Annotated in this window: 53 protein-coding genes and 5 pseudogenes (1 of these 58 running past the window's edge); 24 read left to right on the plus strand and 34 right to left on the minus strand. The window is 62.0% G+C overall.

What is annotated here, in order from left to right; translation table 11 throughout:
- Nucleotides 1–195: 195 nt before the first annotated feature.
- A complete protein-coding gene (locus F6X40_RS29730) occupies nt 196–1,581 on the minus strand; it encodes a spinster family MFS transporter (RefSeq protein WP_187630272.1) in 1,386 nt (461 codons plus the stop codon).
- A gap of 413 nt (nt 1,582–1,994) precedes the next feature.
- On the opposite strand from F6X40_RS29730, the gene F6X40_RS29735 reads away from it, so the two are divergent.
- A complete protein-coding gene (locus F6X40_RS29735; protein ID WP_262421585.1) occupies nt 1,995–2,786 on the plus strand; it encodes a GntR family transcriptional regulator in 792 nt (263 codons plus the stop codon).
- Nucleotides 2,787–2,799: 13 nt separating this feature from the next.
- Here F6X40_RS29735 and F6X40_RS42690 read toward each other — a convergent pair.
- Nucleotides 2,800–3,284 (minus strand): annotated as a pseudogene (locus F6X40_RS42690) (DDE-type integrase/transposase/recombinase); the annotation flags it as partial.
- 547 nt (nt 3,285–3,831) lie between these two features.
- Here F6X40_RS42690 and F6X40_RS29745 point away from each other — a divergent pair.
- On the plus strand, nt 3,832–5,073 hold the full coding sequence (locus F6X40_RS29745; protein WP_262421586.1) for a porin: 1,242 nt from the start codon (nt 3,832–3,834) through the stop codon (nt 5,071–5,073).
- 337 nt (nt 5,074–5,410) lie between these two features.
- On the opposite strand, the gene F6X40_RS29750 is transcribed toward F6X40_RS29745, so the two are convergent.
- The 7 genes from F6X40_RS29750 to F6X40_RS29780 all read right to left on the minus strand — a co-directional run bounded on the left by F6X40_RS29750 (nt 5,411) and on the right by F6X40_RS29780 (nt 12,087).
- Nucleotides 5,411–6,736 (minus strand): 3-hydroxyacyl-CoA dehydrogenase, encoded by a 1,326-nt coding sequence (locus F6X40_RS29750; protein ID WP_187630274.1) that lies wholly within the window; start codon nt 6,734–6,736, stop codon nt 5,411–5,413.
- A gap of 7 nt (nt 6,737–6,743) precedes the next feature.
- A complete protein-coding gene (locus F6X40_RS29755) occupies nt 6,744–7,526 on the minus strand; it encodes a crotonase/enoyl-CoA hydratase family protein (RefSeq protein WP_187630275.1) in 783 nt (260 codons plus the stop codon).
- 55 nt (nt 7,527–7,581) lie between these two features.
- Nucleotides 7,582–8,562 (minus strand): PDR/VanB family oxidoreductase, encoded by a 981-nt coding sequence (locus tag F6X40_RS29760; protein WP_187630276.1) that lies wholly within the window; start codon nt 8,560–8,562, stop codon nt 7,582–7,584.
- 19 nt (nt 8,563–8,581) lie between these two features.
- Nucleotides 8,582–9,820 (minus strand): aromatic ring-hydroxylating dioxygenase subunit alpha, encoded by a 1,239-nt coding sequence (locus F6X40_RS29765; RefSeq protein WP_187630277.1) that lies wholly within the window; start codon nt 9,818–9,820, stop codon nt 8,582–8,584.
- Between the two features lie 33 nt (nt 9,821–9,853).
- Complete coding sequence (locus F6X40_RS29770; protein ID WP_187630278.1) at nt 9,854–10,855, minus strand: amidohydrolase family protein; 1,002 nt, start codon at nt 10,853–10,855, stop codon at nt 9,854–9,856.
- A gap of 74 nt (nt 10,856–10,929) precedes the next feature.
- Complete coding sequence (locus F6X40_RS29775) at nt 10,930–11,307, minus strand: RidA family protein (RefSeq protein WP_187630279.1); 378 nt, start codon at nt 11,305–11,307, stop codon at nt 10,930–10,932.
- 36 nt (nt 11,308–11,343) lie between these two features.
- Nucleotides 11,344–12,087, minus strand: a complete 744-nt coding sequence (locus F6X40_RS29780; protein ID WP_187630280.1) for a GntR family transcriptional regulator — start codon at nt 12,085–12,087, stop codon at nt 11,344–11,346.
- A 316-nt stretch (nt 12,088–12,403) separates the two neighbouring features.
- Between F6X40_RS29780 and F6X40_RS29785 the strand changes: the two genes are divergently transcribed.
- The 13 genes from F6X40_RS29785 to F6X40_RS29845 all read left to right on the plus strand — a co-directional run bounded on the left by F6X40_RS29785 (nt 12,404) and on the right by F6X40_RS29845 (nt 24,567).
- Nucleotides 12,404–14,554 (plus strand): acetate--CoA ligase family protein, encoded by a 2,151-nt coding sequence (locus tag F6X40_RS29785; protein WP_187630281.1) that lies wholly within the window; start codon nt 12,404–12,406, stop codon nt 14,552–14,554.
- 27 nt (nt 14,555–14,581) lie between these two features.
- Complete coding sequence (locus tag F6X40_RS29790; protein WP_187630282.1) at nt 14,582–15,763, plus strand: acyl-CoA dehydrogenase family protein; 1,182 nt, start codon at nt 14,582–14,584, stop codon at nt 15,761–15,763.
- Between the two features lie 14 nt (nt 15,764–15,777).
- A complete protein-coding gene (locus tag F6X40_RS29795; protein WP_187630283.1) occupies nt 15,778–16,923 on the plus strand; it encodes an acyl-CoA dehydrogenase family protein in 1,146 nt (381 codons plus the stop codon).
- Nucleotides 16,920–18,083 (plus strand): thiolase domain-containing protein, encoded by a 1,164-nt coding sequence (locus F6X40_RS29800; RefSeq protein ID WP_187630284.1) that lies wholly within the window; start codon nt 16,920–16,922, stop codon nt 18,081–18,083. Before F6X40_RS29795 ends, F6X40_RS29800 begins: the two co-directional genes overlap by 4 nt.
- A 2-nt stretch (nt 18,084–18,085) precedes the next feature.
- Nucleotides 18,086–18,547, plus strand: a complete 462-nt coding sequence (locus F6X40_RS29805) for a Zn-ribbon domain-containing OB-fold protein (RefSeq protein WP_187630285.1) — start codon at nt 18,086–18,088, stop codon at nt 18,545–18,547.
- 25 nt (nt 18,548–18,572) lie between these two features.
- On the plus strand, nt 18,573–19,802 hold the full coding sequence (locus tag F6X40_RS29810) for a CaiB/BaiF CoA transferase family protein (protein WP_187630286.1): 1,230 nt from the start codon (nt 18,573–18,575) through the stop codon (nt 19,800–19,802).
- Between the two features lie 36 nt (nt 19,803–19,838).
- Nucleotides 19,839–20,837: a protocatechuate 3,4-dioxygenase gene (locus F6X40_RS29815; RefSeq protein ID WP_187630287.1), complete on the plus strand. Its 999-nt coding sequence runs from the start codon at nt 19,839–19,841 to the stop codon at nt 20,835–20,837.
- Nucleotides 20,838–20,913: 76 nt separating this feature from the next.
- Entirely contained in the window at nt 20,914–21,567 is a 654-nt protein-coding gene (locus tag F6X40_RS29820; protein WP_187630288.1) for an RraA family protein, read from the plus strand.
- 34 nt (nt 21,568–21,601) lie between these two features.
- The gene (locus F6X40_RS29825) at nt 21,602–22,264 is read left to right on the plus strand and encodes an RraA family protein (RefSeq protein ID WP_187630289.1); all 663 of its coding nucleotides are present in this window, start codon (nt 21,602–21,604) and stop codon (nt 22,262–22,264) included.
- Nucleotides 22,265–22,266: 2 nt separating this feature from the next.
- Complete coding sequence (locus F6X40_RS29830; RefSeq protein ID WP_187630290.1) at nt 22,267–22,938, plus strand: 4-carboxy-4-hydroxy-2-oxoadipate aldolase/oxaloacetate decarboxylase; 672 nt, start codon at nt 22,267–22,269, stop codon at nt 22,936–22,938.
- A 7-nt stretch (nt 22,939–22,945) separates the two neighbouring features.
- Nucleotides 22,946–23,725 carry an enoyl-CoA hydratase/isomerase family protein gene (locus F6X40_RS29835; protein ID WP_187630291.1) on the plus strand — a complete coding sequence of 260 codons (780 nt, stop codon included), beginning with the start codon at nt 22,946–22,948 and terminating at the stop codon, nt 23,723–23,725.
- A 69-nt stretch (nt 23,726–23,794) separates the two neighbouring features.
- The gene (locus tag F6X40_RS29840) at nt 23,795–24,214 is read left to right on the plus strand and encodes a PaaI family thioesterase (RefSeq protein WP_187630292.1); all 420 of its coding nucleotides are present in this window, start codon (nt 23,795–23,797) and stop codon (nt 24,212–24,214) included.
- A 56-nt stretch (nt 24,215–24,270) separates the two neighbouring features.
- Nucleotides 24,271–24,567 carry a hypothetical protein gene (locus F6X40_RS29845; RefSeq protein ID WP_187630293.1) on the plus strand — a complete coding sequence of 99 codons (297 nt, stop codon included), beginning with the start codon at nt 24,271–24,273 and terminating at the stop codon, nt 24,565–24,567.
- Nucleotides 24,568–24,743: 176 nt separating this feature from the next.
- Here F6X40_RS29845 and F6X40_RS29850 read toward each other — a convergent pair whose 3' ends face one another.
- On the minus strand, nt 24,744–25,580 hold the full coding sequence (locus F6X40_RS29850; RefSeq protein WP_262421587.1) for a transposase: 837 nt from the start codon (nt 25,578–25,580) through the stop codon (nt 24,744–24,746).
- Between the two features lie 244 nt (nt 25,581–25,824).
- Here F6X40_RS29850 and F6X40_RS29855 point away from each other — a divergent pair, with 244 nt between their 5' ends.
- From F6X40_RS29855 to F6X40_RS29865, 3 genes and pseudogenes are all read left to right on the plus strand, one after another.
- A complete protein-coding gene (locus F6X40_RS29855; RefSeq protein ID WP_187630294.1) occupies nt 25,825–26,316 on the plus strand; it encodes a hypothetical protein in 492 nt (163 codons plus the stop codon).
- A 504-nt stretch (nt 26,317–26,820) separates the two neighbouring features.
- Nucleotides 26,821–26,955: pseudogene (locus tag F6X40_RS29860) on the plus strand (aldehyde dehydrogenase family protein); the annotation flags it as partial.
- A 90-nt stretch (nt 26,956–27,045) separates the two neighbouring features.
- Nucleotides 27,046–27,225, plus strand: a complete 180-nt coding sequence (locus tag F6X40_RS29865; RefSeq protein WP_187630336.1) for a hypothetical protein — start codon at nt 27,046–27,048, stop codon at nt 27,223–27,225.
- 58 nt (nt 27,226–27,283) lie between these two features.
- Here F6X40_RS29865 and F6X40_RS29870 read toward each other — a convergent pair whose 3' ends face one another.
- Complete coding sequence (locus tag F6X40_RS29870; protein WP_187630295.1) at nt 27,284–28,429, minus strand: branched-chain amino acid ABC transporter substrate-binding protein; 1,146 nt, start codon at nt 28,427–28,429, stop codon at nt 27,284–27,286.
- 201 nt (nt 28,430–28,630) lie between these two features.
- Here F6X40_RS29870 and F6X40_RS29875 point away from each other — a divergent pair, with 201 nt between their 5' ends.
- Both F6X40_RS29875 and F6X40_RS29880 read left to right on the plus strand, forming a co-directional pair.
- On the plus strand, nt 28,631–28,828 hold the full coding sequence (locus F6X40_RS29875; protein ID WP_222946196.1) for a hypothetical protein: 198 nt from the start codon (nt 28,631–28,633) through the stop codon (nt 28,826–28,828).
- Between the two features lie 138 nt (nt 28,829–28,966).
- A complete protein-coding gene (locus F6X40_RS29880) occupies nt 28,967–29,902 on the plus strand; it encodes a LysR substrate-binding domain-containing protein (protein WP_187630297.1) in 936 nt (311 codons plus the stop codon).
- 23 nt (nt 29,903–29,925) lie between these two features.
- On the opposite strand, the gene F6X40_RS29885 is transcribed toward F6X40_RS29880, so the two are convergent.
- The 3 genes from F6X40_RS29885 to F6X40_RS29895 form a co-directional block, all read right to left on the minus strand.
- Complete coding sequence (locus tag F6X40_RS29885) at nt 29,926–31,605, minus strand: hydantoinase B/oxoprolinase family protein (RefSeq protein WP_187630298.1); 1,680 nt, start codon at nt 31,603–31,605, stop codon at nt 29,926–29,928.
- Nucleotide 31,606: 1 nt separating this feature from the next.
- On the minus strand, nt 31,607–33,718 hold the full coding sequence (locus F6X40_RS29890) for a hydantoinase/oxoprolinase family protein (RefSeq protein WP_187630299.1): 2,112 nt from the start codon (nt 33,716–33,718) through the stop codon (nt 31,607–31,609).
- 369 nt (nt 33,719–34,087) lie between these two features.
- The gene (locus F6X40_RS29895; protein WP_187630300.1) at nt 34,088–34,807 is read right to left on the minus strand and encodes an IS6 family transposase; all 720 of its coding nucleotides are present in this window, start codon (nt 34,805–34,807) and stop codon (nt 34,088–34,090) included.
- 63 nt (nt 34,808–34,870) lie between these two features.
- Between F6X40_RS29895 and F6X40_RS29900 the strand changes: the two are divergent.
- Nucleotides 34,871–35,350 (plus strand): annotated as a pseudogene (locus F6X40_RS29900) (transposase); the annotation flags it as partial.
- A 423-nt stretch (nt 35,351–35,773) separates the two neighbouring features.
- On the opposite strand, the gene F6X40_RS29905 reads toward F6X40_RS29900, so the two are convergent.
- From F6X40_RS29905 to F6X40_RS29955, 11 genes are all read right to left on the minus strand, one after another.
- Entirely contained in the window at nt 35,774–37,273 is a 1,500-nt protein-coding gene (locus F6X40_RS29905) for an amidohydrolase family protein (protein WP_187630301.1), read from the minus strand.
- 37 nt (nt 37,274–37,310) lie between these two features.
- On the minus strand, nt 37,311–38,126 hold the full coding sequence (locus F6X40_RS29910) for an ABC transporter permease (RefSeq protein WP_187630302.1): 816 nt from the start codon (nt 38,124–38,126) through the stop codon (nt 37,311–37,313).
- Between the two features lie 25 nt (nt 38,127–38,151).
- Nucleotides 38,152–39,003: an ABC transporter permease gene (locus F6X40_RS29915; protein WP_262421588.1), complete on the minus strand. Its 852-nt coding sequence runs from the start codon at nt 39,001–39,003 to the stop codon at nt 38,152–38,154.
- 6 nt (nt 39,004–39,009) lie between these two features.
- Complete coding sequence (locus F6X40_RS29920; RefSeq protein ID WP_187630303.1) at nt 39,010–40,068, minus strand: ABC transporter substrate-binding protein; 1,059 nt, start codon at nt 40,066–40,068, stop codon at nt 39,010–39,012.
- A gap of 140 nt (nt 40,069–40,208) precedes the next feature.
- On the minus strand, nt 40,209–41,405 hold the full coding sequence (locus tag F6X40_RS29925) for an ABC transporter ATP-binding protein (RefSeq protein WP_262421589.1): 1,197 nt from the start codon (nt 41,403–41,405) through the stop codon (nt 40,209–40,211).
- Nucleotides 41,402–42,754, minus strand: coding sequence for an amidohydrolase family protein (locus F6X40_RS29930; RefSeq protein WP_262421590.1), 1,353 nt, complete (start codon nt 42,752–42,754; stop codon nt 41,402–41,404). Before F6X40_RS29930 ends, F6X40_RS29925 begins: the two co-directional genes overlap by 4 nt.
- Nucleotides 42,755–42,776: 22 nt before the next feature.
- On the minus strand, nt 42,777–43,619 hold the full coding sequence (locus F6X40_RS29935; RefSeq protein ID WP_410452550.1) for an amino acid ABC transporter ATP-binding protein: 843 nt from the start codon (nt 43,617–43,619) through the stop codon (nt 42,777–42,779).
- 4 nt (nt 43,620–43,623) lie between these two features.
- Nucleotides 43,624–44,250, minus strand: a complete 627-nt coding sequence (locus F6X40_RS29940; protein ID WP_262421591.1) for an amino acid ABC transporter permease — start codon at nt 44,248–44,250, stop codon at nt 43,624–43,626.
- A 34-nt stretch (nt 44,251–44,284) separates the two neighbouring features.
- Complete coding sequence (locus tag F6X40_RS29945; protein WP_187630305.1) at nt 44,285–45,142, minus strand: transporter substrate-binding domain-containing protein; 858 nt, start codon at nt 45,140–45,142, stop codon at nt 44,285–44,287.
- Nucleotides 45,143–45,236: 94 nt separating this feature from the next.
- Nucleotides 45,237–46,727, minus strand: coding sequence for a dihydropyrimidinase (gene hydA / locus F6X40_RS29950; RefSeq protein WP_187630306.1), 1,491 nt, complete (start codon nt 46,725–46,727; stop codon nt 45,237–45,239).
- The gene (locus tag F6X40_RS29955; protein ID WP_187630307.1) at nt 46,724–47,452 is read right to left on the minus strand and encodes an aspartate/glutamate racemase family protein; all 729 of its coding nucleotides are present in this window, start codon (nt 47,450–47,452) and stop codon (nt 46,724–46,726) included. Before F6X40_RS29955 ends, hydA begins: the two co-directional genes overlap by 4 nt.
- 526 nt (nt 47,453–47,978) lie before the next feature.
- On the opposite strand from F6X40_RS29955, the gene F6X40_RS29960 reads away from it, so the two are divergent.
- Entirely contained in the window at nt 47,979–48,755 is a 777-nt protein-coding gene (locus F6X40_RS29960; protein ID WP_262421592.1) for a GntR family transcriptional regulator, read from the plus strand.
- A gap of 564 nt (nt 48,756–49,319) precedes the next feature.
- On the opposite strand, the gene F6X40_RS29965 is transcribed toward F6X40_RS29960, so the two are convergent.
- From F6X40_RS29965 to F6X40_RS43625, 8 genes and pseudogenes are all read right to left on the minus strand, one after another.
- A complete protein-coding gene (locus F6X40_RS29965; protein ID WP_187630308.1) occupies nt 49,320–49,994 on the minus strand; it encodes a GNA1162 family protein in 675 nt (224 codons plus the stop codon).
- Entirely contained in the window at nt 49,991–50,350 is a 360-nt protein-coding gene (locus F6X40_RS29970) for a DUF4810 domain-containing protein (protein ID WP_187630309.1), read from the minus strand. Before F6X40_RS29970 ends, F6X40_RS29965 begins: the two co-directional genes overlap by 4 nt.
- Nucleotides 50,351–50,352: 2 nt before the next feature.
- The gene (locus F6X40_RS29975) at nt 50,353–50,667 is read right to left on the minus strand and encodes a hypothetical protein (protein ID WP_187630310.1); all 315 of its coding nucleotides are present in this window, start codon (nt 50,665–50,667) and stop codon (nt 50,353–50,355) included.
- Nucleotides 50,668–50,674: 7 nt separating this feature from the next.
- The gene (locus F6X40_RS29980; RefSeq protein WP_187630311.1) at nt 50,675–51,622 is read right to left on the minus strand and encodes a CsgG/HfaB family protein; all 948 of its coding nucleotides are present in this window, start codon (nt 51,620–51,622) and stop codon (nt 50,675–50,677) included.
- A gap of 533 nt (nt 51,623–52,155) precedes the next feature.
- A pseudogene (locus F6X40_RS43620) lies at nt 52,156–52,677 on the minus strand (RES family NAD+ phosphorylase).
- Nucleotides 52,674–53,081, minus strand: coding sequence for a DUF2384 domain-containing protein (locus tag F6X40_RS29990; RefSeq protein WP_187630312.1), 408 nt, complete (start codon nt 53,079–53,081; stop codon nt 52,674–52,676). Before F6X40_RS29990 ends, F6X40_RS43620 begins: the two are co-directional and overlap by 4 nt.
- Nucleotides 53,082–53,268: 187 nt before the next feature.
- Nucleotides 53,269–53,538, minus strand: a complete 270-nt coding sequence (locus tag F6X40_RS29995; protein WP_187630313.1) for a DUF1488 family protein — start codon at nt 53,536–53,538, stop codon at nt 53,269–53,271.
- A gap of 490 nt (nt 53,539–54,028) precedes the next feature.
- Nucleotides 54,029–54,508, minus strand: a complete 480-nt coding sequence (locus tag F6X40_RS43625; protein ID WP_187630314.1) for a gluconokinase, GntK/IdnK-type — start codon at nt 54,506–54,508, stop codon at nt 54,029–54,031.
- A 44-nt stretch (nt 54,509–54,552) separates the two neighbouring features.
- Between F6X40_RS43625 and F6X40_RS43630 the strand changes: the two are divergent.
- Nucleotides 54,553–54,735: pseudogene (locus F6X40_RS43630) on the plus strand (IS4 family transposase); the annotation flags it as partial.
- A gap of 539 nt (nt 54,736–55,274) precedes the next feature.
- Here the strand turns inward: F6X40_RS43630 and F6X40_RS30010 are convergent.
- Nucleotides 55,275–55,700: a hypothetical protein gene (locus F6X40_RS30010; RefSeq protein WP_187630316.1), complete on the minus strand. Its 426-nt coding sequence runs from the start codon at nt 55,698–55,700 to the stop codon at nt 55,275–55,277.
- 555 nt (nt 55,701–56,255) lie between these two features.
- Here F6X40_RS30010 and F6X40_RS30015 point away from each other — a divergent pair.
- Nucleotides 56,256–56,693 carry the beginning of a sigma-54-dependent transcriptional regulator gene (locus F6X40_RS30015; RefSeq protein ID WP_222946198.1) on the plus strand. Its footprint extends 834 nt past the window's final position, so only the first 438 of its 1,272 coding nucleotides appear in the window; the start codon lies at nt 56,256–56,258; its stop codon lies beyond the right edge, outside the window.

Below are 56,693 nucleotides of genomic sequence, written 5' to 3' on the forward strand. Positions count from 1 at the left end.
CTTCGTCTCGCATGGCTGGTTGCCGCATTCTGCCGCAACCAGCCATGCACCAGCTTGCCGGTTCAGGGCGCCTCAAGGGTTCGCTGCGCCGGGCTCACGCCCGCCCTTGACCCGCCAAATCACCCACTCGGGTTTCAAAAGAGGCCATTTTCCGTGATCCGCCCGACAACCTGACAGTACCCTCGCCCAACAGGCTTAGCGGTGCTTCAGATGGCGCGCCGCACGGAGGTAATGGACGGCCGACCAAATCAGGACCACGCTCACAGTCTGCATGGCGTAGCGCACACCATTGGCGGAGGCGTCATGACAAGCCGATGCGAACGGCCCCTGCAACCCGGTAGCGGCACCATGCGGTCCTTTCGGCGCGGTACACAGCGCGTGAAAATTACCCTGCGTGAACAGATGCGATGCGAAGCGATCGCTGAGGAAACCCACCACTGGCGTACCGAGGCCCTGACCGATCAGGTTCATCAGCAGGAACACAATGGCGGACGCGGTAGCTCGCATGCGCGGCTCGACGATGCCCTGCACGACCGCGAAAGTCGGGCCGTTCCATACGTTCAGCAAGACTGTGCCGATGAACAGTAGCGCCACACTTACCTGCCATTCATTCGTGATGAAGGCGAGCGCCAGTAGCGGAAAACCAAGCCCAGTGCCCAGCGCCGGAATCCGTGCATACCAGCGGCGATCCTTGACGCTGGCCCAGTCCGCGGACACCCCGCCGAGCGTATTGCCGATGATGCCACCCACGCCGAGCACCAGACCAAAAATCAGGCCGGCTTGAGCAAAGCTCATGTTGTAGACGCGGATGAAATACATCGGGATGAACAGGTTGATACCGTACTGGGCAAACGCACCGATCACCGTACCAAGCAGCATCTGCACGAAGGCGCGGCTCGAGGTCAGCAACTTGAACACTGCGCTCAAGGGCGGAGCATCGGCGCTGGTGTTCGCTGCGATACCATCCGCGTCGCCGCGCTTGGGCTCACGCAGCGTAAGCCACGCCAGCAGGCCAAACGCGAGACCCGGCAGGCCCACCACGAAGAACACCGGACGCCAGCCAAGGTGCTGCACGAGCCAGCCGCCGCCGAGCGCACCGGCCAGCACGCCGATCGGCGGCCCCAACGCATAGACTGCAAGCGCGCTGGCCCGGCGGCGCGGACCGAACTCGTCGGCGATCAGCGAATGCGAAGTCGGCGTGCTGCCGGCCTCGCCGACACCCACTCCGAGGCGATACAGCATCAGTTGCCAGAAACTGCCTGCCGTGCCACACAGCGCAGTCATCGCCGACCAAGCGATGATTGAGATCGAGATCAGCACAACGCGGTTAAATTTATCGGCCAGACGGGCAATCGGCAGGCCGAGCACCGAATAGAAAATCGAAAACGCCAGGCCGCCGAGCAGGCCGACCTGAAAGTCGCTGAGGCTCATATCGATCTTCACGGCCTGACCAACGACCGCAATGATGATGCGATCGACAAAGCTCGACGCATAGACCAGAACCAGCAGCAGCAAAAACCATCCGCGATACCAAGTACTGCTCGATCTCGTGCCCGCGTTCTGGGCGGTTAGTTCTTTCATATTGGATGTCTCCACGTATCCACGACTTCGGCTATCCGGATGGTCAAAACCGTCCTTCGGTTAAGCGCCCGGTGTGTATGCCACGATTGGTATCGTGGAATGTTTTTAGGGATTCTGATGCATAAACATCGGATGAGCAATAACTGCACGGCCGTGGCGGCGTTATCGTTTTCACCTAACCGCCTACGGGCATAACGGCGCGAACTGCTCGTCCTGCCGGCAGCGAGAGCTTGGCGGAAAGAAGCTATAAAGAGGACAAGATGACGTGCCCGGTAAGCGACCGCTGCCCGTCCGTGGATGGCCGCGATTCAACGCCTAACGGGAGATGGCAGCGAAAAGAGCCTCATGGCTGCTCCCTATGCCAATAAGGGCCAACCTTGGTGGAGTATCTGGTATACCTGTACGATAGTAATATGGATACGTCTAGGTATCCGATTACCCAACCTCTTTTTATCTGTCATTCTCGTTTGATGAGTCAACACCCGAAAATGAGCCGGTCTGCTGAAATCAAGGCGCTTCTTGAAGCGGAAATTGAGCGCGGTGAGCTGGGCCCAGGTGCACCGCTCGACGAGCGAACGCTGGCGGCGCGCTTCAACGTCTCACGCACGCCAATCCGCGAGGCGCTTCAGCAGCTTGCCGCTCAGCGGTATGTACAGATCGTGCCGCGGCAGGGCGTGTTCGTGAGCAAAATGTCAGTGCCTCAACTGCGCGATGTGCTCGAACTGCTCAGCGAGCTTGAGGTAGTGTCGGCCCGCCTCGCTGCGCGGCGCATGAACGACCAGCAGCGCGCGGCCCTCCAAAAGGCAATCGACGATGGCGTGACTGCTTTGCAGGCCAACGATGCGCGCGGTTTCGCCCGCGCCAATGTGGCATTCCACGAAGTGATCTGCAGTGCCTGCCATAACGATTATCTGGCCGATCAGATTCGCTCAATCCGCCGCCTGATCTCGCGTTACCGGCCCAAGCCGTTCCTCGCGCCGAGCCGGCGCGAGAAGGCCATCGCCGATCACCAGAAGCTGGCGCAAGCCTTGTTGTCGGGCGATGAAAGCGCGGCTGCGGCTGCTATGACCGAACACTCGCCGGGCGGGGACACGGGGTTTTCAGAGTTTCTCGCGACACTGCCGGCCGAGTACTTCGCCAGCGCGCCTGCGCCGGGCCGCGAAGTCGATCTTTCGTCGATGGCCCCCATCTATGAAGACGATTGACGGGATCGTCGAGTTACCGGGAGCGGAACGGACGAATGCAGGTGTGACGCCGATCAGAAAGCAGTCGACGGATAGCGGTGAGTTCGGCGAATTCGCTCCATGCAACGAACCGGGCGGCGAGTTGCTTGCGGTGGAGTGAAGCGTGCAGCAAATGCTGCCTGAGCGCGAAATGTTGCGGGATTGGCGCATCGCCGAAAGAAATTGCCGTGTGCGCTTCGGGCCGCGAAAGCGGCGCATGGGATGCTCGCGCTCGCGTGCCGGCTGGCGACGGTTCTCCGCGCGGTCATTCGGTCAGGCGGCCGCCTTGACGAACCCGTGCTTCGGGTTCGCAAGCTGCGGGATGCGGGCTTTTGCTGCCCGCTAGCTGCGCAACTGATCGATGACGATCCTTGCACGGCACCTCGAGCGCAGCACACACTTGAAGAAGCGTTTTGGGGCTTTGTCGCGCCGCTTTTGCACGGGCATGTGGAGGGCAACGCCATACTCGTCGAGCGCGCGCCCACGGTATACCGCGCTCAAATACCCGTTCCCCGCTGTCGCGCAAGCTCAACTGAATGCCGCAGTGCAAGCGAACAGCACAACTGATGACCTCGATCACGCCATCGAGGTAACCGATCCGACAATTTGCCAATGCCCGATTGACGGGCTGCGCGCCCGCTCTGATGTTGCGAATCACGCTCCTTCCCTTGGTTCTGAGCTAACGCTCCCAAGAGGGCATTTTTTGGGGGTACGCCAATCCACAGGCGCGACGCAATAGGTATACGCACCCGGCGTTGTGTGTATGCATCGTCCTGTCGCGCCATTTACATCATCCACGCTACTCCGTCCGACCGACATCGTCTTCATGCGAGGCTGCATGCCTGAGTTCGCGAACCTCTGCGCCTGATTTGACCCCGCGTCCCTATGTTGGGGCGGGAAAACCATGACCCGATAACTTCAACGTATACTTGATTGGCGTTGAGGTATGCGGAAGAATCGTATAAATATTCCAATTCACGTTTGTGGGATATAAGCAGTCGTCGATCGTGACGGGTGCTGAAGGGCCATGCCTGATCTGGATCGACGCGAAGGTGACGACCCTATCCGGCAGTTTTTCCAAACAGAAAGAGAAGCGGTGGAGACGAAGATGAAGAGAAAAGTGATGGTGGGCGCGATTGCAGCGCTGGCGTCGGTAGGTGCGCACGCGCAAAGCAGCGTCACGTTGTACGGCATTATCGACAATGGCCTGACCTATGTGAACAACGTAAAAGGCAACTCGCAGTTCAAGCTCGATGACGGTATCAACCAGGCTTCGCGTTGGGGCCTGAAAGGCAACGAAGATCTGGGTGGCGGTCTGAAGGCGATCTTCACGCTCGAGAACGGTTTCTCGCTGAATACCGGTACGGCTACTCACGGTGGTGCACTGTTCGGCCGCCGCGCCTTTGTCGGTCTGTCTAGCGACAAGTTCGGTACCCTGATTGCCGGTTACGACTATGACTTCATCTACGATTACATTTCGTACTACGCGAACGTTGCTCAGTTCGCGCCGTCGTATGCGTTCCACGGTTCGTATGACGTCGACCGCCTGGCTGGTGAGCCGGTCAGCAACATGGTGCGTTATGAAACGCCGGTCTGGCATGGCTTCGGTGCTGGCCTGATGTATGGTTTCAGCAATACACCGGGTCGTCTCGGCGGTACGTTTAACGGTGCAGCGAGCGTGTTCAGTGCTGGCCTGAAGTACAGTCCGACCGGTATGTTGAACGCGCCGTACTCGGTGGCCGCAAGCTTTACCCGCACGCAAGGTGGCGCCGTCGGCGCAACTGGTGGCCCGGGTGCAGGTACGATGGCGCAGTACGCCCTGCAGGCGGATGCGATTTACACGGCAGCGTTGGCTGGTCAGGTGCATCTCGGTGATCGTTTCGCATTGAACGGTGTGTACACGTACACGAGTGCGAATAGCCGGACGCTTGGCACCGTTGTGTCAAGCGGCTATGAGGCAGGCCTGACCTATCAGGCATCGCCGTTTATGACGTTCGGTGCTGGTTTTACCTATATGGATCAGCGTAAGCTCGGCAAATTCAATCTGTATAGCTTCGGCGCCGACTATCGGCTGTCGAAGCGTACGGACGTATATGCCTTTGGCACCCTGCAGCATGCATTTGCTGGTCGCCAGTTTGCTGACAACTTCCTGATCTCGACGCCGCAGTCGTACGGTGCCACCGTTGGTACGACTGCAATTTATGGCAACGGGCGTTCGAGCACGGCTAACCAACTCGCGGTGCAACTCGGTATTCGTCACCTGTTCTAACCGGTCAGGAACAAGCCTATAGGCATGCATGGGGTTTCCCGGCATGCCATGCCTCAGACGCCACGCTTATGCGTGGCGTTTGCTCGCCCGGCAGACCGGATCACGCCCGGTTGCCTGGTTGTGCGTGTGGGAGAGCTTTCGCGCCAACAGGATTCAATCGTGCTCGACGCGGATTATCCGCGCGAGAATGCGTTAAGAGGCGCTATGACGGACAACGAAGCACTGAGAGTTGTGCTTCGTCAAAGAACAAAGGGCAGACACTCATCCACATCAGGTCTGGCCTTTCTATTTGAGCCATGCTGCCGCGTGAAGCGGGCAGCATGCTCCATGGCGGAGATCAGAGATCGGCAAAGCTGCCGTTGCTGGTCGCGAGCTTTTCGAGCAGCGGCGCCGGCTTCCACCAGTAGCCGTACTCTTCGTACAGGCGCTTGATGTCCTGATAGACATTGGCGAGCCCGATCTGCTCGGCGTAGTACATCGGGCCGCCGAGCCTGACCGGGAACCCGTAGCCGGTCACGTACACCACGTCGATATCGCTTGCGCGCAGCGCGATACCCTGTTCGAGCAGCTTCGCGCCTTCGTTGATCATGCCGTACACGCAGCGCTTGATGATCTCTTCCTGCGAGATCCGACGGCGCGTGATGCCCATGCGTGCCGATTCCTCGACGATGTACTGCTCGATTTCCGGATCGCAACGCGGCGTACGGTCGCCCGCTTCATAGCGGTACCAGCCCTTGCCGTTCTTCTGCCCGAGGCGGCCCATCTCGACCAGTTTCATGATCAGGTCGTTCCAGCGGCGATCGTTCGGACGCGTGGCCATCTGCGCCTTGCGCGTCTGGTAACCGACGTCGTTACCGGCCATGTCGTGCACCGCGAAAATACCCATCGCATAGCCGAAATCCTTGAGCGCGGCATCGACTTCGTGCGGCAGTGCGCCGTCTTCGACGAGGAAGTGGGCTTCGCGATTGTAGTTGCGGAACAGCGCATTGCCGATGAAACCCGGATACACGAGCGAGTACACCGACACCTTGCCCATGCGGCGGCCGAGTTCCATCAGCGTGACGACCGCGTCGTCGGAGGTCTTGTCGGCACGCACAACCTCGAGCAGGCGCATCACGTGTGCCGGGCTGAAGAAGTGTGCGCCCACCACGTCCTGTGGGCGCTTCGTGACAGCGGCGATCTCGTTGATGTCGAGACCCGACGTGTTGGTTGCGAGGATCGCGCCAGCGTTCGCGCGCTGATCGAGTTCGCGGAAGATGCCTTGCTTCAGGCCGAGATCTTCGAACACGGCTTCGATGACGATGTCGGCGTCTTTGACGTCGGCGATCGCAGTCGAGCCCGTGATCAGGGCGAGGCGGGCATCGCGCGTGGCGTCGTCCAGCTTGCCACGCTTGATACTCTGGTTGTAGTTGTCGCGGATGCGTGCGAGGCCGCGCTGCAGACCTTGGTCGTTGGCATCGATCAGCTTGACCGGGATGCCGGCCGCCACGAGCGCCATGGCGATGCCGCCGCCCATCGTGCCCGCGCCGATCACGGCTGCGCGCCCGATATCGCGCGGCTTGACCCCGGCAGCGACAGGGATTTGCGCGGCGGCCTTTTCGGCGGCCTTCACATGGGCTAGTGCCGCGGCTTCCTGCGGCATGATTTCTGCGGGTGCGTTCATCCTTGCGTTACTCCGGCTTGACGAGTTTGGCGTTTCCGTCCACGAAATTCTGCAGACGTGCGGCGGTTTCGGGCGAGCGCATCATGTTCGAGCTCATGTACTCGAGGAACAGACCGTCCTCATGCGAGAGATCATTGACGCGCGGCAGCAGATTGGTGATGCGCCAGTTGGTGTCGGGGACGTTCTGCGCGATCTTTGCTGCGATCTCTTTCGCCTTCTCAAGCGCGCCGCCTTCGGGCGTCAGGTAGGTAATGATGTGCTCGCGCTGGCCTTCTTCTGCGTTCAGCAGTCGGCCGGTCAGCATCATGTCGGCCATCACGGTGTAGCCGACCACGCGCTGGATGCGCACGGTACCGCCGCCACCGACGAAAATGCCGCGCTGGCCTTCGGGCAGGCCGAAGAAGCAGGTCTTGTCGCCGACGCGAACATGCGCGGCGGTCGCCAGTTCCAGCCCCCCGCCCACCACGGCGCCGTGCAGCGCCGCGACGAACGGGACCGGACCGCGCGCGATGCTATCGAACACTTCATGCCACGAGTGGCGGCGGCGCTTCTTCAACGGCGCCGTCTGGCCAGTCGCGCGGGACAGCGCCTCGCGCAGGTCGAGGCCGGCCGAAAAGTTGCCGCCATGGCCGTAAATCAGACCGCACATGGCTTCGTCGCCGGCGCGGTTGACTGCGTCGCGCAGCTGGGAGATCACGTCTTCGTTGATCGCGTTGCGTTTTTCGGGACGATTCAGGCCGATCAACGCCACTGCGCCGTCGAGTTCGTAGGTAACCAGAGTTTCGCTCATACGGCGCTCCGTTGGATATGTTGTCTGGTGATGTTCAATAACGCTGGTCGACCGGTCAAAGGTCGAGCACGAGGCGCTCGCTCTTGCAGCGCGAGACGCAGACCTGCATGACTTTACCGGCCGCCTTATCGCGATCCGACAGGTAGGTATCGCGGTGATCGATTTCGCCGCCGCAGACTTGTGTCGAGCACAGGCCGCAGTAACCGGAACGGCAGTCGTACATGACGTCGACGCCGTTATCGAGCAGCGTGTCGAGCACCGACTTGCCGGCGGGCACGGACAGCACTTTGCCCGAGGACTTCAGCTCGATTTCAAAGGCCGTGTCGGCTTCCTGCGGTGCAGCTTCGCTGAATAGTTCGTAATGCAGGTCGCACTCGTGCCAACCGCGCTGGCGTGCCGCCGCGAGCACCGCGTCGATCATTCCGGCCGGCCCGCACACATAGATCGGCTGGTTGACCTGGGCGCCGTCGAGCAGCGCGTCGATCGACAGGCGCGTGGCGCTGTCGTCGGCGTGCAGCACGAGGCGCTCGCCCGCGAACGCGCGCAGCTCTTCGACGAACGGCAGCGCGTCGCGCGTGCGGCCCGAGAAATGCAGCGAGTAATCGCGTTTGAGTGCGTTCAGCTCCGCTGCCATGGCCGCCATCGGCGTGATGCCGATACCGCCGGCAATCAGCATCACCGAAGGCGGGGCGGCGAGCGGGAAGTGGTTGACCGGTGCTCGCACCGTGAGCATGGCGCCGGCCTGCAGCGTGTGCATGAAGCGCGAAGCGCCGCGGCCTTCGTCCTCGCGCCGGATGCCGAGACGGTAGGCGCGCACGCCGGCGCGCGTATCGATCCGCGGATCGGTATTGATCAGCGAATACGAGCGCCATTGCGCCACACCGCCGTCGGCAGCCGGGATCTCCACCTGGATATGCGCGCCGGGCTCGTAGCCCGGCAGCAGCGCGCCGTCCCCGGCTTCGAGCGTGAAGGACCTGATCAGCGAGGTCGGCGCATCAACCGACGCGACACGCAGCTTGAGAGTAGGGTCGAGCATGGTGGTCATTGCGTAGGTATTACTTTGCGTCGGTCAGGGTGCGCCAGTCGGCGCCGGCCTGCAGCACGCCGCCAGCCGAGACGGCCTTCGAGTAATCGAGTTCCGGGCTGTCGGCGAGGGTCGGCGTCCTGCCGGCGATGAACTCGCGCGCGGCCTTGAGCAGCAATGCGCGCACGCGCAGCACGGCGCCGTCGGCCGAGCACAGTTGTTCCTGCGTGCGGTCGTAGATCGGGCCCTGGCCGAGGAACATCGCGAAGTCTTCTGTGCCGAGGTGCTGGTAGAAGCCCGTCGCGTGGCCGCGCTTCATGAGGTCGCGGTTCTGGCCGAACGATTCCTCGCGCGTGCCAGGCGGCAGCGGCGGGAAGTTCCAGACGTCCGGCGTGGCTGACATGATCGTCATGCCGAGTGGGCGGTGCTGGTTGTACTGCACGAACCACGCGCGGTGTGTCACGTCGTCGACCGGGGTCGAGAAGAACACCGTGGTCGGGCCCTTCGCGTCGGGCGGGCAGATGATGCCGTACCACGGCATCACGAAGTTGTTGACGCGCGCGTAGACCTTCTCGTCCGGCATGTCGCGCAGGGCGGCATAGCGGTAGCCATACGGGCGGTCTTCGAATTCGAAGCGCGGCGCAAGTGCCTTCGTCATGATCATGCGCTCGTTGCCGCCGCCCGCGGTGATCTGCGTGGTCGACTCGTGCAGCACGCCGACGTGCGACGAATCCATCGACGCTTCGACGGCCTGAACCCAGTTCGTCGGCACTTCGACACTCGTGACCGAACGGTGCTCGGCCGGCAGGTCCATGAACGGCAGTTCGGGGAAGCGCGGCGGGGTGTCGCCCTTGCCGAGCCACACCCAGACGAGACCGCCGCGCTCTTCGACGCGGTATTGGCCGGTCTTCAGGCGCTTGCAGAACTGCGCCTGATCGCCGACCTGGTTCGGCGCCTCGACGACGGCACCGGTCGCGTCCACCTTCCAGCCGTGGAAGATACAGCGCAGGCCGTTGTTCTCGTTACGCGCCATCATCAGCGAAGTGCGGCGGTGTGGGCACAGTTCGTCCACGATGCCGACGTGGCCGTCGGTTGCGCGGAACGCCACATAGTTCGTGCCGAGTAGGCGCACGAGCACCGGTGCGCCATCGGCCACGAGCTTCGCCGACGGCACGGCCGGAATCCAGTAGTGCTGGCGGATCATGTCGCCCATCGGCGCGCCGTTCTCGACGCGCGTCAGCAGCTCATTGTCCTCACGAGTCATTGCCATGATCTGTCCTCTCCGAGTTTTGCGTCCGGCGCGTCAGGCCTTGTAGTTGCGGAAGGCACGCGTGTAGACGCGCGTGCAGTTGCATTCGAAGATGTTCTTGCGCTGCTCGTCGGTCAGCCACTCGATGCTTTCGATAACCGGCTTCATGTCGTCGTAGTCGCGGCCCGAGACCGGATCGCGCGCGCTGCCTGTACCCGGTTTTTCGGTGCCGAACATCACGTTGTCGGTGCCGGCGACCTTGAGCAGCAGCTCGATCGAATCCTTCGAGTAGTTGCAGGTGTCGAAGTAGAGCTTCCTCAGCTGCTCGTCGAACGTCTGCGGGCTGTTGCGGCGCGCCGCCCACGAACGGAAACGGCCCATCTGGTAGGGGATCGCGCCGCCGCCGTGCGCGACGATGATCCTCAGGTTCGGATACTTCTCGAACACCTTCGATTCGAGCAGCGAGATCACGGCGATGTTCTCTTCGTTGATGAACTTCAGCGTGTACGACTCGCGCGGGTTGCAGCTGCCTGCCGAGTGGATCAGCGCCGGCACGTCGAGTTCGGTCATCGCGTCATAGAGCGGGTACCAGAACGGGTCGCCGAGGCCAGCCGGTGCCGGGCCTTCGCCTTCGGTCGGGTCCGGGTTCAGCAGCGTGCCGACGAAGCCGAGTTCGTTCACGCAGCGCTTGAGTTCGGCGACGCAGCGCTCAGCCGGCGAGTCGTTCATGAACTGCGGCAGGCCGGCCACGCCACGGAAGCGGTCCGGGAACATGTCGACGAAGCGCTTGATCAGGTCGTTGCAGTGACGCGTCCACAGTTCGGTCACGCGCGCCGGCTTGACCGAGTGCATCTGCAGGTAGGGGCGCGGCGAGATGAACTGGATGTCGGTGCCGACCGAATCCATGCTGCGCACGAGTTCTTCGGCCTGCTTGCGCACTGCTTCGTCGGGGATGTTCGGCGTGGTCGATGGGTTCGCGCGGCCGCCGACGAGTTCCGCCATGTAGCGGAAGCTTTGCGGGGGCATGACGACGTGGGCGTGGGAATCGATGATCATGGATGAGCCTCAGTTAGGTTCGGAGTGTTCAGTAAAAGGAGCGATAACTTGTGCACGGCGCGCTTTTGTGGCGCTCAAGCGATTACCGCAAGGGTTTCGAGCTGGATGACCATGCCGTGCTGCAGATCGTGCACGGTCACATGGCGTGCCGGGCGATGCGCGGCATCGGGCCAGAAGGCCAGCCAATGCGCGTTGATGTGTTCGCGGACCGAGTCGTCCTTGACGTAGACGGCGAGCTTCACCACATGGTCCAGCGTGGCGCCGCCCGCATCGAGGAAGCGCTTGAGGTTTTCGAACGCGAGGCGCACCTGATCGGCCGGGGTCTCGGCGAGCTTGCCGGCGGCGGGGTCCTTGCCCGCAATCGCCGACGAGCACAGCACGTTGCCGACGCGCGAACCAACAGGGATCGGTACCTTGTGCGCGAGGCCGGGAACGTCGATGGATCGGGGCATGTCTCCTCCGTGTCTATACGTGGTGAAGGGCGCGCGTCAGTCCGCGCCCAGATCGAAGAAATGGCGCGGCACGGCCGCGAGGAATTCAGAGAAACCGGTGGTGCCGGCCGGCACGTGTTTCATCATGGCTTCGGCGGCTTTGGCTTCGTTGCCGCTCTGGATCGCACGCGCGATGTCGAAGTGCTCTTGCAGCGAACGCGCGATCTGGCCGCGGTTGCGCAGGTCGGCCATGCGGTAGCGCTCCGAGCGGCGGCGCGCCGTGCGGATCTGCTCGGCCAGGTACTGGTTGCGGCTGCCTTCGTAAATCAGGTCGTGGAACTGCGCATTGGCGATCGCATACTGGTCCGTATCGCCTTCTATGGCTGCCTGCTGGCATGCCATCAGGGCCCGATCCAGTTGTTCGCGCAGTTCGTCGCTCGCACGGCGCGCGGCGAAACGCGCGCACAGTGTTTCAAGCTCGCCTATGTATTCGAGCATGGCGCGCACCTTGGCAATCGACAGGCGCGCCACGGCAATGCCCTGGCGCGGCGAGACCACCACCAGATCGCGCGCGACCAGATGCTGCAGCGCCTCGCGCACCGGCGTGCGCGACACCTTGAACCGGGCCGCGAGCGCACGTTCGTCGATCGGCGTGCCCGGAGCGAGCTTGCCCTGTTCGATTTCGGCCTGCAGGGTCGCCCGAATATCGCTCGCGAGACTGGCCCTACCGCGCGCAGGCGCCTCGGGCGCTTCGCCCGGCGCGCCACTGCGCTCAAGAGTGGGGTCGACTGCAAGTTTCATTGGGTAGCTCGGGTGGGTGTGTTGGTGAGTGGCCAAAATATACCAATATGAATTTCTGGTATGCAAGATGTTGGTTCCCCTTGGTCTACCTCGGTAGTCCTTCGGAGGTCGGGCGTCCAAGAGATAAAATTCTTATATTTCAATTGGATAGGTCTAACCTCGACACACCTTCTTCGATTGTCTAGGGAAAGTACCAGGGTGGGTTTTTGGTGTCTGGTGTATTGAGAAGCCGCTTCTGGTATGCCAGAATGCATCGCATCACAGCGGATTCTGGTATGCCGGATCCGGATTCAATCAACATCACAGGTCAGATCAGATGAGCAAGAGCCTTATAGATGTCGCAGGCGTGCAGCCTGTCGAGCGTGTGCTCAAGCCGAAGTCGATCGCGATCGTCGGTGCATCCGCCGATCCGCGTGCTTTCGGTAATTTCGTGCTGCAAAACCTCGAGCGTTTCGGTTATGCAGCCGATATTCATCTCGTGTCGCGCAGCAGTCAGGAAATCAATGGCCGCGCCTGTGTAAACAGCGTCGAGGCGCTGCCGCAAGGGATCGATCTGGCCGTGCTGTGCATTCCCGAGTCGGGCGTGCTCGATACGGTGCGCACGCTCGGCACGCTGAAGGCCGGCGCCGCCGTGATCTTCGCGTCGGGTTATGCCGAGGCAGGTGACGAAGGCCGCGCGAAGCAGGAAGAGCTGGCGCGTGTGGCAGCCGAAGGCGGTGTTGCGCTGATCGGTCCGAACTGCATGGGCTTCACGAACTTCGAGGCCGGCGTGCCGGTGACCTTCGAAGCCGTGGCGCCGTACCCCACCGGCGGCCGCCGTGGCGTGGGCGTGGTGGCGCAGAGCGGCGCGATGGCCGCGAACCTGCGCGACGCCTTCATGGGCCGTGGCCAGCCGATGACGGCAACCGTTTCGACCGGTAACGAGGCGAGCCTCGGCATCGAAGATTACCTGGCATGGTTCATCGCCGATTCGCAAACGAGCGCGATCGCGGTCTACGCCGAGCAGATCCGTCGCCCGCAGACGTTCCTGCGGCTCGCACGCGAAGCACGCGCGGCCGGCAAGCCGATCGTGATGCTGATGCCGGGCAAGAGCGCGCGTGCCCGGGAGGCGGCGCAGTCGCACACAGGCGCACTGGCAGGCGATCACGCAACGGCGAGCGTGCTGCTGGCGCGCGAAGGCGTAGTGGTCGTTGATTCGCTTGACGAACTGTTCGACACGACGACGATTCTGGCGCGCTTCCCGGTGCCGCCGTCGGCCGGTACGGCGGTGATGACGGCTTCGGGCGCGATCAAGAACATCACGCTCGATTTCGCCGAGGACATCGGCATGACGCTGCCGCGCCTGACCGCGCCGACCATCAGGAAGCTGACCGAACTGCTGCCCGACTACGCTGTGGCCGACAACCCGCTTGACTACACGACGATCGGCGTACGCAATCCGGGGCTGATCGGCGAACTGATTGATACGGTGCTGGCCGATCCGAACATCGGTTCGCTCGTGCTCTCGATCATGGGTGGCCCGTCGATCGCGCAGCGCGACAAGGCCGATCACCTCGTGCCGGCTGTTGCGCGCGCAACGAAGCCGGCTGTGCTCGCCGTGATGGGTGACAACAACAAGCTTGAAGATTTCTTCACGGAAGCGATCGCCGCGAGCGGCGTGCCGTTCTTCCGTTCGCCGGACCGCGCGCTGCGTGCGTGCGCCCGCGTGGCCTCGTATGGCGAATCGCTGGCGCGTGCCAAGCGTGCCCGCGCCGAAGCGCCGAAGGCGATCCCGCTGCCGGGCGCCGTGCCGCCGAACGGCATCTTCGCCGAATACCAGGGCAAGGGCTGGCTCGCCGCGGCCGGTCTGCCGGTGCCGAAGGGCGGTCTCGCGAAGTCGTTCGACGAAGCGCTCGAGATCGCCGATGAAATCGGCTACCCGGTCGTGCTCAAGGCTCAGGCGAGCGAACTGCCGCACAAAAGCGACGTCGGTGGCGTGGTGGTCGGCCTCGCCGACGCCGTCGCGCTGCGCGTCGGTTGGGACAAGCTGCACATGAGCGTGAAGTCGCACCGCCCGGAGCTGGTGCTCGACGGCGCGCTGGTCGAAGCGATGGGCCCGCGCGGTCTGGAACTCGTGGTGGGCGCCAGGCGTGACGCCGACTGGGGTCCGGTCGTGCTCGTGGGTCTCGGCGGCATCTTCATCGAAGTGCTCAAGGACGTGCGCCTCGTGCCGGCAGACATGTCGGAAGACGACATCGTGGTCGAGCTTGGCCGGCTGAAGGCCGCAGCGATGCTCGAAGGCGTGCGCGGCGCGGCAGGTGTGGACACCCGGGCCGTCGCGAAGGCCGTGGCGGCGATTGCCGACCAGATGCGCGCGAACCCCGAAATCACCGAAATCGATGTCAACCCGCTGGTGGCCTATCCGGACCGCGTGCTGGCGCTCGACGCACTCGTGGTATGCGGCGCCAAGGGCCCCGCCCATCACTGAGCCCCCGGATCAGAGGAGACATATCGAATGAAGCTGGAATTCTCCGCCGAGGACCAGGCATTCCGCGCCGAAGTGCGCGAGTTCGTGAAGCAGAACCTGTCGCCCCGCCTGAAGCGAAAGGCCGAACTCGGTCTGCGCATCGAGCGGGAAGACTACGTCGAGTGGTATACGAAGCTCTACGAGAAGGGCTGGATCGCGCCGTCGTGGAAGAAGGAACACGGTGGCCCGGGCTGGACGCACGTGCAGCGCTACATCTTCGACGAAGAGACGCTGCTGGGCGGCGCGCCGCGTATCGTGGCGAGCGGCATCAACATGCTTGGCCCGGTGCTCAATGCATTCGGCACGCCTGAGCAAAAGGCTACGTACATCCCGAAGATCCTGCGCAGCGAAACCTGGTGGGCGCAGGGCTTCTCGGAGCCGGGCGCAGGCTCGGACCTCGCGGCAGTGCGCACGACGGCCGTGCTCGACGGCGATCACTTCGTCGTCAACGGCCACAAGGTCTGGACCTCGTACGCGCACTGGTGCGACATGATGTTCGCGCTCGTGCGCACCGATCCGGCCGCGAAGCCCCAGGAAGGCATCTCGTTCCTGTTGATTGACATGCATGCGCCGGGCGTCGAAGTTCGCCCGATCAGGATGCTCGAAGGCGGTACCGACCTCAACGAGGTCTACCTCGACAACGTGCGCGTGCCGAAGGAAAACCTCGTCGGCGAACTGAACAGGGGCTGGACCTACGGCAAGTTTCTGCTCGGCCATGAGCGCACCGGTATCGCCGGTATCGGTTCGTGCAAGCAGCAGCTTGCGCGCGCCAGGCACCTCGCGAAGCAGCAGGGCCTCGAAAACGATCCGCTGCTCCAGTCGCGCATCAGCCGCTTCGAAGTCGAGCTGATGGCGCTCGAATTCACGGGCCTGCGCATGCTGAGCGAGAACCAGGCGAGCTGCGTGCCAACGGTTGAGGCGCCGATGCTCAAGGTGCGCGGCACGGAGCTGCGCCAGGGCATCTACGCACTCCTGACAGAAATCGCTGGCCCGTTCGCCGTGCCGTTCGACGAGCAGGCCATGCTCGATGCGGCCGGCTACGAAGGCCCGAGCCCGGACGAACTGATCGCGGTGGCGGCGAACTACTTCGACGCACGCAAGGTGTCGATCTACGGCGGGACCAACGAAGTGCAGCGCAATCTGATCAGCCGCGCGTTCTTCAATGCTTGAGGCGGAATACGAATATGGATTTTTCTCTGACTGAAGATCACGTCACGTTGCAGGATGCGGTGCGCCGCTTCTGCGATGGCGAATATCCCGCGCACCTGCGCGGCAACGCCGAGGACAAGGAACTGGCCGCGAAGCGTCGCCAGGGTTTGGCCGAGATGGGCCTGACCGGCCTCGTGATCGACGCCGCTCACGGCGGCAGCGGTTACGGTGCGGTGGAAACGATGCTCGTCGCGCAGCAGCTGGGCCGCGCGCTCGGCGGCGCGGGCTGGCTCGCGAGCGGCCTGCCGGCTACCACGCTGATCGGCTCGGCCGGCAGCGTCGAACAGAAGGTCGCATGGCTCGAAGCCGTGGCAACGGGCGAGGAGGTGCTTGCGTTCGCCGTTAGCGAAGCCGAGGCACGTTACGACATCACGCGTCTGGCTGTGCCCGCCACCGAAACTGGCAACGGCTGGAAGATCAACGGCACGAAGACGATCGTCTTCGACGCTGCAATCGCCGATGCCTTCGTGGTGGCGGTGCGTACGGCGGGCCAGCGCGGCGACAGGGAAGGCCTGTCTCTTTTCCTCGTGGACGCGAAGGCGCCCGGCATCAGCCTGCGCAACTTCGAGACGATCGACGCACGCGAAGCCGCGCACGTCACATTCGACAACGTGGCCGTGAGCAAGGCCGATCTGATCGGTGCGGCCGGTGCGGCCCACGACCTGATCGAAGCTGCCCTCGACCGCGCGAATGCCGCGCTGGTGGCGGAGTCGGTCGGCGTGCTCGAAGCACTGCTCGAACACACGTCCGAACACCTGACGACACGCACGCAGTTCGGCGCGCCGCTCGCGAAGTTCCAGGCGCTGCAACACCGCGTGGCCGACATGCTGATCTCGCTCGAACAGAGCAAGTCGATGGCCTGCGCAGCCGCGATGGCCGTGGACGGGAACGATCCCGAGCGTCGCCGCCGTTTCGTGTCGGCTGCGAAGGCCTATGTCGGCGACGCGTGCCGTGCGGCCGGCGAATGGGGCATCCAGCTGCACGGCGGCATGGGCATGACGGAAGAGTGCCGCGTCGGCCACTACGCCAAGCGCATGTTCGCGATCAACATGACCTATGGCGATGCGAGCTGGCATCTGCAGCGCTTCACCTCGCAGCGTCTCACAGAGGAGGCGGCATGAGCCTGAACGGAGCAGCGTATATCGTCGGGGCCTACGAGCACCCGACGCGCAAGGCGGATGACCTGTCGGTCGTGCGCCTGCACGCCGATGTGGCGAAGGGCGCGCTCGAAGACGCGGGCCTGACCAGGGACGACATCGACGGTTACTTCTGCGCCGGTGACGCGCCAGGCCTCGGCACCACGACGGTCGCCGAATACCTGGGCCTCAAGCTGCGCCACGTCGATTCGACCGAGTGCGGCGGTTCCGCGCCGATCCTGCACGTCGCGCACGCGGCGGAAGCGATCAAGGCCGGCCGTTGCAATGTGGCGCTGATCACGCTCGCGGGCCGTCCGCGCGCAGCAGGCGCCGCGCTGTCGCTGAGAGCGTCGGACCCGGACGCGCCGGAAGTGCAGTTCGAATTGCCGTTCGGCCCGGCCACGCAGAACCTGTACGGCATGGTCGCGAAGCGTCACATGCACGAGTTCGGCACCACGAGCGAACAACTCGCGTGGATCAAGGTCGCGGCCTCGCACCACGCGCAGCACAACCCTAACGCGATGCTGCGCAACGTTGTGACCGTCGAGGACGTCGTCAATTCGCCGATGGTGTCCGATCCGCTGCATCGTCTGGACTGCTGCGTGATGAGTGACGGCGGCGGCGCGCTGATCGTTGCCCGTCCGGAAATCGCGAAGCAGCTCAAGCGTCCGCTCGTCAAGGTGCGCGGCACCGGCGAGGCGCCCAAGCACTCGGCTGGCGGCAACATCGACCTGACCTGGTCGGCAGCGAAGTGGTCAGGTGCGGCTGCGTTCGCCGAGGCCGGTCTCACGCCGCAGGACATCAAGTACGCGTCGCTGTATGACAGCTTCACGATCACGGTCCTCATGCAGCTCGAAGACCTCGGCTTCTGCAAGAAGGGTGAGGGCGGCAAGTTCGTGATGGACGGCGGCCTGATCTCGGGCGTGGGCAAGCTGCCGTTCAATACCGACGGCGGGGGCCTGTGCAACAACCATCCGGCGAACCGCGGAGGCATCACCAAGGTGATCGAAGCGGTGCGCCAGCTGCGCGGCGAGGCACACCCCGCCGTACAGGTCAAGAACTGCGACATCGCGCTCGCGAACGGTATCGGCGGCGCGCTGGCGTCGCGTCACACCGCGGGCACGCTGATCATGGAACGGGAGTAATCATGAGCACGACTCAACCGACTACCGGCGCCCCGGCTCAGGGCGCCACGCCTGCTGCCAAACCCGCAGCGAAGCCAGCTGGCCCGCGTCGCATCCCCGCGCCGCGCGTGCTGCCTGAGGCCATGCCGTTATGGGAGGCCGCGAAAGAAGGGCGCCTCCTGATCAAGCGCTGTGAGGACTGCGGTGAAACGCATTACTACCCGCGCGACATCTGTCCGCACTGCATGAGCTCGAACACCGAATGGGTAGACACGAAGGGTTTGGGCACAGTCTATTCGTTCAGCACCATGGGCAAGGACGAGGCGCGCTACACGCTCGCGTACGTGACGCTTGACGAGGGCGTGACGATGCTGACCAATCTGGTCGACTGCGATCCCGCAGCGCTCTCGATCGGCCAGCGCGCGAAGCTCGTCTTCAAGCCGAGCGAGGGCGAATACCCGGTGCCGATGTTCACGCCGGCCTGAACGAGACCAAAGAGGAGACAAAGGCATGTCAGCCAATTTCAAGGAAAAGCACAGCCGCCACGATCCAAAGAAAGGTCCGCTGTCGCGTTTCACGATCATCGACGCCTCGCGCGTACGCGCGGGCCCCACGGCCATGCGTGTGTTCGCGGACATGGGCGCGCGCGTGATAAAGCTGGAGATCCCGCCTGGCGCGCCGGGCGGTGACGACATGATCGGCGGCCGCGACCATAACCGCGCCGACTACGAGAACCTGCACCGCAACAAGGAAAGCCTGACGCTGAACATGAAGGACCCGGCCGGCCTCGAGATTCTCCGCGAGCTGGTCAAGCGTGCCGACGTGTTCATCGAGAACTTCCGCCCCGACGTCAAGGATCGCCTCGGCATCGGTTACGAAGCCTTGCGCGCGGTCAATCCGCGCCTCGTGTACGCGAGCATTTCGGGCTTTGGCCAGGACGGCCCGTATGCGAAGTGGCCCGGTTTCGACTCGATTGCGCAGGGCATGGGCGGCTTGATGAGCCTGACCGGCAAGCCGGGCGAAGGTCCGATGCGCGTCGGTATCCCCATTGCCGACCTGTGCTCGGGGCACTTCTGCGCGCAGGCGATCATGACCGCGCTGCTCGAACGCGAAGCCTCGGGCGAGGGCCAGTGGGTGCAGACCTCGCTGCTCGAAGCGCAGATCGCGATGCTCGACTTCCAGGCCGCGCAGTGGCTCGTGGACAACAAGGTGCCGCTGCAGATCGGCAACGAGCATCCGCTCACGGTGCCGACCGGCGTGTTCCCGACCAGGGATGGCTTCCTGAATCTGGCCGCGATCGGCAATTCGATGTTCGCGCGCCTGTGCGAGGCGCTCGGCCTGCAGCACCTGGTCGGCCAGCCTGGCTACGAATCGGACCCGGTGCGCGTCGAAAACCGCGATGCAGTCAACAAGACGGTCGGCGAGGTGTTCCTCACGCGCACCACGCGCGAGTGGACCGAGCTGCTGATCAAGGTCGGCGTGCCGTGCGGCCCGATCTACAAGGTCAACGACGTATTCGACGATCCGCAGGTCAAGCATCTGGGCATTGCGTGGCCGGCCAATGTGCCGGGCAAGGGCGAAGTGTCGTTCGTCGGCACGCCGTTCCGTCTCTCGCGCTACCCGCGCGCGCAGACGCCGCGCCTCGCGCCGGAGCAGGGCGAGCATACGCAGGCGATCCTGAACGAGCTTGGCTACGACGATCAACAGATAGAGCAGTGGCGCTCGGCCTTCGTAGTCTGACGCGCATTAACGGCAGGTATTGAAGAGAGAGACGAAATGGCACGACTGGTCGCCGGATTCGGTTCATCGCACAGCATCATGCTGGTTTGCCAGCGCGAAGACTGGCAGCATGGTTTCAAGCAGGTCGATCCGAAGAATCCTTATTACTTCGATCGCCTCGGCAACCCCACGACTTATGACGAGCTGCTCAAGATCGCCCCGACGGATTGCGAGGCGATGGTGACGGCCGACAAGATGGGCGAGCGCTACGATCAGGCTGAAGCGGCCATGGACGAGTTGCGCGAGCGTATCCGCGCGGCGAAGCTCGACGTGTTGCTCGTGGTCGGCGACGACCAGACCGAACTGTTTCGCACGACCAGCAATCCGGCCTTCGCGATCTACTACGGCGAGACGATCCGCAACGCGAAGCGCGTGTCAAGCCCGAACGAAAGCTGGTACGCGAAGGCGCGCACGATGCGCCAGGAGCCGGATGCCGACGTGCACTATCCCGTCGAGGCCGACATGGCGCGCTGGCTGATCCGCGAGCTGTGCGACCGCGATTTCGACATCACCGCGATGGACGGTCTCGAGCGCGACCAGTACGAGGGCCATGCGTTCTCGTTCATTCACCGCCGCTATATGCAGGGGCTCGACCTGCCGGTGATCCCGGTCATCGTCAATACGTTCGATCCGCCGAACCAGCCCACGCCGCGCCGCTGCATCCAGCTCGGCCGTGCGCTGCGCGAGCTGATCGAGGCGTACCCCGAAGACCTGCGTGTGGGTGTGCTCGCCTCGGGCGGCCTGTCGCACTTCGTCGTGGACGAGGAACTCGACAACGGCATCATCGACGCGATCCGCCGCAAGGACAGCGAATGGCTGGCCGCGCTCGATCCGAAGAAGCTGCAGGCTGGCAGCTCGGAGATCCGTAACTGGATCATCGGCGTGGAGGCACTGAAGTCGCTCGACCTCGAATGGATCACCTACGTGCCGGGTTACCGCACAGCGGCCCTGACCGGCACGGGCCTCGCTTTCGCGGCTTGGCATTCGCTCGACTGAACGCGGCAGCCCTGTCCGTCCAGGACGGGGCGCTCGCATCGCACTTCAAGTTTTTTTCAGGAAAGTACAACACATCATGGCTGACCAAAACGTACAGCGCCTGCGCCGGCTCGATTGCTGCGCCGTGTCGGACGCGCTCGACAAACTCAAGCTGAGCGGCGTGGTGAGCGGTTTGCCACAGCGCGCCGGTGCCGGCCGCGTCGCGGGCCGCGCGATTACCGTCAAGCTCGACACGGGCGAAGCGCCCCCGGGACCGTCGGTGCACCTGGGCTGCACCGCAATCGAACAGGCCGACGCCGACAACGTGATCGTGATCGAGCAGCGCAGCGGCGTCGAAGCCGGCTGCTGGGGCGGCCTGCTTTCACTTGCCGCGAAAGTGCGCGAAGTCGCAGGCGTGGTGGCCGACGGGCCCGTGCGCGATATTGACGAAGCCATCGCCTATGAACTGCCGGTGTTCAGCCGCGCGACCACGGCGCGCACAGCGCGCGGCCGCGTGGTCGAGAAGGGCACCAATGTGCCGGTGCAGATCGGCGAAGTGCAGGTGGAGGCAGGCGACTATGTCGTGGCCGACAACAGCGCTGTGATCTTCATCCGCGCCGGCGACATCGGCATCGTGCTCGACACTGCCGAGACGATCGTCGCAAAGGAAGCCGCGATGGCCAAGGCGATCCTGTCTGGCTCGCCGGTCGGCAAAGTGATGGGCGGCAATTACGAACACATGCTCGCCTGAACGCAATTGCAATCCACGGAAGAAAACGCAAACCATGACGACAAACGACAACCACAACGTCGAGCGCGCTGCGAGGCTCGATACGGCCACCCTCTCCGACGCCCTCGACAAGCTCGGCATCAACGGCCAGTGCTACAGGATCAAGGCGCGCAGCACGGATTTTCGCATCGCGGGCCGCGCGTGGACCCTCAAGTACGGTCCCGCCGCGAATCCACCCGGGACGGTGGGCGACTATATCGACGACGTGCCGCCCGGCGCGGTCGTCGTGCTTGACAACGGCGGCCGCGAGGACGCGACCGTGTGGGGCGACATCCTTACCGAGATCGCACACCGCCGCGGCCTGGGTGGCACGGTGATCAACGGCGTGTGCCGCGACGTCGCATTGTGCCTCAAGCTCGGCTATCCCGTGTTCAGCCGCGATCACTGGATGCGTACCGGCAAGGATCGCGTGCAGGTGGAGGCGACCGACATTCCGGTCAACATCGGCGACGCGCGCGTGCAGCCCGGCGACATTCTGCGTGGCGATGCCGACGGCATCATCGTGATTCCGCGCGAGCACGAGGACGCCGTGCTCGACGACGCCGAAACGATTCACGATGCTGAAGAAGCGATCCGCGAGGCCTGCCGTGGCGGCATGCGTCTCGACGAGGCGCGTAAGCAGTTCAAGTACCATCAACTGCAGACCCGGGGAAAGTGAGCATGAGCGCCATCAAGGAACACGATCAGGCAAGCACGACCCGCCTCGATTTCGAGCACGTCGACGCGAAGGTCGTCGAAGCCGCGCGTAACGTGCCGGCAGCTGCATTGCACGAGGCCGGCGGCAAGATCGGCGTGCTGCCGACTTCGATCAAGCCGGTCGTGCCGGGCTTCAAGATTTGCGGCACGGCGTTCACCGTGCATTCGCCGGGCGGCGACAACCTCTGGCTGCACCGTGCCATCCTTGCGGCCAAGCCGGGCGATGTGCTCGTGGTCTACACGAACGACGCATACGACCATGGCTACTGGGGTGAGGTCATGACCACGGCGGCCAAGGTGCGCGGTCTCGCGGGCCTCGTCATCGACGGCTGCGTGCGCGATGCCGACCTGCTCGAACAGATCGGCTTCCCGGTGTTCTCACGCGGTCTGTCGATTCGCGGCACAGGCAAGGACTACGGCGCGATCGGCTGGCTCAACGCGCCGGTTCTGCTCGGCAACACGACTGTCGAGGCTGGCGACCTGATCGTCGGCGACCGCGACGGCGTGGTCGCGGTCCCGCGAGCCCGTGCGGCCGAAGTCGTCGCAAAGGCCGCGCAGCGCGAAATTGACGAAGCGGCGATCTGCAAGCGCATCGAGGCCGGCGAGACCACGATGCAGATCTACAACTTCCAGTGAACCGACAATGACCTCGAAACCAGCCGCCCGTGCGCCCGGCCTTGCGCCGGAACTGATCCTCACCGGCCCGATGGCGACGATCAAGTTGCGCCGCCCCGACATGGCGAACCGGCTCGAACCGGAAGACCTCCATATCTTGCGCGCCTTCATCCGCGACGTGAACGCGCGGCACGAAGTCCTTGTGCTTCGGATGTGTGCCGAAGGCCGGCACTTTTGCGCTGGCTTCAACATTGGCAGCGTCTCCGACGGTAGCGCGGGCGCGAGCTTCGAGGCGCTCGCTAACGAGCTGGAGAGCGCGCGGCCGGTAACGATCGCGGCAATCAACGGCGGCGTGTACGGCGGCGCGACCGATCTCGCGCTCGCCTGCGACTTTCGAATCGGCATTGAAACAAGCCAGATGTTCGTGCCGGCTGCGCGGCTTGGCCTGCTGTTCTATCGCGACGGCCTGCAGCGCTATGTTTCGAGGCTGGGGCTGAATACGGCAAAGAAGCTGCTGCTTGCGGCGGCGACGTTCGATGCCGCGCAGATGCAAGCCTGCGGCTTCCTCGATACGGTAGTGGCGCCGGACGCGCTGTGCGACGAAGTCGAGCGCCTGAGCGCGGAGCTTGCCGCGATGGCGCCGCTGGCGCTGCTCGGCATGAAGAAGCACCTGAACCGGATCGCGAGCGGCGCGCTCGACGAAGATGAGTTCTGGCGCGACGTGACGCAGGCGGATGCATCGCAGGACCTGCGTGAAGGCGCGCTGGCGTGGCAGGAAAAGCGCAGACCGGTGTTCCGCGGCGAATAGGCAGCAAAGCAATGCGGAGGGCGCTTCGGTTTCGGAGCGCAATCGGCCGCGAAAAAAAGGAGACCAACCATGGAAATCGACGAAAAACAGGCTCTCGCGCACCCGTACGGCACGAACGGCTCGCTGCCGCCGGTGACGACGACGCTTGGCGGGGCATTCCTGTCGCTGGGCGACGGCACGCTTCAGGCGCAGTACGTGGGCACGCCAGCGTTCCTCAACCCGGCAGGTCAGGTACAGGGCGGCATGCTGTGCGCGATGCTCGATGACGTGACGGCGACGCTCGTCACGTCTACTTTGGCTGAGGGCGAGCACTGCGCCACGCTTAGCCTGAACACCTCGTTCTTGCGGCCCGCGAAGCCCGGCCGCCTGATTGGCCGGGCGACGCTGGTGCGCAGGGGACGCGGTGTGTGCAACGTGACCGGAGAGCTGTGGCAGGACGATAAGCTCGTTGCAACGGCGTCGGTGGTATGCATGATCGTCGCGCGTTGAGCCCGGCGCGCGCGTCGGGCCGAACTGTATCGCCCTCCTTATCCATGAAGATGACATTGAACCGCAAGCTTCTTTCGATGATCGCTTTGCTATGGATCGGCCTCGTGCTGATCGGCGCGTTTGGCGCCTGGCAGGCGCGCTCGTCGATGCTCGCCGATCGCCGCGAGCAGTTGCTGACGCTCGTGCAGCAGGCCGAGAGCCTCGCCGGCCACTACTATCGGCTCGCGCAAAAGGTTGCGCTGAGCGACGTGGACGCCCGCAGGCAGGCGTTGGCGGCGTTGGCCGACTGCGCTATGGCAAGGACGCAACTGGTTGCGCGTTTCCGTCCATTGCGAACGGAAGAACTACGATGACCGTTGGTAATCGTGCGAAGCCAGGAACATCGTTGTGAAAAGCGACTGGTATCTCGATATCGGAGTTTGCATTATGATCAGGACCGCGAATGCAACAGGCGTGAGCAATCACGGCGCGTGCCGCAGTCAGTGAAGTGCGAGCCCCGCGCTGGTTCAGCAGTAGTGGCGCAGGTTAATCATCGTATAGGCAAGCGTCTTGAACGCGTAGTGAACGTCACTGATGCGTTCAAAGCGCAGCAGCAGACGGCGGAACTTGTCCTCCCAGGCGAAGACCCGTTCAATGGTCCTGAAGCGCTCCTCGAAGATGGCCGGATCGTAGCGCTGCTGCGGCCCCGCTTCGGTATTTTGCGTCCGCGCGGATTCTCGGGGATGTTCGGGGTCATGCCGCGATTGAAGATCGCCTTGCGGTTGGCCCTGCAGTCGTAAATGCCATCCAGGCTGACGATTGAACCGTGCAGGTCCGCGCCAATGGCGCGGGCCATGGCGGTAAGGCTGGGCAGCGCGTCGCGCAACAGCGGTGATTCGTTGCGGTTGCCGGGAGCGCTGATGAATGGAGCAATGACGTTGCAGTTGCGATCGCACAAGGCCACCACCTTGTCGCCCTTCAGATGCTTGTGCCCGCTATACCCGAGATTGTCGCCGCCTTTCTTCGCCGCCGTCGTGGTGCCGTCGCCGTGGATGACCGAAAGGTCAGGCAGCTGGTCCTGATGAAGTTGCTGCACCGAGCCCGAAAAGATGGCATCGATGCAACCATCGGCCTGCCAGCGACGAAACGTGCGGTAGATGCGCGTATAGTGAATTTCAGGGTGACCTTCTGCATTCCTGTCGATCGGCAGCATCTTCCATTGGCAACCCATGTACAGTGCCTGCAGGATGTAGTTGAAGATCTTGTGCAAGGCCAGCGTGGGGGGAGGTCCGCGACGGCCCAGGCTCAGATGCGGCCAGACAAATTGCTCGAACTGCTCCAGGCGCAATCTTGTTGGAATCTCTTGCCAGCATGGGCTTCGGGTCATTCGCTGCGTCCAGAAATCTGGACTTTAGCCGATCTGGCTACTCTGACCTGATATCCACTCCTGGTGCGGCTTGCAGACAAATTCCACGGCCGTCGAAAACCCGCAACCAGTTGTGCGTATGCGACCGGGATTGAGACACTCGGGGTGCACCTCAGGCCGATTACCGGCGCTCCGTGAACGGTGAAGTCGACGAGCCGCGGCCGCAGGCGCACGCGCACTGATGAATTTTGAAAGGAAAGGCAGTATGGCGATGACAACCGTTTATCAATACCGGGTACCGGGCCAGCCCGCAACAAACCGGCGCGGCGCGCAGCCGCACTATGCGACCCGCGCCGCGATCGAGCACAGCGGCCACGCGCCGCTGCTCGATACCGCTCTCGAGCTGGACGAAAGTCTGCTCGACGCAAATGGGTTCGCACGGCTCGAATACCTGACTTATCGAATCCATGTTAGACATGGTGCGTACGCGGGGTTGACGGCATCCGACGGCGCGCCTGCCAGTGCGCGACTGCAATTGATGGCCGGTGACTATGATGCGCGGCTGACTGCGCGTGTGTTCAATCCGGCCGCTGAAGCGGTGCTTTCCCCATCTTTCCTTCCTCCTTGCGTGAGTTTTACACACTCAGCAAGGGATCCATTTTTTGCGGGCAAGCCCAGACCGACTAGGAGAATCCAGGCCCACAACAGCACATCGACGTTTTATTTCAAGCACAAGATCGGTTGCAGGATGGGCTAGTTGCCGTTGCGTGGGCAGCCATTCGTGCACGACATCGTCGATGACAGTCTCAACCGCGGCGTCTAGTCGCCCGCCTGGTATACGACCGCAAGGCGAAGGCTGCAAAGTGCTAGTCACAGGATTTGCGAGAAAACGGCGACGCACGCGATAGACAGTCGCCCAGTGAACGTTGAGCGATTGCGCAGCTCGTTTCGCCTGCTCTCGGGAGAGCTCACCGTTTCCCAGCGGTCTCAACACTGACGCAATCTTCGCTGCCCGAGCTTCAGTCTCCTCTGAGGAGGCCATGTCTACTCCCATGCGCGGGAAGGACGCGCTAGCAGCATTAAAGAACATGAAATCGACGCTAGCAACGTTAGTGGACAACGTGCCCCTCAGTCGTTGTATCGCTACAACAACGAAAAATTGTTGGATTTGGCACGTCTCTGCCGATAATCATGACGTTTTGTGCCAAATTCAGCGCGAGCAGACTTACTGACATGGCTAGCGGCAATTGTGAGCACCAACAACAACTATGGCGCAGGCGGTGGCGTGGAGTTGCCGTTCGGTGGTGTGAAGGCGAGCGGGCACGGACGCGAAAAAGGCTTCGAGGCTCTGCTGGGTTTCACGAACCTGAAGACGGTGGCAATCAGGCACGGCTGACGCGCGGCGCGTATCGGTTGCACCGGTCGCATCTGGCAAGGGTCCGGCGTACGCACCGGACCTTCTCAATCACTTATCTGAACAACGTAGTTGAGCAGGACCACGGGCCATCAAACGCATCACCCGGCCGATGCTCGGATTCCGTTCTTCTGGGTCGATCCACGCGAGGACCTGATCGTGCTGTTCCTCACCCAACTCCTGCCGTCGAGCGCACACCCGGTGCGTCGTCCGTTGCGCACGCTGGTCTACAGCGCGATCACGGCGTCTTGACCCCTGAGGTCCGCACCTTTGGCAGGAGTAATGGATTGCCTCGCCAGCTTGACGCGCATCAGGACTTCACCGGCACCCACTTGCCCTGCTCAACCTTGAACAGCGTGGTCTTTGGATTCTTTAAATCGCCGAACTGGTTAAACTCCACCGTGCCGAACACACCTTGAAAGGACAGCGTCGAGATGGCCGGGGCAAACACCTTTGGGTCAGTCGAATTGGCCGCCTTCATGGCATTCACGATCACCCAGATGTCGTTATATGCAAACGGAGCAAAGCCAATCGGGTCAGCCCCATACTTGGCACGGAAGCTCGCGAGAAACACCTTGCCTTGCGGAAGTTGGTCCAGGATGGCGCCCTGCTCGAAGGCGTACATTCCTTCAGCGGCCTTGCCGGTACGGGCAAGAAAATTCTTGTTGGCATATGTCGCCCCAGCCACGAGCGCCCCGCGGTAATCCAACTGACGAGCTTGCTTGACGATCAACGCGCCTTCTGCGCCGAGGCACGCGACGAACACCAGATCCGCCTGCTGACCGATGATGTGAGTCAGGACCGCCTTAAAGTCGGTGGCTTGGTCTGAGGTGAATTCGCGGGCTGTGACCTGCCCCCCCTGGGCTTTCACTGCTGCGTCGAATTCGTCGGCCAAACCCGCGCCGTACGCGGTGCGATCATCGATGATCGCAATCCGCTTGGCGTGGAGGGTCTGTACTGCCAGCGCCGCGGCCGCTTCAGCAACCGTGTTATCGGTGCCGTACGGACGAAACAGGAGTTTGAAGCCTTGGTGGGTGATCGTGGGGTTGGACGACGACGGGACAATCTGCACCATCCCGCTTCGGTCGTAAACCGAAGACGCCGCCAGCGTGGTACCCGAGTTGAAATGCCCGACAACCGCGACGACGTTCGAATCGATCAACCGTTGGGCGGCTTGCACCGCCATCTTGGGATCGGCCTGGTCGTCCTCGGAATCGAGCGTGAGCTGCAACTGCTTGCCATGGATCATGATGTTGGCGGCATTGGCCTCGTCGATAGCCAAACGCGCGCCCATTTCCAGATCCTTGCCATAGCTGGCGGATGGACCCGTTAAAGGACCCGCGAAGCCGATCTTGACGGAGCTGTCTTGCGCGAACGCTGCGTGTGCAATTGCTGCGAGACTTAGCGTCGTCAGGCTTTTCAGCACCATTCGCAAAGCCGTCTCAAATGTAGCCATTTTGCAATCCTTTAAAGGTTAAGTGTCCGCGATAAACGGAGTTCACTTCGCGGGGACGTCCCGCCAGCACGGCGTCGACTGGAAGGGTATCTTTTCAAAATCCGTTGTTCACGGAATACTTGCCTGAGCGTGATTTCTGTTTCATTGGTTAACCGTATTGTGGTTACGGTATCTACAAGCCGAATAAATGGCCCGCGAAAGATGGGCAACGGGAAGCGCGGCGCGTTCTCTGTTGCTGGTCCGATTGATCTTCGCGATCCGGAAATCGAAAGACAAACAAGAAAACAATTCAGCCAGGCCAAGCCAGGTTTGTTACGGGTAAACCCTTATCCATCGGTAACGCCGCAACGCGACGACGCCGTCGAGACAATGGAGCTGAATCCGCATACCTGCACATGAATCGCCGGGTTCTGCGGCCGTTTTTTGTTCCACCTATACTCACGTACCGGCGGCCCCGCTGGTCAGTTTCTTCGACTGTTGCGTCGTGCACCCGACCGTCTCGCCAGCCCTCACTCTGAACACGAACACCTGCTGCCCATGCGCTATAGGCTTCCGCCGCTGAACACGTTCCGGATCTTTGAAGCGGTCATGCGCCGCGGCTCGATACGACAGGCTGCCGACGAACTCTGCATTACCCCGCAAGCGGTCAGTCACCAGTTGAAACTGCTCGAAGAATCGCTTGACAGGCCGCTATTCGATCGTCACGTGCGCAGCGTGGCAGCCACGGAATCCGCAGAGATGCTGGTGGAATATGTGCGGCGGGGACTCGACCAGATCTCCGAAGGCGTGACGTTGATCAAGAGGGCACGCGCCACACCCAAGCTGTTTCTGCATGTCAGCCCGTACTTCGCAACCGCATGCCTGATCCGCCACCTTGGTCATTTCACCCGTCAGTTTCCCGAGCTCGATTTCAGAATGTCGATCGGTGTGGACCTGGTGGACTTCGACGATCTCGGCCTCGATGCCGCGATTCACTGGGGTTATGGCGGCAACAGCGATTTCACGGAAGTGCCGTTGATCGAGGACCTGAAGGTACTCGCCGCGGCCCCGGCGCTGCTCAAGCAGAATCCCGTGGAGAAACCCGAAGACCTGCTGAGGCATACGCTGATCTCACCACTTGGCGGTAATAGCCTGTGGCACGACACGCTCGCGCTGCTCGGTATCGAAGAAAGACATGCTCAACCGACATTGCTGTTGCACACGCACAGCGCAATGCTCGAAGCGACGCTCGCGGGTCTCGGCGTCGGCTTCATTTCGTATCTCGATGCACTCACTGAAATCCGTTCCGGCCGGCTGATCGCGCCGTTCGGCGTCGATCTGCTGAGCAGGCTTCCACTCGAAAAAACACCAAAATTTTTCCTGCTCTACAAAAACGACCGCAAGAACTCCGACACCCTGATGAATTTCGCCGAGTGGCTGCTGGAAGATGTATGTCGCGAGGAAATCATCGGCTATCCGTCCAGGTGCCGCTGATCCCATAGCGAAACGCAGCATGCTCAGGTGCGGGGCCGCTGCGTGAAGACCCCGGGATAATCATGCTCGGCCTGCTCCGGGCTCAGATAACCGTATGCGACGTCGCGCTCCACCTGCTCAGCGGGACGCTCCTCCGCCCGGCCATAGCCGCCGCCGCCCGGCAGCTCGAGCACCAGCCGGCGGCCTTCGGGAATCGCCTGGCGGCCCTTGGCACGCAGCGCCGTGCCGTCATCCAGGTGCACCTTGCCCGCCGCCCCATTACCGCCCCCCCGATGGCCGCGTGCGGGAAACGCGACACGGTCGAACATCGCATTCAGGCTGAACTGAAAGCCCTCGCGAGCGCCGATCTCGATGTTCTGACCGAGACCGCCACGCCATCTGCCCGCGCCACCCGAATCCGGCCGCAGTTCCTTGCGCCAGATCACGATAGGGCCAATGCTCTCCGTGACCTCGACTGACATCGTATGCACGCCGCTTGGGAATGCCGTCGCGCTGAGGCCGTCGCTCGCCGGCCGGGCCCCGGTGCCGCCACTGTTGAAGACGAGCAATTCGTTGCGTGTCTCGCGGTTATCGTCGCGCGCGCCCTGAAACTTCATCTGCAGGTTCCACAAGGCGCTCGCGCCTTCGGCGGGGACGATGCCGGGACACATATCCTGCAGCGCACCCAGCACCACATCGGGAATCAGATGCCCGATCACATGCCGCACGGAAACCGGCAGCGGCCGTGGTGCATTGAGAATGCAGTCCTGTGGCGCAATGATTTCGAACGGCCGCAGCGAGGCCCAGTTATTCGGGATGTCCGGCGCAATCGCGCATTTGAGCGCGTAGCACGCATAGGCCTTGGTGTAAGTCAGCGGCACGTTGATGCCATATGTGCTCGGTCCCGACGTACCGGCGAAGTCGGCGAGCATCGCGTCGTCGCGTGCTTCGAGCGTGACTGCCAGTTCGACCGGATGCTCGTAACCGTCCACCGTCATCGCATAGCGATGCTGACCGCGTGGCAGCGCCGCAATGCGTTCGCGGGTCGCGCGTTCGCTATGCTCGAAGATGAAATTCGCGAGCTCTGCCAGATTATCGAGACCGAACTCGTCCATCATCGCTGTCAGCCGTTTGCGGCCGGTTTCATTGCATGCCGCAAGCGAATGGAAGTCGCCGATCACCTGATCCTGCTCGCGCACGTTGCTTTGCAGAATCCCGATGAGATCGGCATTCAGCTCGCCGCACCGGAACAGCTTCATCGGCGGAATGCACAGCCCTTCCTCGTAGACTTCGCCGGCGTCCGGCCCAAAGCCGCGCCCACCGATGTCGACCACGTGCGCAGTCGCTGCGAAAAAGCCAATCGGGTGTCCCGCGCCACGAAATACCGGCGTCACCGTGGTGATGTCGTGCAGATGGCCGGTGCCGAGCCAAGGGTCGTTGGTGACCAGCACGTCGCCGGGCGCAAGTTGATCCGGGCGGAAACGCGCAAGGAAATGGCCGACCGATTCCGCCATCGAATTGACGTGCCCGGGCGTGCCGGTCACTGCCTGGGCGATCATGCGCCCCTGCGCGTCGAACACGCCGGCCGAGAGATCGCCGGCTTCACGTACGCTAGTGCAGAACGCAGTGCGGATCAGCGTAACGGCCTGCTCTTCGACCACCGAAATGAGCCGGTTCCACATGATCTGCTCACGAACATGAATAGTGGCGTTAGTAGTGTTCATGTTATGCATCTCCTTCACGACGACGTTGAATGAGCAGGCAATCGTCCTGTTGCAGGACGACGCAAAAACCCGGGGTGACGAGCGTCGACGTTTCGTCCTCGACGATGATCGCAGGGCCATCGATACGTATGTCGCGCGGCAAGCTTGCGCGCGCATAGACCGCGCAATCGTGAAAGCGGCCGCTCCTCGCATCGAATACCGGCCGGTGTTCGAGCGCGGCAATACCGCCGTGGTCTGGCGCTGCCGAGCCGGCGCTCGGCTCGATGCGCTTGGGACGCGCCTCTACAGTGCGTAAGGAAAGCGCCCAACTGACCACTTCCACGTCGAGCCCTGCCACCTCGTGTCCAAACAGCTGCGTATAGGCCTCGATGAAACTGTGGCGCAAGGCGGCCACGTCGAATGCCGTGAAACGCTCAGCCGCGACGCTGACGGGAATCTCCCAGCCCTGTCCGGTGTAACGCATATAGGCGCGTAACTCGCGTCGCAGTTCGCCTGTGTGGCCAGTCTCGCGCAAAAACGCGGCAACTTCGACGTTCATTTCATCTATCAGCGTGTTGACCATGCCGCTGTCGAATTCGCTCAGGCGCATCACCGCACTGCGCAGCGACTCGTAGCCGAATGGCGTGCGCAGAAAACCGATTGCGGAGCCCACGCCCGCGCCGGGCGGTATCAACAGTTGCGCGATACCGAGCTTCTCGCACAGGCGCGCTGCATGCAGAGGCGCCGCGCCGCCATAAGCGATCATCGTGTATTCGGCCAGCTCGCAGCCGTTTTCGACCGCATGCACGCGGGCGGCATTGGCCATGTTTTCGTCGACCATCTCCGCCACCGCGAAGGCGCCCTGCACTGGATCGCCTTGCAGCGGCTGCGCGATATCGCGCTCGACAGCGCCGTTCGCCGCAGCGGTGTCCAACTGGATCGTGCCGCCTGCGAAGCGGTTCGCATCGAGCTTGCCCAGCAGAAGATCGGCATCGGTGACGGTCGGCCGCCGGCCACCGCGGCCGTAGCAGGCCGGCCCCGGCTCCGAGCCGGCGCTTTCAGGGCCGACGCGCACCTGGCGCAAATCGTCGACATGCGCAATCGACCCGCCGCCTGCACCGATCTCGACCATCTCGATGACGGGAATCGAGATCGGCATGCCGCTGCCTTTCTTGAAACGATAGGTGCGCGCCACTTCGAAAGTGCGCGCGGTCTTTGGATGCTGTTCCTCGATCAGACAGATTTTCGCGGTCGTGCCGCCCATGTCGAAGGAAAGCACCTTGTCGAGCCCGAAGCGGGCCGCAACGTGGCTCGCGTAAATCGCACCACCGGCGGGGCCGGATTCGAGCAGACGCACCGGAAACTCAGCAGCGCTTTTCAGCGACATCAGGCCGCCGCCCGAGTGAATCATGTAGAGCGGACAGCGCATGCCTTCGCTTTCGAGCGCCGTGGCCAGCCGGTTGAGATAAGACGACATCAGCGGCTTGACATAGGCGTTCGCGCAGACGGTGTTGAAACGCTCGTACTCGCGAATTTGTGGCGAAACCTCGCTGGACAGCGATATGGCGACGCCAGGCAAGTGCTGCTGTAGACGCTCGCGCACCGCGCGTTCGTGGGTTGGATTGCGATAACTGTGCAACAGGCCCACTGCCACACTCGGGAATTCAGCGACGCGAATCGCCGCAATGATCCGCTCGAGGCCATCGAGGTCGAGCGGCACGAGCTCGTTGCCTTGCGCGTCCATGCGGCCGCCCACGGCGAAGCGGTCGCAGCGCGGCACGAGCGGCTTGGGCAGTGCGATGCTCAGGTCGTATTGCTCAAAGCGGCTTTCGGTGCGCATCTCGATGACGTCGCGAAAGCCTTCGCTCGTGATGAAGGCGGTGCGCGCGCCGCGCCGTTCGATCAGAGCATTGGTGGCGAGCGTGGTGCCGTGAACGATCGCTCCGATCTGCGCGGGTTCGATCGACGCCTGGGCCGCCGCACGCCGCAGAGCTTCGACAATCGCGCGTTCAGGCTTTTCGTAATCAGTCAGAACCTTGGCCGAGTAGAGTCGGTCGCCGTACTCCAGTGCGACGTCCGTAAACGTGCCGCCAATGTCGACACCCGCCCGAATCGTCTGTTTTCCGTTATGCATGCGCGGCTCTCTTACTGTGAATACGCGGTGGTGCGACAGGAAGCGCGTCGCGGCCTGTCACTGGTTCGATTGATCTTCGCTATTCCGGAATCGAAAGACAAACAAGAAAACAATTCCGCCAGGACAAGCCAAGCTTGTTGCGGGTAAACCCGTATTAACGTGTGGATTCGGTTATTCGCCCGTTTCGCGCCAGAACAAAAAGCGCGCAGGCGCAGGCTCGCGCCGAAGTTGGGCGAAGCAATCGCCCGGCATCTGAGCGCGCGGGGCGCACACATCGACGAGATGCGAAGACTGGGCAAGACCGGCGCGGTGTACGGCTGTGATGCAAACTGGGTAGGCGGGCGAGAAATCGCCCATGTTTCGGAGACCTCAACGAGCTGAAAGAACCGCCATCCAAATCGAGGGCGAAGTGGTATCTTTGAGGTGCATGCTGGTGAGATCGAACTGGCCTTTGCGAATGCGATCCATCAGTTCGATGCCGGAGAGGGTAACGGCGGCGCTGTGGAACCGCTTGAACCCAAGCATCACGTTTACCCGCGATTTGATGTGGCGGTGATCCTGCTCAATGAGGTTATTCAGGTACTTCGAGGATCGCAATTTCGTTCGCCTGGGTAGCGACTCGTCGGTCCTCATCTCGCGGACCGCCCGATGAGATGCCGCGTAGCCGTCCAGCGTAATCGTCTCAGGAGCGCGTCCCTGAGTTCTGATTGCCTTCGCGAAGAACGCCTTTGCTGCCGCCACGTCGCGCCTCGCGCTGAGGCGAAAATCGATCGTCTTTCCCGCTCGGTCAACGGCGCGGTAGAGATAGGCCCATTTGCCGCGAATCTTCACGTAGGTCTCGTCGACTCGCCACGACTGACCGGCTGTCGTAGCCAACCGATTCCAGCGTTTGACGAACTCCGGCGTGTAGCGCTTCACCCAACGCAGGATCGTAGTGTGGGCGAGGGACAGGCCGCGCTCAGCCATCATCTCGACAAGATCACGCAGACTGAGCTTGTAGCGCAGATACCAACGCACGCAAAGGACGATGACTTCGCGGTCGAAATGACGCCCGTTGAACAACCGTTCGAGATCTTTCAGCTTGCTCATTTGGCTCGTGGTCGTCAAAAGCTCAAGAGTAACAGACCGACGCACCGGAATTGCGCCACAACCGTTCCGAAGACGGTGACATCGAGTGCAACGACCCATGGTCGCTTCGGCAAGGAAGACTTCATATACAACGCAACGACGAACGAATACCGGTGCCCAGCAGGCGAGAGGCTCATCTGGCGGTTCTCAACCGTTGAGCGCGGCCTGAAGATCAGTAAGTACTGGAGTTCGAATTGCCAGCAATGTCCGCAAAAAGGGGGCTGCACGCCAGGACCTCAACGTCGCGTGACACGCCGGGAGCACGAAGCTGTTCTTGATGACATGCAGGCGCGACTTGATCATGCACCTGAGATGATGCGCATCCGGCGACAGACTGTCGAGCACCCGTTCGGCACGATCAAGGCATGGATGGGCGCCACTCATTTCCTGACACGGACCCTCGGGCGGGTGGGCACGGAAAAGAGCTTGCACGTGCTGGCGTACAACATGAAGCGGGTGATCAAGATACTCGGTTCAGAAGCGGTTATGAACGCGATGAGGGCGTGCCACCCGCACGGGGTTGTTGTGCTCCGATTTGACGTTCGGGTTGCCGTAACCGACAAGCCGCGAGGTGCGCCGAGACAGGCTTCGTCGATTCCCAGCGGCTGCTCGTTTTGACACAGTCTGGGCCATCAAGGGACATCCATGTCGCCCGATCGAATGACCGAAGGTGGACACACAAACGACGTTAAATATCTGTCCGGGGCATCTTGCCATACCGCCGGCAGGGTTCGGTCCGGGTCCCTGGGACGCGGGAAGCCGCCATTTGCAGGGAGAGCTAACGCCAAGAATAATGGTATGGGCGGCTTGATGACTGGCGATTTCGAGCGGCGAGTTTCTGCTGAACCGGCGATTATCTTGCACCGGTGATTCGTGAGTTGTCTCCACGGATCGGGGCGTACGGCTACCGCACCCTTGGCCGCACCGTCAACCGGGCAGCTTTGCCACGCAGGTCTGCCAATCGGCGTGCAGCGTCTGGGCTCGCGCGTAGACCTTCTCCATTTCCGCTCGCAGTGGTGCGACTGATTCATCGGCGAGGCCAAACTCCGCGCTGAGCGCCTCGTAGGCCGCGCTAATTTCCCGCATTAGCGCGGCTTCATCGACGCGCGTGAGCCGGCCTTGTCGTATGACTGCCTCGCCCGCGACAAACACGCTGTCGATGGCGGCGCCGCGCTCGGCATACACGAGTTGCCGCACCGGATCGGTCAAGGGAGTGAAGCCTACGGTGTCGGTCCGGTAGGCGACCAGGTCGGCGCGATAACCCGGAGCGATCGCACCTAGTTGCCCGCCTAGTCCGAGCGCCGTCGCGCCGCCGATCGTCCCTGCATGTAGCGCTTCGGCGGCCGACAACCAGCGCGAATAATCGTCGCCGCGTATCTTCGACAAAGCCGCGGCGCTGCCAAGCACGTTGAGCATATTGCAGGTGACGGTCGACGCGCAGCCGTCTGACCCGAGACTCACGTTGACGCCCGCGTCGAGCAGCTCACGTACCGGTTGCACGCCGGAGCCGAGCATCAGGTTGCTCCACGGATTGTGCTGGACGCTGACGCCAGACTGCGCCAGGCAGTCGATCTCCGCGTCCGACAGCCAGACCGCGTGGATCAGCGAGGTGCCCGGTTGCAAAAATCCCAATTCGGCGAGGCGCATCACCATGGGCTTTCCATAGAACGCTTGTGCCGTTACCACCTGCAGCCGCGTTTCCTGAACGTGGATGATGACCGGCAGCGCGTGCGTGTCGGCGAACGCGCGGCAACGCGCGAGAAATTCAGACGTGCAGCGCTGCGGCGCCGAAGGTGCGATCAGCATGCCGACCCGGTCATGCAGAGGATGGTGCCGCGCCAACTGGCTTTGCAGCAGCGCGAAGAACGCATCGGGCGAGGGCCGCGGCTGGGCGCGTAGTTGCGCGAGCAGAGCGGGCGGGAAAATTGTGTCGACGTCAGGGAAGTTATCGACGATCGCGCGATCCATCATCGAGAACCCGACGAGCGCGCGAATACCCGCGTCTTCGTAAGCCTGGAAAATCGCTTCGACGATGGCGGGGTCGATGGCCTGCCCAAGGCTCACGTCGTCGACCAGGGTGGTCGCGCCGCTGCGCAGCGACTCGAGCGCACCGATCAGGGTCCGCAGGTAAACCTGGCGCGGCGTCAGCTTGACCGGGCGGGGGGCGCGCACGTAGTGCATCCACAATTCGAGAGGGAGGTTTTCGAGCCGACCCTTATGAAAATGCTCGTGCGAATGTTGATGGCCGTTGATGAGCCCCGGCACCAGCAGGCAGTCGTCAAGGGGCACGCACTCTCCGTCGGTCGCGCTGCCGCCCGGCTCGACTGCGGCGATGTGCTCGCCTTCGATCACGACGTCGACGCGCCGAGGCTCATAACGCTGCCCGGCGCCGTGTAATGCTCTGACGTTGGAGAGGATCTTGCGCAAGGATTTCACCCGGTTGAAGGAACGTTAGCTGCAGGGGCTAGCGGAACTGCCGCGACAATCCGGCGAGCCGCTCCATCAGCAGCATGGAGATCAAGGTGACGACAATCAGCACGCCGGAGGCCGCAGCCGCCCGCACGTCGAGGCTGTCCTCGATGATGTGCCATAGGTGGATGGGCAGCACTTCTGAGCGGGCGTCCGACAGGAACAGCGACAGCGCGACATTGTCGAACGAGTTCATGAACGCAATGAACGCCCCCGACGCGATGCCGGGTACCAGCGCCGGCAGCACGACGCGGCGAAACGTGAACCAGCCGCCTGCCCCGAGGCATTTCGAGCTGTCGAGTAGCGCTGGATCGAGCTGCGCGTAACTGGCCGACGTGGTGTACAGCACATAGGGCGCGCACAGGGCGATGTGTCCGGCGAGCAGGCTGTAGAACGACAGGCCGGCACTTTCCAGGTTGAACAAGATCAGGATACCCAAACCGAGCGCGAGTGACGGGATGGTCAGCGGTGCCATGAAAAAAGAGTCGAGCAGTCGCGCAGCGAGCGTGCGGCGGCGTGCCAGAGTGACCGCGGCCGCCACCGCCAGCACGGTCGCACAGGCGGTCGCGGCGGCGGCGAGCCTCAGGCTTAGCAGCAGGTCGTCGATGATCTCGGGCGAATCGAAGATCAGTGCGTGATACCACCGCAGCGAGAACCCCGGCGGCGGAAACTTCAGCGAGTAGCCCGACGTGAGCGAGGTTATCAGCACGATCAGCGTGGGCCCGATCAGCATCAGGAGTCCGATGCCGCCGATCGCTCCCATCACGGCATTGAACGACAAGCGCCCAGGCCGGGTGCGGCGCGTCGGCATGACCTGCGCCGCGGCGGCGGTGTATTTAGCCATGGACAAATCCCCGGGTCTTGCGGCCGAAATAGTTGAGCAAGGTCACGACCAGGAGCACGCTCAACAGCAAAATCACAGCGAGTGTGGCGGCAAATGGATAATTCTGCGTCTGGATCGCCTGCTCGTAGATGTAGAACGGCATGTACATCAACTGGCCGCCCCCGACCAGCGTCTGAACTACGAACGCGCTGACCGCGCCGGTAAATACCAGCAAGGTGCCGCTGAGCAGGCCCGGCATGGCGAGCGGCACCGTGATCTTCCACCAGGTGCACCAACTGCTCGCCCCCAACGCGTGCGATGCCTCGGGCAGGCGCGTGTCGAGCGATATGAGCGTGGTGACGAGCGGTAACACCATCAACGGCAATTCAATCTGCGCGAGCGACAGGATAACAGCCAGCGGTGTATACAAGAGCCGCACCGGTTCGCCCGTTCGCCCGAACGCCACGAGTAGCGCGTTGACCAGCCCTTCATTGCCGAGGATCACGACCCATGCAAACGTGCGGACCACCGAGCTGGTCAGAAGCGGCAGAAGAATCAGCACCATCAGCAGACGCCTCCACCGCGGCCGGCTCACCACGTACAGATGGGCGACGGGATAGCCAAGTACGATCGTCGCAAGCGTGGTTGCCACGCCCAGCATGAGCGTTTGCCAGAGGATGCCCCGGTTATAACTGTCGCCAAAAAACAGCAGGTATTGGCGCATGCCGAAATGCGTCATGGCGGTGTCGCTGTGCAGGCTGATCAACGCGACGAGTGCGAGCGGCACGCCCACAAACGCGACGAAGAACAGGCCCAGCGGCAGCACGAGCAGCCAGTCGCGTGACATCCGGTGGTTCGCGTTCATGATGCGTCAGGCCTTGACCAGACGGTTGAAACGGTCAATATACTCGGCACGGCGCGGGTTGATCCGTGCCCAGTCCACCTGTACGAACGAGGCCATTTCATTTGCGTTATGGGCGATGGCGGCGAGCGCTGCGCCGAACGGCACTTTCGTGTTGGTTGGCGCAACATAGTAAGGCGCAGCCGTCATCTGCTGCTGCACTTCTACACTCAGCGCGGTGTTGATATAGGTCGCGGCGAGATCCAGCGCCTGGGTGTTCTTCACGATATTCATCGTGCTGCGCACCATTCCCCAGTTGCTCTCCGGTCGCGCGAGCGCGATCGGTACGCCCTTGGCCTTGAGTGACTCGACGTTGTTGATGTAGTGGCACGCAATATCCACCTGACCTTGCTGGAACAGCGTGCCCAGTGCGCCGGGATTGGCAGCGACCGCGCCGACGTTGGGCATCAGGCGCTTGATGTAATCGAATGCCAGGTCCATGTGGTCTTCGTCGCCGCCGAGCATCTTGGCGAGCGCCACCATCCATACCGTGCCCAAGGTCGAGTCGAGACTCACGAGGCCGACGCGGCCCTTGAATTCCGGCTTCAGCAGATCGTTCCAGGATTTCGGCGTGCTCTTCACGCGCTCGGTGTTGTACGCAATGCCATACACCTGCGCGGACACATACGCGCCGAGGCCCTTCGGGTCGATGAAGTGAGCGGGCAGATTCGCGAGGTTCGGCACGCGGGCCGCCGGAATGGGTTCGAACACGCCTTGCGCGATGCCCTGCAGGTAGGGTCCCTCGTCCATCATGACCACGTCGAATGGCGGATTGTTGCGCGCGGCCACCAGTTTGGTCAGGGTGTCGAGCGCCTGGGAGGCAGTGAGCACGGCGTTGACACCCGCAGCCTTGCGAAACGCGGGCAACAGGATCTTGCGTTGTGACTCTTCCCACGCGCCAGGAAAGGTGGTGGCCGCGAGGGACTCGGAGGCAGCCATGGCAAGCGGGCTGCCGAGCGACAGGCCAACGGCCCCAGCCGCTCCCATCAGTTGCAGGAGCTTGCGACGTTGGTGATCGATCAGCGACATAGGACCTCCGGATGAACGGTTGAAGTGGATAGACGGGTGATAGGGAAGAGGGCGACGTGCACGCGCCGCGGACAGGATCGGCGCCGTACGGCGTCGCTGCCGCGCGCGCTCGGTTGGATAAAGACAGACGTGAGCATCCGCTAAACGCCGGCGGCGCCGTGCGTCGGCGCACTGAAGGTGCGCACCCGCGCATCCGGTTTGAAATCGAGCGCCACGCGCAGGCGTGGCTGCAAGGCGGCACCCTCGGCACGTGGGAGCGATATCTTCACGGGCTGCCCAGCATCGGTCTGCAGATCGACAACCAGCGTTGGGCCGATCGGCATGGCCAGTTGAACGGTAGCAAGCAACTGCCGCGCGTTGGCGCCAGGCTGTGGCAACTGCCACTCCCATTGTTCGGGTCGAACCGCCAGCAACGCCGCGCCGGGATCGCGCCACGGGCCCGGCTGGGGAACGGACAGCACGGCGCCATCGGCGAACTCTGCCAGGCACTGGTTGCCATCCAGGCGCAGCGTCACCGGCAGCAGGTTTGCGGTGCCGACGAAGGTGGCGACGAACGAGGTGGCGGGCTGGTCGTAGATCGCGACCGACGTGTCGTATTGTTCGAGACGCCCGCGATTGAGAACCGCGACCCGGTCGGCCATGCTCATCGCCTCTTCCTGGTCGTGCGTCACCATCACGGTCGTGATGTTCAGTTCGCGCTGCAGACGTCGGATTTCGATCTGCATGTCGAGTCGCAGGTTTTTGTCGAGGGCCGCAAACGGTTCGTCGAGCAGCAGGATGCGGGGTTCGACGGCGAGTGTGCGGGCCAGTGCAACACGTTGTTGCTGGCCGCCCGACAACTCGCGGGGATAGCGCTTCGCAAGCGCATCCATGCGGACCATCTCGAGCATCTGCATGGCCTTGTGCGCGGCGTCGCGACGGGCCGCACCGTTGGCTTCCAGACCGTAGGCCACGTTCGCGGCCACCGTCATGTGCGGAAACAGCGCGTAGTTCTGGAAGACGATGCCCACACCGCGCTGGCGCGGCGCGAGGCCATCCACGCGTTGTCCGCCAATATGGACTTCGCCCTCGGACTGCACCTGCAGACCGGCGAGGATACGCAGCAGGGTACTTTTGCCGCACCCCGAGGGGCCAAGCAACGCAACCAGTTCGCCGGCCGCAACCTCGAGGGTGACGTCTTCGATGACGGGCACCGCTGCGAAGCGGTGTCTGATGCCGCGCATCTGCACGGCAGCACCAGCTTGTGAAGTGCTGGCGCGTGGAGGCGCAAATGCGGCGGCCGCGACGCCTGTGCCGCCGTGCTTCGCCTGCGAACCGATACTGTGCGGCGTGCTCATGCGCTGGCCCTTTTCCATAATTGCGCGGCGGCGTGTTGTGCGGCGGCGATGACCGCATCGGCGTCGCAACGGGTGGGAGCGCCGCCGTCCACCACGATTTCTCCATCCACGATGACCATCTCCACATCGCGCCCGAGTCCCGTATGCACGAGCGTGCCCAGCGGATTCGGGTGCGGTGTCAGATGCGCGCGCCGGAAGTCGAATACGGCGAGGTCCGCGAGCCAGCCCGTCTGCAGCCGACCCAGTTGGTCGCCCAGGCCCATCGCAAGGGCGCCGTTATGGGTGGCCATCGCCAGCGCATCGGCGGGCTGCCAGTCGGGGGCGACCTCGTCCAACTGGATGCGCGCGATGGCCAGCGCCCAGCGCATGACCTCGGTCATATCCGCGTGCATGTTGTCCGTGCCGAGCGCGATGCGGGCGCCGGCGGCGCGCAGGCGCGGCGTCGGCGCCATCGTCCCCCCCGTCGCGTTGCCCTTTGGAATGTGTGCGACCGTAATCCCGGCGCGTCCGACGCGCTCGATGTCGCCGTCGTCCAGATACAGACAGTGCGCCGCCACCAACCGTTCATTGAGCAGTCCGACATTGTCGAGTAGCTGCGCCGGGCTTTTGCCCGAACGCCGTTTCACTTGCCCGACCTCAGTGCGGCTTTGCGCGAGGTGAGTTGTTACGCCAAGGTCATGCGCGCGTGCCGCATCGGCGATCAGACGCAGAAAGTCGTCAGAGCAGGTATCCGGTGCGTGAACGGCCAGTTGCACGCCCGTGCGGCCGTTGTGCTTGCGATGCCAGCGCGCGGCGAGCGTCAGTGCGTCGTTGAGCGTACGCTCCCCGGTCGCGGCATGGTATTCCCAGCGCCCGTTCGCCACGCCGGAGAAATCGACGTCGTGAAGGCGTCCGCATGAGAACACGCGCAAGCCAAGGTCGGCCATTGCCTCCATTGTGAGGTCGGCATGAACATAGCTATCGTTGATCAGCGTCGAGCCGAACAGCATCGCTTCGAGCGCGCCGAGACGAGCCAGCGCGACCGCTTCGTCCGGGCGCACGTCGTGGCCGTGCGGAATGCCTGGCGTGTACGCGGGCGCGAAGCCCAGATCTTCGGCTACACCGCGCACCATCGTCAGAATGGCGTGGGTATGCACGTTGACATAGCCCGGCACGATAAGGCGTCCGCCTAGCCGTCGCGTGGTACGCGCGCGCGTTTGCAGGCTCAGGTCCTGCGCGCGGCCGACAAAGGCAAGCCGGTTGCCGCGTATGCCGATGGCCGCGTCATGTAACACCGGCTGGGCGGGGTCCATCGTCACAACGGTGGCATCCAGCAACAGCAGGTCAAGGTCGACAGGTAGGGCAGTCATTAGTCAACTCATCCGGTTCAGTTCAGGTGTGCAGGTGCTGCAGGAAACGCTGGGTGCGTTCTTCGCGCGGACGGCCGAAAACGTCGCCGGGCGCGCCTTGCTCGACGATCGTGCCGCCATCCATGAAGACGACCCGATGGGCGACGTTGCGCGCGAAGCTCATTTCGTGTGTGACGACCATCATCGTCGTACGGGCTGCGGCGAGATCGCGCATGACTTCGAGGACTTCGTTGACCAGTTCTGGATCGAGCGCCGAGGTGGGCTCGTCGAACAGGATCATTTCCGGCTCCATCGCGAGTGCGCGGGCGATCGCCACCCGCTGCTGCTGTCCGCCTGACAGTTGCGCGGGTCGCTTGCCGACGTGCGGGGCAAGCTGGACTCGCTCCAACGCCTGTTGCGCGCGATCCCGAGCTGCATCGCGCGACAGCCCCAGCACGCGCTGCGGGCCCGCTGCGACGTTGTCGAGCGCACTCAGATGAGCGAACAGGTTGAAGCGCTGGAAGACGAATCCGAAACGGCTGCGTTGCCGGGCGAGTTCGGCCTCGGGTAGCGCACGGCCGTTTTCGGACAGGCCGATGCGCTGACCGCCGAGTCGGATCGTGCCGTCGTCAGGTTTCTCCAGGAAGTTGATACAGCGCAGCAGGGTGGTCTTGCCCGAACCCGAGGGGCCGATCAGCACCACCGTCTCGCCATGCCCCACTTGTAGCGAGACCGAGGGCAGCACGACCTTGTCGCCGAAGCGCTTATGCAGTTGCTCGATGGCTAGCAGCGGTGAACCGGCGGCTTCACGCTCGCGCACAGCGGCGAGCGCCGCGGGTAGCTCGGGGGCGGTGATGATGGAAGACATGGTGGGACCAGAGTTCATGGAATCAGTATTGCGGCAGCCGCCGCTCGAGGTAGCGCGACAGCCACGCAAGCGCCGAGATCAATGCGTAGTAGTAGAGGGCGATCAGCAGGAAGATCTCGAACGGCGAGAAATATGTCGCTATGATTTCTTGCCCGGCGTGTGTGAGCTCGTACACGGAGATCGCAGAGAGCAGCGCTGAGCCCTTGATTAGTGAGATCAGCTCGTTGGTGAGCGGTGGCAGAATGCGCCGCCACGCTTGCGGAAAGAGCACATGCACAATGATCTGGCCATGGCGCATGCCGATCGATTGGGCCGCCTCGGTCTGGCCGCGATCGACGGACTGCATGCTCGCCCTTACGATCTCGCAGATGAACCCGCCGGCATTCAGGCTCAGTGCGATGACACCGGCCCAATATTCGTTGAAGTTGATGCCGATGACCGGCAGCGCAAAATAGACGAGAAAGATCTGCACCAGCAGCGGCGTGCCGCGCACGAAATCGACATACGCCAGCACCGCGATACGGACCGCCCTGAAGCGGCTAAGCGCACCAAAGCCCAGCGCGAAGCCGAGCACAATGCCGATCGCGATTGCCGCGAGGCAGACCTTCAGCGTAGCGAGCAGGCCGACCGCGAGAATCGGCATGGCCATGACAATAATGCTCCAGTCCATGGGCGCCGGGCTCTCAGGTAAGCGCCGGAATCGCGTCCGGCAAATTCATGTCGAATCCAAACCACTTCTGCTGCAGCGCATGCAGCGTGCCGTCGCTCCTGAATTTGCGCAGTTGCTGATCGATAAAGCCGATCAGCGCGGTGTCGTCGGTACGCGCCGCGATGCCTGCCCAGTTGTCCGCGCCGATACCCTTGACGATCGCGTATTTTCCTGGTGCATTCTTGAGCACGAGCGCGAGCGTCGGCAGGGTATTGAGCACACCGTCGACTTTGCCTTCGGCCAGCGCAATATAGGCGGCCGGATGGTCATCGAAGGTTTTCACTTCTTTGAAGCCCGCTCCGGCAGCCGCTTTCAATTGAGCGTCGAGCTTCGGCTCGAGCGTCTGACCCGGTGAACCGAGCTTGAGCCCCAGCACCTTGCCGTTCATCCCGGCAAGACTGGTCACGCTCTTCTGATCTGCTGCCCGAATCAGCAACGCCTGCGACGCTTCGACGTAAGGCACCGAGAAATCAACGTGTTTTTCGCGCTCGGCCGTATAGCTCAGACTGCTCATGACCAGATCGAACTTCTTCGTATAGAGCGACGGAATCACACCCGCCCAGACGGTGTCGACAAACTCCGCCTTGACGCCCAGATTGCGGCAAAACGCGTTGGCAAGATCGACGTCGTAGCCAATCATTGTGCCGTTCGCGTCGCGATAGGTCAGCGGCGGATAGGTCGCTTCGCAGCCGATGCGCAGGACGCCGGACTTCTTGACCTCGTCAAGCGTGAGCCCGGCAGCCAGCGCAAAGCGGGGCAAACCGATCGACACCAGGGCCGCGCCCACGCCGGCACGGTAGAGGAATTGGCGACGCGAAAATCGTTCGGACATCAGGCTCTCCAGAGAAAATCAAGGTACCTACGAGTTAAGACAGCGTGCGAGACGCAGCGAAGTACGCAAGGAGCGCTACGCGGCAGAACCTTGCTTACCCGCGATAGACGGCGGGAAAGGCAAACCGCGGCAGCACCCGGTGAGCTTCGATACGCGGGTTCAACGGCCGGTGCGGCTGTGCGGGTTGCGGCCGCAAGGCCGGCAGAAACTCGCCGCGGCCGCGCGTGCCGCAGGGTTGTGAGCCGTCCCAGACCACCGCGCCGCGCGAAAGCGTCAGCGCTGGCCATGCCTTCATCCGCCAGCCCTCGTACGGCGTGTAGTCGACGTTGTGATGCAACGCATCGTTGGTGAGCGTGAAAGCACGATTCGTATCCCAGATCACCAGATCGGCGTCGCCGCCGATCGCGATCGAACCTTTACGCGGATAAAGGCCGTACAGTTTCGCGGCGTTGGTCGCAGTCAACGCGACAAAGGCATGGATATCGATGCGTCCGTTCATCACGCCTTCCGACATCAGCAAGGCCATACGTGTCTCAATGCCGGGTATGCCATTGGGCACCTGATCGAAGGACGGGTTTTCGCCAGCTACCTGCTTGCCGTGCGGGCCGTCGTAGCGAAACGGGGCATGGTCGGAGGAGAGCACCTGAAACGTGCCGTTCACGAGACCGTCCCAGACGGCCTGGCGGTTTGCTTCATCGCGCGGTGGCGGGCTGCAGATGCATTGATATCCGCGTGGGCCGTCTTCGAGCATGTCTTCGGTGAGCAGCAGATAGTGCGGACATGTTTCGGCATAGACCGCGAGACCTTGGCCCTGCGCCCAGCGAATCTGCTCGATCGCCTCGCGGCCGGAGACGTGCACGATCAGCACAGGTGTGTCGACAAGTTGCGCGAGGCTGATTGCCCGATGCGTCGCTTCGCGTTCGACCAACATGGGGCGCGACAGTGCATGACCGATCGGCGCGGTGATGCCTTGTTCGAGCAATGCCTCGGTCAGCCACGCAATGCAATCGGCGTTTTCGGCATGGATCATCACCATGGCGCCGTGGGCGCGAGCCAGCGCCAGCAATTCGACCATCTGGCGATCGTTGAGCTTGAGCGCGTCGTACGTCATGTAGATCTTGAACGACGTGTAGCCCTCTTCGATCAGTTGCGGCAACTCCTGCTCAAGCACCTGCGGCGTGGGATCGGTGACGATGAGATGGAATGCGTAGTCGATGACTGCACGGCCGTCAGCGCGTTGATGGTACGTATCGATGGCCGCCCGCAGGGTTTGCCCCTTTCGCTGGCACGCAAATGGAATGACAGTGGTGGTCCCGCCGCAGGCGGCGGACACGGTGCCGCTCAGGAAGTCGTCGGCCATCACGCTGTCGTCACCGGTGTCCTGGTCCAGGTGACAGTGGCTGTCCACCCCGCCCGGGGTGACTAACCGCCCGGCCGCGTCGATCTCGCTGACGCCCGGGGCCAGTGCGCTGCCCAGCGCGACGATGCGCCCCCCGCGCACGCCGATGTCGGCGGCAAAGCGGTCGGCCGCGGTGGCGATATCCGCGTTGCGGATCACAAGGTCGAACCCCGCCGCGTCGCTCATGCGACCTCCCGGAACAAGCTCCCCCAGCCTTTGACACGCGATGTCTCGATGCCGGTCATCCGCAGCGCTTTCCAGACCACCGTCGAGATGGTGTCGTACACCGGAATGCCGAGCTCCGCTTCGAGCTCTTCGGCGAGCGGCGCGCCGCGCAAATTGGTGCAGAAAATCGTAATGGCGTCGGGTTTGCTTTTCGCGACGTCACGAGCCATCTCGCGCAATGTGTCCGCGCTGACTTCCGAAAACGAAAAATTGTCCTGCTTGTTCAGATGACGCTCGCCGACACATTCAAAGCCCGCGCCGCTATAGGTCGACACGACTTTCGCCTGCACGTCGTCGCGATACGGTGTGACGAGTCCAAAGCGACGCACGCCGGTCGTGGCGAAAATTTCGTTGAGCGCCAGCACCGAGGTGCATGCGGCAATGCCGGTGCGCGCGGTGATGCTGCGGCATAGACGCTCGTCCGCTTCAAAACCAAGCCAGCCCGATGACGTCCCGTTCCAGCCGATCACATTGAGCTTGGCGTCGGCAAGCAGCGTTGCTGCCGCGAGAATCTCCTCGTCGTCGAACTGTGCCAGCGCCTGCTCGGACATCGCGATCTGGGTCACACGGAAGCGGCCGAAATGCGCGCTGACGTCTGGCACGCCCGAAAGTATCGCCGAGGTGACCGGTTCGAGAACCGTGTTGGAAGATGGGGTCAACATGCCAATCAAAGTGCGTTGCGTCATGATTTCCATATCAGGGGTAGCCTTCTGGCAAGCAGGGCTGGAAGGGTGCTTGCTTGACGCTTGATGACGCAATCTTTATGCCAACATAAATAAGTGTGTTTGTACTCAAAAAAAAGAAAATTGTATGCAATCACATGTCTCGATCAGATGGTGCTCCCGGCCGGTTTTTGGTCGCCTCAAACTGAGCCAGTGCATGTGGACCGCGACGAAATGAACGGCCGCAATAGTTGCATGAAGATGGTGCGCGCCCGCACCAAATTGGGATTGATGAGCTCGATCAGAGCGCACATCGCGCGGTGCGTCTTGCTCCAAGATCGCAATGCATATTTATAAATTGTTGTATACAAAGTAGTTACCAATTCATTTGGTCGCGCGTCGCTTCACGCCAGATCTCGGACGAGTATCCGCACACGAAACACAAGTCTGAACGACCGCACGATGAGGCGGCGCATTGCACGGTTGGCCTTGTGGGACGATCGGAGTACGCTGCGCGGCGATCAACCAGGCATAGTGACGCGGCGAATTTATGTGCACAAAAACGCTCGCGATTGTTCTATCATCGATTTATTTCCCAGCTGCGAGAAACACTTTGAGCCGAGCCTCCGTCATGCCTGCCAGTAAGAGTGTCGCGTCCAAAACGCCGTATACCAACGAGGAAATCTACGGACGCATCCAGAAGGCCGTGCTTGAACATCGCCTTGCACCCGGCACCAAGTTGATCGAGGAGCGGCTGGCGGAAGTCTCGCGTGTGAGCCGAACGAAAATCCGGGAAGTACTCAACAAGCTTGCGCATGAGGGGCTTGTCGAGCTGGTGCCGAATCGCGGGGCCTTTATCGCAAGTCCGAGTGTCCAGCAGGCACGGGATGTGTTCGTCACGCGGCGTATCATCGAACCGGAAATGGTCCGGCTCCTGAGTCGCACCGCCACGTCCGCGCAGGTACGCGCGTTGTACAAGCACGTGCGGCAGGAAAGCGATGCGCGCAAACAGAATGACCGGCCTACGATCATCCGGCTGTCCGGCGAGTTCCATGTACTGATCGCGGAGATGATTGGCAACGAAATCCTGCTGCGGATGATGCGTGAACTCGCTCCGTTGACCTGTCTCGTCATCACCCTCTATGACAAGCCCAACGCACCGGCGTGCCCGCATCACGAGCACAGCGAGCTGATCGATGCGATCGAAGCGCACGATGAAGCGCGTGCCGCCGCATGCATGCTGGAGCATCTGCAGCATATCGAAGCGACGCTGAACTTCGATGAGGTGAAGGACGCGTCGGCGGATATCGAGGCGATCTTTTCCTGAGCAGGCGAGGCTTCGCGTCGGCGCCGGTTGGTCGAGACCGTTGGTGTTATCAGAAAAAGGCATGTCTTGATGATCGCGTCGCGCATCGCGAGGTTAAGGGTCGGCTTCTCGTAGACCCTTGCTTTGCACGTGTCGACGACAATCTGGCCAAGTCACCAATTTCAACAAATCCGGAGAGTCCAATGCCTGTTTTTATGTCCAGGCTGGTTTGAACGAGCCTGAGGCCTTCACCGAACCTGATCGAACGTCAGAGGCGGGCCCGACTACGGGCATTCGAATTTTCTGGTAGCGGTCATTCGCGGCAACCCGCGCGCCACTTTGGTGAGCGACTGCTCTGGCCGACCAATTGTCCTTGAGTGGCCGTACCGAGCGTCTGCCGGGCTCCGATACCTGCCTTTTCACCTCTGACGGCTCGACCGCGGACAACGGGTCGGCTACGACGTCCCGCAACAACTTCGCGGATATAACGCATTGCGCGGAAGAAGTTTAATGGTTGTCCCACCTCGAAATTGTTCCCGCGTTTGCTCTCGCGGGAACATTCATTCTCGAACGGCGCCAATCGTCTCAGAAAGTCGCGCCGTCAGACTTGTAGTGACCGTCATAAGGGCCAGCGGGCAGTCCCTGGCCGGCTTTATTGACGGAGATCGCGTTTGCCTGTTGAGCCAAGGGGACGTAGTTCGGCTTCGCCTTGGCGATCGCCGCCGTGATTGCCGCTACTATCAACGTCGCAAGCGGGTTACCCGCGTTTGCGGCTTGCGGCGAGTAGACCATGGTCTGTCTGTGCGTCCACAGAGTTTCGCCAGTGGTGCCGCTCTTCAGCGCATAGCTGAGATCTACTGTCACCGATGTCGCGAGAACCGCATACTTCGCATCCCACCGGTTGATGGTGATGTACATTACCGAGTCTGCACCGAACATCTTGCCCAGAACGGTCGGATCGTTGGCGTGAACGAGATCCGCGTCACCGAGCCCATCATCCTCCATGACTCGCTTCGTGAGGTTCACCGGAAAGACGTAGTAGCCGCGCTCTGCCAACGGCCGGCTGATCGTTGACAGAAAATAGTCTGGCGCATCGATATCGACGCTGCGGTTGATCACTGGCACAACAAGAATCGAATGCGGATCAGCATGCCGGAACGTTGTGTAATTGTTGTGGACGGGAACTGGCGCGCACGCTGCCATCGCAACTACAGCCGTTACGGCGAGAGTGAGCTTCAGGAGGCGGTTTGCTGCGCTCATTGCTTCGTTTCCTTCGTGCTGGAGGCAACCCTGATCATGGTCGTCATGAAGACGGTCGACTCAGGCCAGGCTGTCTTCTCCTTTTCGAAGAAGACAGCAGCTTGCTTCGAGTCACCGGACTCAAGTAAGACTTGACCATATTCAGCGTAGATTCCCGGAGGCACCTTCTTCCCCGATGCCTCGGCTTTGCTGATCGTATCAGCCAGGTGTTGAGCAAATGCCGCAGTGTCGCCTGGCGTCTTGTAGTGTTCGTACAAGGACGACTCGTAGTTTCCCCAGGCGTATTTCGTCTGAGGAGCACAGGCAGCGGTCATTCCGGCTACCGTGAGCACGACTGCAAATTTCCAGACTTTCATTGTTATTGCCCTCCAGTCGTTACGTCCACTGCGACCGCTTCTCCGCTGGCAGCCAGGATTCTTTTCTTTGTCAGCACCGCGTTGCCGTGACGCACTTCAACGGAGTGCGGGCCTTCCTCAATAGACATCACGCCGTTGACTCCGTTGTACTGGTTCGCTGGTCCGATCAGCTGCCCGTCGAGCACGAGTTCGCTGTCGCTCGGAGCGCCGACAAGGCTAAGGGTTGGACGAGCGCTGCCCGAAACGACCTGGCTATGGGGCATAGCGCAGCCCGCGAGGGCAACGGCAAGCGTTGTCACGCAAATGGATCGCATCATTTGTTGGTTACTCGGCTACGAAGAGAGATTTGTCTTTCGTGACGGCCCCGCTTGTCACAAGGGCCACAGAGCCTTCATTCACTTCGCTGTCGCCAAAATTCGAAGTCACGCGAATGGTCGCGATGGGAGTCGCGGGCAATGTGATCGTGAAGCCCGTTTGCCCGCTCTGAATCGACTCGCCCGCCTTGTAGACGTGGAGAGTTGAACCGGGCTTGATGCCTTGCAGCGCGCCGCCGCTGATGTAGACGATAGAGCCGTCTGCCTTGAGGATGTCAGACTTCCAGGGGCGCTCCTTGAGCTTGGTCATCATGCGGCCGATGACGTCGGAGATCGCAGCGGAGATTGCTTTGTCATTGAGCGAGCCGTCGTAGTCGGCGCGACTCCCGAATCCCGCGATCTCTCCCGACTCGGTGGAAGCTTCGCCGGTACCGGAGGCAGAGAAGAATACATATCCTGTCTTGACATCGACCAGTCGGAGTTCGACTTTCGCATGAGCATTCTGAACCTTCGTCGCGCTCAGGAAGCCCGCCTTGCCTGTGGTGCTGCGACCAAACTCGGTTACCGAGCCCAGAATCAGCGCGTCCACACCTATCAGGCCCGCGTCTTTCGAAAGAGATTGTTCGGCGGCCACCTTCGCAATATCGGGGCGTTCGAAAACGAGAAACTGCTTTGACGCCACCAGGCGGCTTGCTAGGATGTCGCTGGCCTGCTTACCAAGTGGATCAAGATTTGCATCGGTGACGAAGGTGCGGCCATAGCGGGTTTCGTTGCTGAAACGTCCGATGGCGATCTTTCGTTTAACCGCCGCCTCTTCGTCAGTCACCAAGCTGACGGCTTGTGCTGCCTGTTGCTGGGTTCTGGGAGTGGGCGCCTCCTTGACTTGAGGAGGCGTAGATACGGTTGCGCAGGCCGCGAGCATCGCACCCGCTGCGCTGATGGCTAGAGCTTTTTTCATTGTTCCCCGGAGACCACATCTAGTAAATTTTTTCCACAGTCTATGGTTACATTCAGTTACAAGCAAGCGTGTCGTGTCCCGATTTGACGGGAAATACAACAGTGCGGAAAGGCTAAGAAGCCTCCCGGCCGTCAATCGGTCTTCGGCCGACACATTCTTTTAGAGGCTGCCCATTGAAGACGCTCGAGTGGAAATCTCCGCATTAGATAGCCGCTCCAGAACAGGCCACGATAAGGATACTGGTTGATCGAATGGCCGCATGAACCAAGAACTGCTCGAAGTGATCCCTGCCGCGCAAGTGGGCCAAGTTACGGGCGCTACGCTACGTTGTTGCAAGCGGGACGCTGGTCGTGGCCAACCGAACCATCGGTGGCCTTCGGGGCTCTTGGAGCGGTCGTAAGGAAAGGCCGACTTTGGACGGTTGCAGTGAGTTCTTGCCTCTCAGTTCGCCGGTCGGACCTGGCTGGAGCGATATCGAGTGCCGTCGGTTTGCAGCGCCATTAGGAGGAGGGAGCCATATGCTGTACGGCCTTCTACGTCCACGACGACTGATCTCGGGGAAGCGCGCGCTGCGGGTCGTACACCTCAAGCCGGTCTGTCGACCCGAGCTCATCCACGTAGAGAACCAGGTTCACACCCTCCGGCGACAGACGTGACCTGAACATGATCCCTTTTGCACCGGCAGCCACAACTTCGTCACCAAGTACCCAGCTCGGCGGTTCGATGCGCTGATTAAATCAGCAACCACGCCAGTCGCAATAAAAGTCTTCCCACAGCGCAGCCCATTGGCCGGCCCGATACCCACCGGTGAAATCGACGACAGAATCGATGGTCAGCTGGTAACTGACGAGCGTGCCGGGCGGCATCAATGGCGAGACCTGCTGATATTCCCGTACGGCAGTGTTGATATCCAGCGCAAGATAGAGGGCGGAAAGTCCGATGCGGTTTGCCCGTCCTCCATGCTTGCCCGCGCCAGCGCCGCTCGTAGGTGCGACCGCCCACTTGGGCGAGTGCATCCGGTAGGCCGTGATGCCGGAAATGGCGGCGAGGATCATCCTGCCGCGCCTGCTTCCAGAGATGAAACGTAGCGAAGGAGGTCGTCAGTCCGGCCATCGGAAACCAGTTGCTCCGCCGTCTTGTAGTCAAATACAGGCAACGGTTCATTCCTGTACCAGAACAGGGCCTGGCTCACGTCCCCACAAATGTCCGTCGCTGCACGGATAACACGGAGGGCTTCGCGCAGAAACCGCTGGACGCTTTCCGAGGCGGGCTGACGACTGAGCGTATTGCGATGCACATGCGCCTGCTGGGCCAGCGTCTGCAGGTCGATATGCAGGGCCTCACCGAAGCGACGGGCGGAGACGACCGGCGCGGGACTGTCCGGGTCACGCAGCGATGCCATAAACTGTTCGAAGCTGGCGCCTGCGGTCGGACTAATGAGAACGGGTTCCGGGTTCATCTCGATACTCCGTGCACAATATGTGCACAATATTAGCACGAGGGTCGACATCGCGGGTGACAGGCTCCGCGCGGTCGCGAATCTTCGATTTGACATAATACAAATTATCAACATTTGAACGATCGTGCTTTTATTTCTACCCGCCAGTCGCAGATCCCGCACACGCCGGTCCTCGTCGCCGCATCCGCTATCGGATGACGAAGTCGTTTGCCGTCAGCCACAGCGACTCGTCTGGTCGCGCCAGCAACTTTCTCTGTGCGACTCCGAGGATGCGGTTTCGGCCGTTTTCACACGTCCTGAGTATGCGCGTCGCGTCGGCGTTGAGCGGTAGCCAGAAGTGTTCTTCGAGTGCGTCACGTGAAACGGTGCCTTCGACCTCGCGCCCGCGGACTGACAACCAGCAAACCACGGCGAAGCCGTCCGGCGAGACGGCGGCCGCGCGGTCAGACACTTCCATGTCGCACCTCGACGATATCATTCGCAACGTTTCCTTGTGCGGCGCTGCGCAGCGATAAATCTACCAGAAGTCAGAATCAGCGCGATCACCGACAAGGTGACGTTTCAGCCCGTCAGGCGTTCGTGAACGACGATCGCCATGGTGCGTGTCGAGTACTCGACGATTTGCTCAGGCCGGCGTCGCTGCAAGCGGTTTTGTCTTGGGTGGTGGCTGCAGCCGGCACGGACGGTTAGTTGCATATGTGAAATCAACCTTTCTCTCGCAAATGGTGAGCTTTTTCGGGGGCAGCGTATGTCACGACCAGCCGGTCTCTCGGCACTGCAGCGTGAAAACACCAGTGAGACTGGATTCACCAGCGAGAACGCAATAGTCGTTTCTGAAGAAGCGTTCGTAGATCGCGGCGCGTATCGGTAACGACGTGGACGTAGATGGCGTCGTCGCGCACCTCATATACAACCCGGTTCTGACCGCTCAACGCTTCCCCGGAAGCTCAGACCGCCGAAATCTGGAAGCTCCGCCGGGACATAACTGCCCTGCGGGAGCGGACCCTTACATCCGCGATAGCGGCCATTGGTTGAGTTGCGCCCGCGAGTTTGAATACGAACGTTGTAGGTCCCGCACCGAGGACCACGCCCTGTCCTTTGCGCCTTGCCATCCTGGCCTTCAGTTCTTCAGGGGTCACTGCTGGAAGAACGAAGCGAACCTGATCGCACTCGGCGCGGATTCGATCTCGATACGACAGCCGGAGAGCTGAACACGAAGCAACTGCCCCCGTGTCAACATGCCGACTCAGCGTCGCTGCTACAGAATCGAGGAAAGGCCACCGGTCGAAGTCACTGAGCGGAATACCCGCTCGCATCTTGGCGATGTTCGATGCCGGGTGGCAATCGTCTCCCTCAACGAAATGCCATCCAAGAGCTGTGGCGAGCGCCCTCGCGAGAGTGGACTTACCGCATCCGCTCACTCCCATAACAACAAGTGCCCCGCGACCCGCTACGCGTCAATGGCCGACCGGTCCTCGTCGGGGACGGCACCAAGGTGGCCAGGAGCGGCAGGAAGATGCCTGGCGTCAAGCTGCTGCATCAACAGTCCGACTCAAACACCAAGCCCGAATACATCATGGGACACTCGATGCAGGCGGCGAGCCTGCTCGTGCGGGCCGCCAACAGCGTCTTCGCCGTACCGCTGTGGCCGCGTCCTCCAGCTGCCTTTAACGCGAATCACGCGCGCCTGTCCCGAATCCGTCGGCCGCTCAGTTCATTGCTTTCTGGAAGTTTATTAGCGAACCAACGTGCTTAGCTAATTTCTGTGAGCCGCTTCTTTGGCTAAGTACCATACGGAGTCTTGAGACGCTTACATTGTCGGATTTATCCAGCATTCTTGTCTGATTTATCCAGCATTCAAGATGCTTGTTCCACATCCCAGCGCCTAATATTCTCCGTGCGGGCACCGGCTTGGCGCTGCACACGCTCCCTCTTGTACTATTGTTGTCGTGCGACGCTGTAATCGCTCGTGCGCTACTGCAGTTGATCGAGCCGTTACACCTGTTACGCAGGGAATATTGCTCGGCCACTGAGTGAAGCCAAAGCCTATCCGGCTTTCCGTAAGCCTCGTCTAGTTCCCGTGGCAGACCCCGACTCGCGAGAACATCCTGGCTTCGCTTGCAACGCGCATCCTAACCTTGACATAAAGAGGACTGCTAGTGATCCGATGGTTATTTACATGCGTCACATAATTTAGGGATGCGATATGTCTTTATCGGTCGGCATCCTTATGCGAATGCAATGCGGGCAATAACAGGGACCAGTTCCGTATTTCCCTGCATAGATCTCATCGTGATCGCTGCAGCGTTCAAGCGCTGCGGCGTCGCGTTCGATGTTGTAGAGCTCGGTCAAGAACACGAACTGGAAATTGACATCGCTCCACTCGAATAAGGCGCCGCTCGGGTCCTTACGTTGCGTCACTGGCGGAGGATCACCGAGACCGGTGAGGAAGTAGATCGTGCCCGTGTAGAGGACGCCGTCGTCATCGCTCGCCCGCGGGAGCGAGGAGACAGCCAGGATCGAAAGGTACTTATCGATGTGGTCCGGGAAAGTGGGCCCGGCGAGGAAGTCCGGCGCGAGTAGATCGTAGATGCCAAGGTTGCGGACAGACGTGGCCATAGATTTCTCCTCGCCTGCTAATGGCCTGATTGAGTACCATGTTCGATATGCTGATGATCGGTCTGCAAAAGATTGCTAACCATCGATTCGGCCTTCGACGCAAACTGTTCAGGCAATGTCATCACTCACCTCTCGCTCGAAACGGGGAAACCTTCCTGACTCACGGAAATTCAGGAGACCTGTCATTGAAGCTTCTATGCCAAGGTGAGGGCTTGCGCAATTCTCGATCCAGAATTGAGCAGATACTACGTTAGCGTTGCGGCGAAGACTTTCACGCTCTGCGGGGTCCTTGTCGCAAGTGGGTTTTTCGCCTATAAAAAACTGACTCGAGACGCAAAGCGTTGACCCACCGAAGCAACGAACATCGCAGTGCGCCCGTCCTGGATTATGCTTTCATGCGACGGCGCGGGAGTCCTAATTGTGACGTTTGTGAACGAGTCACCTTCCGCCAACCAGACACTGCGCGTATGGGTTCGCTTCGCCCGGCACGTCAGTGCCGATGTGAGGCAAACGCTTTCAGCGATGCTGCGGTGTACGGGCATCGAAACTGATTGCATGCCATCGCCGCCCACTGGAACGGGCCTGTTCGTGTTTGACGCCTACGACGACGAAACACTCGAGTCCCTGCGAAGCGCGAGCCGCAACGCGGCGGTCCTCGTGATCGCGATGGTGGCTCCGGCCATCGCCACGCCCATTCAGTGGGACCTGTTGCGAGCGGGCGCCGCCGACGTCCTCGTATGGCCGCAACTTCCGCGCGATGCACTGCAGGTATCGGCTCGCCTCGGACGATGGCTCGCCGTGCAGAATCTGGTTGATTCCCCACGCGTCAGTAATTCGCTGATCGGCACGAGCGATGTTTGGCGCTCGCTCGTCAGACAGGTCGTGGAAGTCGCAGCGTTCACGCGAAGCTCTGTGCTCATCAACGGCGAGAGCGGCACCGGCAAGGAACTCATCGCGCGACTCATTCACGATCTCTCGCCGAACAACCCACGT

This window comes from Paraburkholderia sp. UCT31, from assembly GCF_014397655.1.
Taxonomy (GTDB): domain Bacteria; phylum Pseudomonadota; class Gammaproteobacteria; order Burkholderiales; family Burkholderiaceae; genus Paraburkholderia; species Paraburkholderia tuberum.

Bases quoted from the DNA above. Each gene is read 5' to 3' on its own strand.
- F6X40_RS29730 (WP_187630272.1), bottom strand. From the start codon at position 1,581: ATGAAAGAACTAACCGCCCAGAACGCGGGCACGAGATCGAGCAGTACT.
- F6X40_RS29735 (WP_262421585.1), top strand. From the start codon at position 1,995: ATGGATACGTCTAGGTATCCGATTACCCAACCTCTTTTTATCTGTCAT.
- F6X40_RS29745 (WP_262421586.1), top strand. From the start codon at position 3,832: ATGCCTGATCTGGATCGACGCGAAGGTGACGACCCTATCCGGCAGTTT.
- F6X40_RS29750 (WP_187630274.1), bottom strand. From the start codon at position 6,736: ATGAACGCACCCGCAGAAATCATGCCGCAGGAAGCCGCGGCACTAGCC.
- F6X40_RS29755 (WP_187630275.1), bottom strand. From the start codon at position 7,526: ATGAGCGAAACTCTGGTTACCTACGAACTCGACGGCGCAGTGGCGTTG.
- F6X40_RS29760 (WP_187630276.1), bottom strand. From the start codon at position 8,562: ATGCTCGACCCTACTCTCAAGCTGCGTGTCGCGTCGGTTGATGCGCCG.
- F6X40_RS29765 (WP_187630277.1), bottom strand. From the start codon at position 9,820: ATGGCAATGACTCGTGAGGACAATGAGCTGCTGACGCGCGTCGAGAAC.
- F6X40_RS29770 (WP_187630278.1), bottom strand. From the start codon at position 10,855: ATGATCATCGATTCCCACGCCCACGTCGTCATGCCCCCGCAAAGCTTC.
- F6X40_RS29775 (WP_187630279.1), bottom strand. From the start codon at position 11,307: ATGCCCCGATCCATCGACGTTCCCGGCCTCGCGCACAAGGTACCGATC.
- F6X40_RS29780 (WP_187630280.1), bottom strand. From the start codon at position 12,087: ATGAAACTTGCAGTCGACCCCACTCTTGAGCGCAGTGGCGCGCCGGGC.
- F6X40_RS29785 (WP_187630281.1), top strand. From the start codon at position 12,404: ATGAGCAAGAGCCTTATAGATGTCGCAGGCGTGCAGCCTGTCGAGCGT.
- F6X40_RS29790 (WP_187630282.1), top strand. From the start codon at position 14,582: ATGAAGCTGGAATTCTCCGCCGAGGACCAGGCATTCCGCGCCGAAGTG.
- F6X40_RS29795 (WP_187630283.1), top strand. From the start codon at position 15,778: ATGGATTTTTCTCTGACTGAAGATCACGTCACGTTGCAGGATGCGGTG.
- F6X40_RS29800 (WP_187630284.1), top strand. From the start codon at position 16,920: ATGAGCCTGAACGGAGCAGCGTATATCGTCGGGGCCTACGAGCACCCG.
- F6X40_RS29805 (WP_187630285.1), top strand. From the start codon at position 18,086: ATGAGCACGACTCAACCGACTACCGGCGCCCCGGCTCAGGGCGCCACG.
- F6X40_RS29810 (WP_187630286.1), top strand. From the start codon at position 18,573: ATGTCAGCCAATTTCAAGGAAAAGCACAGCCGCCACGATCCAAAGAAA.
- F6X40_RS29815 (WP_187630287.1), top strand. From the start codon at position 19,839: ATGGCACGACTGGTCGCCGGATTCGGTTCATCGCACAGCATCATGCTG.
- F6X40_RS29820 (WP_187630288.1), top strand. From the start codon at position 20,914: ATGGCTGACCAAAACGTACAGCGCCTGCGCCGGCTCGATTGCTGCGCC.
- F6X40_RS29825 (WP_187630289.1), top strand. From the start codon at position 21,602: ATGACGACAAACGACAACCACAACGTCGAGCGCGCTGCGAGGCTCGAT.
- F6X40_RS29830 (WP_187630290.1), top strand. From the start codon at position 22,267: ATGAGCGCCATCAAGGAACACGATCAGGCAAGCACGACCCGCCTCGAT.
- F6X40_RS29835 (WP_187630291.1), top strand. From the start codon at position 22,946: ATGACCTCGAAACCAGCCGCCCGTGCGCCCGGCCTTGCGCCGGAACTG.
- F6X40_RS29840 (WP_187630292.1), top strand. From the start codon at position 23,795: ATGGAAATCGACGAAAAACAGGCTCTCGCGCACCCGTACGGCACGAAC.
- F6X40_RS29850 (WP_262421587.1), bottom strand. From the start codon at position 25,580: ATGACCCGAAGCCCATGCTGGCAAGAGATTCCAACAAGATTGCGCCTG.
- F6X40_RS29855 (WP_187630294.1), top strand. From the start codon at position 25,825: ATGGCGATGACAACCGTTTATCAATACCGGGTACCGGGCCAGCCCGCA.
- F6X40_RS29870 (WP_187630295.1), bottom strand. From the start codon at position 28,429: ATGGCTACATTTGAGACGGCTTTGCGAATGGTGCTGAAAAGCCTGACG.
- F6X40_RS29875 (WP_222946196.1), top strand. From the start codon at position 28,631: ATGGGCAACGGGAAGCGCGGCGCGTTCTCTGTTGCTGGTCCGATTGAT.
- F6X40_RS29880 (WP_187630297.1), top strand. From the start codon at position 28,967: ATGCGCTATAGGCTTCCGCCGCTGAACACGTTCCGGATCTTTGAAGCG.
- F6X40_RS29885 (WP_187630298.1), bottom strand. From the start codon at position 31,605: ATGAACACTACTAACGCCACTATTCATGTTCGTGAGCAGATCATGTGG.
- F6X40_RS29890 (WP_187630299.1), bottom strand. From the start codon at position 33,718: ATGCATAACGGAAAACAGACGATTCGGGCGGGTGTCGACATTGGCGGC.
- F6X40_RS29895 (WP_187630300.1), bottom strand. From the start codon at position 34,807: ATGAGCAAGCTGAAAGATCTCGAACGGTTGTTCAACGGGCGTCATTTC.
- F6X40_RS29910 (WP_187630302.1), bottom strand. From the start codon at position 38,126: ATGCCGACGCGCCGCACCCGGCCTGGGCGCTTGTCGTTCAATGCCGTG.
- F6X40_RS29915 (WP_262421588.1), bottom strand. From the start codon at position 39,003: ATGAACGCGAACCACCGGATGTCACGCGACTGGCTGCTCGTGCTGCCG.
- F6X40_RS29920 (WP_187630303.1), bottom strand. From the start codon at position 40,068: ATGTCGCTGATCGATCACCAACGTCGCAAGCTCCTGCAACTGATGGGA.
- F6X40_RS29925 (WP_262421589.1), bottom strand. From the start codon at position 41,405: ATGAGCACGCCGCACAGTATCGGTTCGCAGGCGAAGCACGGCGGCACA.
- F6X40_RS29930 (WP_262421590.1), bottom strand. From the start codon at position 42,754: ATGACTGCCCTACCTGTCGACCTTGACCTGCTGTTGCTGGATGCCACC.
- F6X40_RS29935 (WP_410452550.1), bottom strand. From the start codon at position 43,619: ATGAACTCTGGTCCCACCATGTCTTCCATCATCACCGCCCCCGAGCTA.
- F6X40_RS29940 (WP_262421591.1), bottom strand. From the start codon at position 44,250: ATGGCCATGCCGATTCTCGCGGTCGGCCTGCTCGCTACGCTGAAGGTC.
- F6X40_RS29945 (WP_187630305.1), bottom strand. From the start codon at position 45,142: ATGTCCGAACGATTTTCGCGTCGCCAATTCCTCTACCGTGCCGGCGTG.
- hydA (WP_187630306.1), bottom strand. From the start codon at position 46,727: ATGAGCGACGCGGCGGGGTTCGACCTTGTGATCCGCAACGCGGATATC.
- F6X40_RS29955 (WP_187630307.1), bottom strand. From the start codon at position 47,452: ATGACGCAACGCACTTTGATTGGCATGTTGACCCCATCTTCCAACACG.
- F6X40_RS29960 (WP_262421592.1), top strand. From the start codon at position 47,979: ATGTGCACAAAAACGCTCGCGATTGTTCTATCATCGATTTATTTCCCA.
- F6X40_RS29965 (WP_187630308.1), bottom strand. From the start codon at position 49,994: ATGAGCGCAGCAAACCGCCTCCTGAAGCTCACTCTCGCCGTAACGGCT.
- F6X40_RS29970 (WP_187630309.1), bottom strand. From the start codon at position 50,350: ATGAAAGTCTGGAAATTTGCAGTCGTGCTCACGGTAGCCGGAATGACC.
- F6X40_RS29975 (WP_187630310.1), bottom strand. From the start codon at position 50,667: ATGATGCGATCCATTTGCGTGACAACGCTTGCCGTTGCCCTCGCGGGC.
- F6X40_RS29980 (WP_187630311.1), bottom strand. From the start codon at position 51,622: ATGAAAAAAGCTCTAGCCATCAGCGCAGCGGGTGCGATGCTCGCGGCC.
- F6X40_RS29990 (WP_187630312.1), bottom strand. From the start codon at position 53,081: ATGAACCCGGAACCCGTTCTCATTAGTCCGACCGCAGGCGCCAGCTTC.
- F6X40_RS29995 (WP_187630313.1), bottom strand. From the start codon at position 53,538: ATGGAAGTGTCTGACCGCGCGGCCGCCGTCTCGCCGGACGGCTTCGCC.
- F6X40_RS43625 (WP_187630314.1), bottom strand. From the start codon at position 54,508: ATGGGAGTGAGCGGATGCGGTAAGTCCACTCTCGCGAGGGCGCTCGCC.
- F6X40_RS30010 (WP_187630316.1), bottom strand. From the start codon at position 55,700: ATGGCCACGTCTGTCCGCAACCTTGGCATCTACGATCTACTCGCGCCG.